The organism is Loktanella sp. SALINAS62, from assembly GCF_018263905.1.
In the GTDB taxonomy this organism is placed as follows: Bacteria; Pseudomonadota; Alphaproteobacteria; order Rhodobacterales; family Rhodobacteraceae; genus Loktanella.
In genome coordinates this window covers 113,422-171,092 of sequence record NZ_JAAFZU010000077.1, presented here as the reverse complement: position 1 = coordinate 171,092, position 57,671 = coordinate 113,422, and the positions used below count along the sequence as shown (strand labels likewise).

The 57,671-nt window shown below is 62.4% G+C and carries 47 protein-coding genes (2 of these 47 only partly in view); 19 read left to right on the top strand and 28 right to left on the bottom strand.

All coding sequences use genetic code 11. The features are described from left to right. Both GZH79_RS18510 and GZH79_RS19370 read right to left on the bottom strand, forming a co-directional pair. Positions 1 to 357, bottom strand: partial view of a pyridoxal-dependent decarboxylase gene (locus GZH79_RS18510; RefSeq protein WP_211645249.1) — the 5' portion only. The gene continues 1,983 nt to the left of window position 1, outside the view; 357 of the gene's 2,340 nt are visible here — the first part of the coding sequence; it begins with the start codon at positions 355 to 357; the stop codon falls past the left edge of the window. A 67-nt stretch (positions 358 to 424) separates the two neighbouring features. Beyond that, a complete protein-coding gene (locus GZH79_RS19370) occupies positions 425 to 2,497 on the bottom strand; it encodes a prolyl oligopeptidase family serine peptidase (RefSeq protein ID WP_211645248.1) in 2,073 nt (690 codons plus the stop codon). 201 nt (positions 2,498 to 2,698) lie between these two features. On the opposite strand from GZH79_RS19370, the gene GZH79_RS18500 reads away from it, so the two are divergent. After that, complete coding sequence (locus tag GZH79_RS18500) at positions 2,699 to 3,424, top strand: cyclic nucleotide-binding domain-containing protein (protein ID WP_211645247.1); 726 nt, start codon at positions 2,699 to 2,701, stop codon at positions 3,422 to 3,424. Between the two features lie 32 nt (positions 3,425 to 3,456). Here the strand turns inward: GZH79_RS18500 and GZH79_RS18495 are convergent, their stop codons facing one another. The 5 genes from GZH79_RS18495 to GZH79_RS18475 form a co-directional block, all read right to left on the bottom strand. Continuing rightward, positions 3,457 to 4,695: a multidrug effflux MFS transporter gene (locus tag GZH79_RS18495; RefSeq protein WP_211645246.1), complete on the bottom strand. Its 1,239-nt coding sequence runs from the start codon at positions 4,693 to 4,695 to the stop codon at positions 3,457 to 3,459. A 101-nt stretch (positions 4,696 to 4,796) separates the two neighbouring features. Then, a complete protein-coding gene (locus GZH79_RS18490) occupies positions 4,797 to 8,102 on the bottom strand; it encodes an error-prone DNA polymerase (RefSeq protein ID WP_211645245.1) in 3,306 nt (1,101 codons plus the stop codon). Beyond that, complete coding sequence (locus tag GZH79_RS18485; RefSeq protein WP_211645244.1) at positions 8,095 to 8,262, bottom strand: hypothetical protein; 168 nt, start codon at positions 8,260 to 8,262, stop codon at positions 8,095 to 8,097. The genes GZH79_RS18490 and GZH79_RS18485 overlap by 8 nt, the downstream gene beginning before the upstream one ends. A gap of 110 nt (positions 8,263 to 8,372) precedes the next feature. Next, the gene (locus GZH79_RS18480; protein ID WP_249219288.1) at positions 8,373 to 10,085 is read right to left on the bottom strand and encodes a DNA polymerase Y family protein; all 1,713 of its coding nucleotides are present in this window, start codon (positions 10,083 to 10,085) and stop codon (positions 8,373 to 8,375) included. Positions 10,086 to 10,105: 20 nt separating this feature from the next. Beyond that, positions 10,106 to 10,768: a hypothetical protein gene (locus GZH79_RS18475; RefSeq protein ID WP_349291234.1), complete on the bottom strand. Its 663-nt coding sequence runs from the start codon at positions 10,766 to 10,768 to the stop codon at positions 10,106 to 10,108. A 136-nt stretch (positions 10,769 to 10,904) separates the two neighbouring features. Between GZH79_RS18475 and xylB the strand changes: the two genes are divergently transcribed. Beyond that, on the top strand, positions 10,905 to 12,338 hold the full coding sequence (gene xylB, locus GZH79_RS18470) for a xylulokinase (protein WP_211645243.1): 1,434 nt from the start codon (positions 10,905 to 10,907) through the stop codon (positions 12,336 to 12,338). A gap of 149 nt (positions 12,339 to 12,487) precedes the next feature. Here xylB and dctP read toward each other — a convergent pair whose 3' ends face one another. The 6 genes from dctP to GZH79_RS18440 form a co-directional block, all read right to left on the bottom strand. Beyond that, complete coding sequence (dctP, locus tag GZH79_RS18465; protein ID WP_211645242.1) at positions 12,488 to 13,555, bottom strand: TRAP transporter substrate-binding protein DctP; 1,068 nt, start codon at positions 13,553 to 13,555, stop codon at positions 12,488 to 12,490. A gap of 61 nt (positions 13,556 to 13,616) precedes the next feature. Continuing rightward, on the bottom strand, positions 13,617 to 15,095 hold the full coding sequence (locus tag GZH79_RS18460) for a TRAP transporter large permease (RefSeq protein WP_211645241.1): 1,479 nt from the start codon (positions 15,093 to 15,095) through the stop codon (positions 13,617 to 13,619). Then, a complete protein-coding gene (locus tag GZH79_RS18455; RefSeq protein WP_211645240.1) occupies positions 15,095 to 15,688 on the bottom strand; it encodes a TRAP transporter small permease in 594 nt (197 codons plus the stop codon). Before GZH79_RS18455 ends, GZH79_RS18460 begins: the two co-directional genes overlap by 1 nt. 102 nt (positions 15,689 to 15,790) lie before the next feature. Then, positions 15,791 to 16,294: a flavin reductase family protein gene (locus GZH79_RS18450; RefSeq protein WP_211645264.1), complete on the bottom strand. Its 504-nt coding sequence runs from the start codon at positions 16,292 to 16,294 to the stop codon at positions 15,791 to 15,793. A gap of 2 nt (positions 16,295 to 16,296) precedes the next feature. Continuing rightward, positions 16,297 to 17,190: an aldo/keto reductase gene (locus GZH79_RS18445; RefSeq protein WP_211645239.1), complete on the bottom strand. Its 894-nt coding sequence runs from the start codon at positions 17,188 to 17,190 to the stop codon at positions 16,297 to 16,299. Next, on the bottom strand, positions 17,191 to 18,351 hold the full coding sequence (locus tag GZH79_RS18440; protein WP_211645238.1) for an LLM class flavin-dependent oxidoreductase: 1,161 nt from the start codon (positions 18,349 to 18,351) through the stop codon (positions 17,191 to 17,193). It lies immediately after the preceding gene. A gap of 58 nt (positions 18,352 to 18,409) precedes the next feature. On the opposite strand from GZH79_RS18440, the gene GZH79_RS18435 reads away from it, so the two are divergent. The 3 genes from GZH79_RS18435 to GZH79_RS18425 are packed head-to-tail and all read left to right on the top strand — an operon-like array spanning position 18,410 to position 22,666. After that, positions 18,410 to 19,105, top strand: coding sequence for a GntR family transcriptional regulator (locus tag GZH79_RS18435; protein WP_211645237.1), 696 nt, complete (start codon positions 18,410 to 18,412; stop codon positions 19,103 to 19,105). Between the two features lie 2 nt (positions 19,106 to 19,107). Next, the gene (locus GZH79_RS18430) at positions 19,108 to 20,223 is read left to right on the top strand and encodes a Gfo/Idh/MocA family oxidoreductase (RefSeq protein ID WP_211645236.1); all 1,116 of its coding nucleotides are present in this window, start codon (positions 19,108 to 19,110) and stop codon (positions 20,221 to 20,223) included. A gap of 4 nt (positions 20,224 to 20,227) precedes the next feature. Then, on the top strand, positions 20,228 to 22,666 hold the full coding sequence (locus GZH79_RS18425; protein WP_211645235.1) for a glycoside hydrolase family 3 C-terminal domain-containing protein: 2,439 nt from the start codon (positions 20,228 to 20,230) through the stop codon (positions 22,664 to 22,666). On the opposite strand, the gene GZH79_RS18420 is transcribed toward GZH79_RS18425, so the two are convergent. The 5 genes from GZH79_RS18420 to GZH79_RS18400 all read right to left on the bottom strand — a co-directional run bounded on the left by GZH79_RS18420 (position 22,663) and on the right by GZH79_RS18400 (position 29,253). Further along, positions 22,663 to 24,879 carry a hypothetical protein gene (locus GZH79_RS18420; RefSeq protein WP_211645234.1) on the bottom strand — a complete coding sequence of 739 codons (2,217 nt, stop codon included), beginning with the start codon at positions 24,877 to 24,879 and terminating at the stop codon, positions 22,663 to 22,665. The genes GZH79_RS18425 and GZH79_RS18420 overlap by 4 nt on opposite strands. Before the next feature lie 137 nt (positions 24,880 to 25,016). After that, on the bottom strand, positions 25,017 to 25,583 hold the full coding sequence (locus GZH79_RS18415; RefSeq protein ID WP_249219287.1) for an ABC-type transport auxiliary lipoprotein family protein: 567 nt from the start codon (positions 25,581 to 25,583) through the stop codon (positions 25,017 to 25,019). A gap of 3 nt (positions 25,584 to 25,586) precedes the next feature. After that, positions 25,587 to 28,025: an MlaD family protein gene (locus tag GZH79_RS18410; protein ID WP_211645233.1), complete on the bottom strand. Its 2,439-nt coding sequence runs from the start codon at positions 28,023 to 28,025 to the stop codon at positions 25,587 to 25,589. Beyond that, positions 28,022 to 28,660, bottom strand: a complete 639-nt coding sequence (locus tag GZH79_RS18405; protein WP_211645232.1) for a paraquat-inducible protein A — start codon at positions 28,658 to 28,660, stop codon at positions 28,022 to 28,024. Before GZH79_RS18405 ends, GZH79_RS18410 begins: the two co-directional genes overlap by 4 nt. Next, on the bottom strand, positions 28,627 to 29,253 hold the full coding sequence (locus tag GZH79_RS18400; RefSeq protein ID WP_211645231.1) for a paraquat-inducible protein A: 627 nt from the start codon (positions 29,251 to 29,253) through the stop codon (positions 28,627 to 28,629). The genes GZH79_RS18405 and GZH79_RS18400 overlap by 34 nt, the downstream gene beginning before the upstream one ends. Before the next feature lie 110 nt (positions 29,254 to 29,363). On the opposite strand from GZH79_RS18400, the gene GZH79_RS18395 reads away from it, so the two are divergent. Beyond that, positions 29,364 to 30,050 carry a fumarylacetoacetate hydrolase family protein gene (locus tag GZH79_RS18395; protein ID WP_211645230.1) on the top strand — a complete coding sequence of 229 codons (687 nt, stop codon included), beginning with the start codon at positions 29,364 to 29,366 and terminating at the stop codon, positions 30,048 to 30,050. Here GZH79_RS18395 and GZH79_RS18390 read toward each other — a convergent pair. Beyond that, complete coding sequence (locus tag GZH79_RS18390) at positions 30,047 to 30,685, bottom strand: AAA family ATPase (RefSeq protein WP_211645229.1); 639 nt, start codon at positions 30,683 to 30,685, stop codon at positions 30,047 to 30,049. The two genes, GZH79_RS18395 and GZH79_RS18390, sit on opposite strands and share 4 nt — an antisense overlap. Positions 30,686 to 30,835: 150 nt before the next feature. On the opposite strand from GZH79_RS18390, the gene GZH79_RS18385 reads away from it, so the two are divergent. The 5 genes from GZH79_RS18385 to GZH79_RS18365 all read left to right on the top strand — a co-directional run bounded on the left by GZH79_RS18385 (position 30,836) and on the right by GZH79_RS18365 (position 39,194). Beyond that, positions 30,836 to 31,723 carry a YihY/virulence factor BrkB family protein gene (locus tag GZH79_RS18385; protein WP_249219286.1) on the top strand — a complete coding sequence of 296 codons (888 nt, stop codon included), beginning with the start codon at positions 30,836 to 30,838 and terminating at the stop codon, positions 31,721 to 31,723. A gap of 153 nt (positions 31,724 to 31,876) precedes the next feature. Further along, positions 31,877 to 34,342: a hypothetical protein gene (locus GZH79_RS18380; protein WP_211645228.1), complete on the top strand. Its 2,466-nt coding sequence runs from the start codon at positions 31,877 to 31,879 to the stop codon at positions 34,340 to 34,342. A 135-nt stretch (positions 34,343 to 34,477) separates the two neighbouring features. After that, complete coding sequence (locus GZH79_RS18375; protein WP_211645227.1) at positions 34,478 to 35,791, top strand: TolC family protein; 1,314 nt, start codon at positions 34,478 to 34,480, stop codon at positions 35,789 to 35,791. Further along, the gene (locus tag GZH79_RS18370; protein ID WP_211645226.1) at positions 35,788 to 38,025 is read left to right on the top strand and encodes a type I secretion system permease/ATPase; all 2,238 of its coding nucleotides are present in this window, start codon (positions 35,788 to 35,790) and stop codon (positions 38,023 to 38,025) included. Before GZH79_RS18375 ends, GZH79_RS18370 begins: the two co-directional genes overlap by 4 nt. Continuing rightward, positions 38,025 to 39,194 carry an HlyD family efflux transporter periplasmic adaptor subunit gene (locus GZH79_RS18365; protein ID WP_211645225.1) on the top strand — a complete coding sequence of 390 codons (1,170 nt, stop codon included), beginning with the start codon at positions 38,025 to 38,027 and terminating at the stop codon, positions 39,192 to 39,194. The genes GZH79_RS18370 and GZH79_RS18365 overlap by 1 nt, the downstream gene beginning before the upstream one ends. Positions 39,195 to 39,363: 169 nt before the next feature. Here GZH79_RS18365 and kynU read toward each other — a convergent pair whose 3' ends face one another. Further along, complete coding sequence (gene kynU / locus GZH79_RS18360) at positions 39,364 to 40,554, bottom strand: kynureninase (protein ID WP_211645224.1); 1,191 nt, start codon at positions 40,552 to 40,554, stop codon at positions 39,364 to 39,366. Further along, positions 40,554 to 41,315 carry an SDR family oxidoreductase gene (locus tag GZH79_RS18355; RefSeq protein WP_211645223.1) on the bottom strand — a complete coding sequence of 254 codons (762 nt, stop codon included), beginning with the start codon at positions 41,313 to 41,315 and terminating at the stop codon, positions 40,554 to 40,556. Before GZH79_RS18355 ends, kynU begins: the two co-directional genes overlap by 1 nt. 63 nt (positions 41,316 to 41,378) lie before the next feature. Here GZH79_RS18355 and GZH79_RS18350 point away from each other — a divergent pair, with 63 nt between their 5' ends. The 4 genes from GZH79_RS18350 (at position 41,379) to GZH79_RS18335 (ending at position 45,640) form a co-directional block, all read left to right on the top strand. Further along, positions 41,379 to 41,816 (top strand): isoprenylcysteine carboxylmethyltransferase family protein, encoded by a 438-nt coding sequence (locus tag GZH79_RS18350; protein WP_211645222.1) that lies wholly within the window; start codon positions 41,379 to 41,381, stop codon positions 41,814 to 41,816. 80 nt (positions 41,817 to 41,896) lie between these two features. After that, positions 41,897 to 43,471, top strand: a complete 1,575-nt coding sequence (locus tag GZH79_RS18345) for a Re/Si-specific NAD(P)(+) transhydrogenase subunit alpha (RefSeq protein WP_211645221.1) — start codon at positions 41,897 to 41,899, stop codon at positions 43,469 to 43,471. Positions 43,472 to 43,484: 13 nt separating this feature from the next. After that, positions 43,485 to 44,918: an NAD(P)(+) transhydrogenase (Re/Si-specific) subunit beta gene (locus tag GZH79_RS18340; protein ID WP_211645220.1), complete on the top strand. Its 1,434-nt coding sequence runs from the start codon at positions 43,485 to 43,487 to the stop codon at positions 44,916 to 44,918. 80 nt (positions 44,919 to 44,998) lie between these two features. Further along, entirely contained in the window at positions 44,999 to 45,640 is a 642-nt protein-coding gene (locus tag GZH79_RS18335; protein WP_211645219.1) for a hypothetical protein, read from the top strand. Here the strand turns inward: GZH79_RS18335 and GZH79_RS18330 are convergent. Beyond that, the gene (locus tag GZH79_RS18330; RefSeq protein ID WP_211645218.1) at positions 45,637 to 46,194 is read right to left on the bottom strand and encodes a pseudouridine synthase; all 558 of its coding nucleotides are present in this window, start codon (positions 46,192 to 46,194) and stop codon (positions 45,637 to 45,639) included. The genes GZH79_RS18335 and GZH79_RS18330 overlap by 4 nt on opposite strands. Positions 46,195 to 46,416: 222 nt before the next feature. On the opposite strand from GZH79_RS18330, the gene GZH79_RS18325 reads away from it, so the two are divergent. Both GZH79_RS18325 and GZH79_RS18320 read left to right on the top strand, forming a co-directional pair. Further along, the gene (locus GZH79_RS18325; protein ID WP_249219285.1) at positions 46,417 to 47,589 is read left to right on the top strand and encodes a type III PLP-dependent enzyme; all 1,173 of its coding nucleotides are present in this window, start codon (positions 46,417 to 46,419) and stop codon (positions 47,587 to 47,589) included. A 144-nt stretch (positions 47,590 to 47,733) separates the two neighbouring features. Further along, a complete protein-coding gene (locus GZH79_RS18320; protein WP_211645216.1) occupies positions 47,734 to 49,014 on the top strand; it encodes a DUF3422 domain-containing protein in 1,281 nt (426 codons plus the stop codon). Positions 49,015 to 49,039: 25 nt separating this feature from the next. Here GZH79_RS18320 and GZH79_RS18315 read toward each other — a convergent pair whose 3' ends face one another. The 6 genes from GZH79_RS18315 to GZH79_RS18290 all read right to left on the bottom strand — a co-directional run bounded on the left by GZH79_RS18315 (position 49,040) and on the right by GZH79_RS18290 (position 56,248). Beyond that, a complete protein-coding gene (locus GZH79_RS18315) occupies positions 49,040 to 50,392 on the bottom strand; it encodes an MATE family efflux transporter (RefSeq protein WP_249219284.1) in 1,353 nt (450 codons plus the stop codon). Between the two features lie 51 nt (positions 50,393 to 50,443). Continuing rightward, on the bottom strand, positions 50,444 to 51,421 hold the full coding sequence (locus GZH79_RS18310) for an ABC transporter permease (RefSeq protein WP_211645215.1): 978 nt from the start codon (positions 51,419 to 51,421) through the stop codon (positions 50,444 to 50,446). Then, positions 51,414 to 52,421, bottom strand: a complete 1,008-nt coding sequence (locus GZH79_RS18305) for an ABC transporter permease (RefSeq protein ID WP_211645214.1) — start codon at positions 52,419 to 52,421, stop codon at positions 51,414 to 51,416. Before GZH79_RS18305 ends, GZH79_RS18310 begins: the two co-directional genes overlap by 8 nt. A 73-nt stretch (positions 52,422 to 52,494) precedes the next feature. Further along, on the bottom strand, positions 52,495 to 54,219 hold the full coding sequence (locus GZH79_RS18300; protein ID WP_211645213.1) for a peptide ABC transporter substrate-binding protein: 1,725 nt from the start codon (positions 54,217 to 54,219) through the stop codon (positions 52,495 to 52,497). A 3-nt stretch (positions 54,220 to 54,222) separates the two neighbouring features. Continuing rightward, complete coding sequence (locus GZH79_RS18295) at positions 54,223 to 55,260, bottom strand: dipeptide ABC transporter ATP-binding protein (protein ID WP_211645212.1); 1,038 nt, start codon at positions 55,258 to 55,260, stop codon at positions 54,223 to 54,225. Beyond that, entirely contained in the window at positions 55,250 to 56,248 is a 999-nt protein-coding gene (locus tag GZH79_RS18290; RefSeq protein WP_211645260.1) for an ABC transporter ATP-binding protein, read from the bottom strand. The genes GZH79_RS18295 and GZH79_RS18290 overlap by 11 nt, the downstream gene beginning before the upstream one ends. A gap of 185 nt (positions 56,249 to 56,433) precedes the next feature. Here GZH79_RS18290 and GZH79_RS18285 point away from each other — a divergent pair, with 185 nt between their 5' ends. Together GZH79_RS18285 and argE are read left to right on the top strand one after the other, a co-directional pair. After that, on the top strand, positions 56,434 to 57,243 hold the full coding sequence (locus GZH79_RS18285) for a glycosyl transferase (RefSeq protein WP_211645211.1): 810 nt from the start codon (positions 56,434 to 56,436) through the stop codon (positions 57,241 to 57,243). 49 nt (positions 57,244 to 57,292) lie between these two features. Next, positions 57,293 to 57,671 carry the start of an acetylornithine deacetylase gene (gene argE, locus GZH79_RS18280; RefSeq protein ID WP_211645210.1) on the top strand. Its footprint extends 782 nt past the window's final position, so the window shows 379 of its 1,161 coding nt (coding positions 1-379); its start codon is at positions 57,293 to 57,295; the stop codon falls past the right edge of the window.

Here is a 57,671-nt window from a genome sequence, read left to right as displayed (position 1 = left end):
CTGGTTGCGATAGCTTGACAGTGGGATCGAGGACCGCAGATGCGCCAAAACCTCTGCAAGGCGCTCCTCCATCAAGGCGGTCGCTTTGGCATAGGCGGGGTTTTCGTCGCAGATTATCCCGTCAGGTGCCATCTGCGGGTCTTTGGGGCGATAATCCTGACGGGCCTGAATGTTGGCTGTGATCGCCATATCAACAAGGTCACGAAGAACCTTTTCGTTCTCGCCCTTCGGGCCCAGAAACCATGCAGCAGGCGTGCTGACCGGCACGCCTTTGTTCAAGCTCAGTTTGTCAGGGTGCCGCCGCCGAAAGGCGTTGATGGATTGAAGCAAATCGTCGCTGCGATGTCGGTCGGTCAAAATTACCTCCCCAGAGGGTATCTGTCATTTCGGCTGTGATTCACCGCGTGAAATTAAATATGTGGCGTCAGTGACTTGTGGCGTCCTCGTGATGAAAAATCTGCGGTGGCTTCAATGGCCCGTCAGGCGTGAAACCAAGGAATGTGCCGTAGAATGAAAGCTCTTTTTCCACGGAATCGATTATGGAGGATGCCTGCCGGAAACCGTGGCTTTCGCCGTCATAGAACACGAAAGCATGCGGCAGTTTGCGGGCATTCATTTCGTCGATCAGAACATGGGCCTGTGCGGGCGGCACCACGGGATCTTCGGTGCCTTGGAACAGGATGATCGGACAGTCGATCTGGCTTGCGTGAAACAGCGGCGACCGCGCGCGAAACAGTTTTGACGCCGACGGATAAGGCCCGACAAGCAATTCCGCGTAATGCGCTTCTAGCTTGTCGGTAAACTTTGCGATCATTTCAAGGTTGGATATGCCATATCGACTGGCTGCGGCACTCAGCAGGTCGGTAAACGTGGCCAGCGCCAGCGTGGTATAGCCGCCCGACGATGCCCCGCGTGACACGACACGGTAGGGGTCGACATGGCCATCGGTGACAAGCGCGTTGACGGCGGCTGTGCAATCTTCGACATCCACCTTGCCCCAGCCACCGTAAATGGCCCTGCGAAAATTGCGGCCAAAACCGGTGCTGCCCCTGTAATTCACGTCAACCACCGCAAACCCGCGAGAGGTGAAGAAAGGGATCGTCAGGTCGAGCCCTGCAGTCGCGGCAGCAGTCGGGCCGCCGTGGATCAGAATGATCAGCGGTGGTTTTTCACCTGTCGGCGCGGCGAAATGCGGGTTTTGCGGCGCATAGTGAAAGGCATGCGCCTGTGCGGTGCCGTCAGGGCCGCTGGCAAAGGTGATCGGGGTCGGCGCGGCGATACAGGCCTGCACCGCGTCTGTCAGCGGCGGCGCGGTATCGCGGATGATTTGCACATCGCGCGTGTCCGGCATCATCCGGCAGATTGCCTCTGGCGCTGTGAAGGTCCCGCCCAGAAATACGACGTCGCCGCCGCAAACATGCAGGTGCGCGATTGAACTGAACCCCGTTTCAATCTGCGTGACCTGTCCAGAAGTGGTGTCCACACGCGCAAGCGACCATACGCCGTCACGCGTAACGCAGGCGATGATGTCATCCTCGGACACAAATCCGAATGACGCGCCCCCCAGCCGCCAGGGTGGTGCGGCGAATTCTGCCGCTTCTTGCGTGACGGCGACAAGGGTGTCGCCTTTGACGCGGCAGATATTGGCCCAGCGGTCGCCGTCGATGTCAACGCGGTCCGACACGACATATAGCCGCCCGTCCGGCGACCAGACCGGGTTCATGATCGCTTCGTCCGAATAGCGCATCAGGTCTTGCAGGACGGGGTTCAGCGTCGGGTCGATATGTGCTGCGGGTGATCCTGCAATCCTGCGCGGGTCGCGCAACGCGCCCGACGGGTCAATATCCGCCAGCCAAAGCTGCGTGCCTTCCCACGGCATCGACGGGTAATTCCACGTGATCCAGCAAAGCCGCATTCCGTCGGGCGACAACCGGGGCGTCGCATAGAAATCACCCCCCTGTGCAAGGATGCGCGGCGGACGTTCCCCCGCAAGATCCAGCGCAACAAGGCTTTGCGTCGGCTGGCCATTGGTCTTGACCGTCGTTTCTTCCATCACGGCGTAAATCACGCCATGCGCAGGATCAATTTCCAGATCGGCATAGGTCGCGGCGACTGGTGGCGTGATCGGTTTTGGCAGTTTGCCGGGTGCGGCCAGATGCACACGTTGGTCCCGTGTCTTGGGAAAGGCTTCGGCGGAATATTGGACAAACGCAAGCACGCCGTCCCGCACTGCCATGGCCCCGCCACCATAGGAATTTACCGTGGTGCGGGCGCTGAACCAGCGCGGTGTGGCATCTTCGAAGCCCTGCGCTGGGGTCCAGCGCATGATCGCACTGCGTCCGCCTTCCTCTGGTCGGCTTTCGATCCAGACCACCGCATCCCCATCACGACAGATCTGTTCGATCTTGCGCGTGCCCTTGGCCAGATCAGCAGGGGCAATAGGCGACGCCCATTCCCCGTATCCGCGGATTTGCGATTCTACAGCAAAGTCAGTCACTTCGCCCTCCTACCCACTTGAAGCTAGGGCGGAAGTTGACCTTACGGCAACCATTTTCGGACTGATATCGGAAAAAATTGGCCGATCTTGCGTAATTGCCTGATTCATACGCTTTGGTTGTGTTCGCTGCGCCGCCGCGACGAATGCTTGCAAACGGGTCGGTGTGCCAACATAGTTTACCCCAGAAGGTACGGTAATGTTATGGCGCAGGTTCCGAACGACGTCCTTGATTGGCTTGGCTACCTTGGCGTGGCCTTTTACCTGTTGTCATACGGCCTGTTGCAGGCGGGTATCCTGCGGGGGTCGGGATATCTTTACACCATTTTCAATCTTGTCGCGGCGACGCTGGTGTTATTGAGCCTGTCGGTTGCGTTCAACATGTCGTCGGCCCTGATCCAGATATCATGGATCGTGATCAGTCTGGTCGGGCTGACACGCATGTTTGTCGGCAACTACCGTGTGCGCTTTTCCGCAGAAGAAGAAAGACTGGCCAATGCCGTTTTTCCCGGCGCCCCCCCGGCCATGCTGCGCCGGTTTTTCAATGCGGGCAATATTTTTACCGCGCCTGTCGGCTATGTGCTGACGGTCGAAGGTGAACCGGTCCGGCAGCTTGGCTATATCATTGACGGTCGTGCAGCGGTGACATGCGCGGATCGGGTTATCGGGACGCTGCGCGACGCCTTTGTCGGCGAAATGAACGTGCGATGCGAGGGGCTCGCCAGCGCAACTGTCGTGATTGACGAACAGGCGACCGTGTTTTCCATCTCGTCCAAGACACTGAATAACCTTTGCAAAAAAGACCACGACTTTGCGATGTTGGTCAATCAGGCCCTGAGCGAAGACACTGGCCGCAAGCTGGTTGCGTCAAACTTGCGTCTGTTACGTGATGATCCGAAACAGGGCCCCATGCCAGAGGGAACAGGCTAGTCCGATGAGCGTTCAGTCCGGCGTTCGCAGTCTCAGGTGCTGCGGCCGAACAGTTTGCCGTTCTCGGCCCATGCAGCAGCCGCCAGAGAGATCACAGCCAGCACCAGACCGCCGCCCAGCAGCGGGATCAGCGTGCCGTTGTAAAGATATCCGACGATGGCACCCAGAACCCCGCCCAGCACGGTCTGTGCCGCACCCAGTACGGCAGACCCGACGCCAGCGACATGGCCCAGCGGGTTCATGGCCAGCGCGTTGAAATTCGGCGGTACGATGCCCACGCAGCACATCATCACGGTGAACAGGGTGATGAACAACCAGAACGGCGTGCTGCCGCCATAGGCCAGTGCCAGAATCAGATGCAGCAGGGTTACGCCGATGTAGAAACACAGCGCGCCGTGCGACAGCCGCCGTGTGCCGAACCTGGCCACCAGACGGCTGTTCAGGAACGCGGCGCCGGACATAAAGATAGCGACGACGGAAAACCACAGCGTGAATTCCGCCCCCATGCCGTAGATCTGGGTATAGATCTGTTCTGCCTGCGCGATGAAAGCGAAGATGAAGGCAAAGAATGTCCCCATCGCGATCAGGTAGCCGACTGAAATACGGTTGCTCAGCACGATGCGAAACGCTTCTGCCACGGGGCGCAGACGCAGGGGGCGACGATCTGCGGGATGCAGCGTTTCGCGCAGGCGGAACCACGTCCAGACAAAGGCCGCGGCCCCCAACAGGAACATAAAGCCCGAGACTTCTCTCCAGTTGCCAAACAGCAGGATCAGGCTGCCAAGGTTTGGCGCCAGAACCGGCATGATCATGAAGATCATCATCACCAGCGACATGACGCTGGCCATCCGTTCGCCTGAAAATCGGTCGCGCACGGCGGCGGTTGCGATCACGCGGGTGGCGGCGGCACCGACCCCTTGGACAAAACGCATCGCCAGCAGCGCACCGAAGGTCGGCACAAAGACGGACGCAAGCGCGCCCACCAGATAAATGGTCAGCCCGGCAAACAGCACCGGACGCCGCCCGAACCTGTCCGACAGCGGGCCATAAATGATCTGCGCCCCGCCGAACCCCATTACATAGGCGCTTATCACGAACTGGCGGCTGTTTTCATCGGGCACATTCAGTGCTGCCCCGATATCCTGCAAGGCGGGGATATAGACGTCGATCGCGGCGGCGTTCAGCGCCATCAGCAGCGCCATCATGGCGACGAATTCGAAATAGGGAATTTCCGTGCCCGCGGCACGGGGCGTATCAGAACGGGCAGTCATCGGGTGCGGGCCTTTGTCGGGGTTGTCCTGTCAGTCTGCCTTTTTGGGCGCGGGTGCAACCTGCGCCGATGCAATGCCGCTATGTGCGTGGTTGCACGGCGTCAGTGAAAGTCGCGGCTTTTGGGGATGATCCGCACATTGCGCGGGTGCTGACGTCCGCCACCGGCGGGCAGTGGTTTGGTTACGTGATCGGCGCGGGATACCGCGACCGGCATGGCGTCCGGGGCCAGCCGCAGCAGCGCATCAGAGCGGTCGATCAGTTCTGTCGCGACGATATGGACGATGTCGGCATCGCGCTGGATATAACCTTTGACCGCCAGCAGCCGGGCCTGCATCACCGCCTTGCGATAGGTTTCCATGACCTTGGGCCAGACGACGATATTGGCGACGCCGTGTTCGTCTTCCAGCGTGATGAAACAGACGCCCTTGGCGCTGCCGGGGCGTTGGCGGATCAGCACGATACCCGCCAGCCGGATCGGTTTGCGGTTCGCGGCGCGGTCCAGATCGGCGGTGCTGGCATAGCCCTGCCGCGTCATGGACCGGCGCAGGAATGACACCGGATGCGCCTTCAGCGACAGCCGCAGCGTCTGGTAATCCGCAACCACCTGTTCGCAGACCGGCATCGCGGGCAGGGGCACCGGCACCTCTGACCCTTCGTCGCTGCCGTCCTGAAACAGCGGCAGGTCGGGGGCATCGCGCAGGCCCTTGGCGTCCCACAGCGCCTGCCGCCGGTCCACCCACAAAGAACGGACGGCGTCCGCCTCTGCCAGACGGCGCACGATGGGGGCGGTGATCCCCGCACGACTGTGCAGATCCGCAATGTCACGATAAGGCGTGTTGCGTGCGGCCATGATCCGGGCGGCGGCATCGGCGCGCAACCCGCCGATCTGGCGCATCCCCAGCCGGATCGCGAACCCCCGACCCTTGGGTTCCAGCGTATTGTCCCAGTCGGATGTGTTCACATCGACGGGCCGCACCTCGACCCCGTGATCGCGCGCACAGCGCACCAGTTGCGCGGGCGCATAGAACCCCATCGGCTGGGAATTCAGCAAGGCGGTGGTAAAGGCCGCCGGGTAATGATGTTTCAGCCAGCAGGAGACATAGACCAGCTGCGCGAAACTCGCCGCGTGGCTTTCGGGAAAGCCGTATTCCCCGAACCCCTTGATCTGGTCGAAACAGCGCTGCGCGAAATCCGCGTCATAGCCGCGCCTGACCATCCGGCCGACCATCTTGTCCTGCAACAGCGCGATGGTGCCGCGACTGCGGAATGTGGCCATGGCCTTGCGCAACTCGTTCGCCTCTGCCGGGCTGAATTCGGCGGCGTCGATGGCGATTTTCATCGCCTGTTCCTGAAAGATCGGCACCCCCAGCGTGCGGCCCAGAATGTTCTTCAGCTCTGCCGGGTCGTGCGGCGCCCCGGGCGAGGGGTAGCTGACCGGTTCCTGCCCCGACCGGCGGCGCAGATAGGGATGCACCATGTCGCCCTGAATGGGGCCGGGCCGGACGATCGCGACCTCGATCACCAGATCGTAAAAGGTGCGCGGTTGCAGGCGCGGCAGCATGTTCATCTGCGCACGGCTTTCGATCTGGAACACGCCCACCGTGTCGCCCCGGCAGATCATGTTGTAGACGCGTGGATCTTCCTGCGGGACGCTGGCCAGCGTCCAGTCCTGCCCATAATGCGCTGAAATCAGGTCGAAACACTTGCGGATGCAGGTCAGCATGCCCAGTGCCAGAATATCCACCTTGAGGATTCCCAGCGCGTCGATATCGTCCTTGTCCCATTCGATAAAGGTGCGGTCGGGCATCGCGCCGTTGCCGATGGGTACGGTTTCGGTCAGCTTGCGCTGCGTCAGGATGAACCCGCCGACGTGCTGGCCCAGATGACGCGGCATCCCGATCATCTGCCGCGCCACGATCATCGTGCGCCGGATCAGCGGATCGGTCAGATCGACGCCCGCCTCGTCGGCGTTCTTGTCCGCGATCTCGCGCCCGAAACTGCCCCAGACGGTTTTCGCCAGCGCGCCGGTCACGTCCTCTGACAGGCCCATGACCTTGCCCACTTCGCGGATCGCGGACCGGGGGCGATAATGGATCACGGTCGCGCACAGCCCGGCGCGGTCGCGCCCGTATTTGGCATAGATATGCTGGATCACTTCCTCGCGGCGTTCGTGTTCGAAATCCACGTCGATATCGGGCGGCTCGCGGCGTTCTTCACTGATGAAGCGTTCGAACAGCAGCGCGTGCTGCGTGGGGTCCACGGCGGTGATCCCCAGCACGTAACAGACGGCGGAATTGGCCGCCGATCCACGCCCCTGACACAGGATCGGCGGCTTTGCCTCTTCGCGGGCAAAGCGGATGATGTCGTGGATCGTCAGGAAATACTGGGCGATATCCAGTTTCCGGATCATCGCCAGTTCCTTGTGGATCACCGCACGCGTCGCGTCGGACACCCCATCGGGATAGCGCTGCGCCGCACCCTCCCATGTCAGCTGTTCCAGATAGGCCTGCGCCGTCATGTCTTGCGGGATCACTTCGGACGGATATTCATAGGCCAGTTCGGTCAGATCGAATTGGCAGGCGTCCGCCACCGCCCGCGTGGCGGCGATGGCATGCGGCCATTCCGCGAACAGGCGCTGCATTTCGCTGGGAGATTTCAGATGGCGCTCGGCGTTCGCTTCCAGCAGGTAACCTGCCTTGGCCAGTGTGGTCTTGTGACGGATACAGGTCATCACGTCCTGCAGGGGCCGGCGGTCGGGCGCATGATACAGCACGTCGTTGGTCGCCAGCAGCTTCAGCCCGGTCTGGCCCGCGATGCCATCCAGCCGGTTGATCCGCGCCCGGTCGCAGCCGCGATACAGGTAGCTTGCCGCAACATGGCGCAGCGTCGGCAGACGCCGGACCAGCGCGGGCAGGGTGCGCGCGAACCCGTCCAGATCGTCGGGCGGCACCACGATCAGCTGCACGCCGTCTGCATGAGCCGCCAGATCGTCCAGCGTCAGATCGCAAACCCCCTTGGCCTGCCAGCGCCCGTCCGCATCATGGCGCCGTCCCTTGGAAATCAGCGCGCTCAACCGGCCATAGGCGGCCCGGTCGCGCGGATAGGCCAGAAACACCTCGCCCGTCCGCAAGGCGATGCGCGCCCCGATCACCGGACGCATGCTGGCCTTTTTCGCCTCTGTATGGACGCGGACCACCCCGGCCAGTGAATTGAGGTCCGCACAACCCAGCGCATCGTAGCCCAGCGCCCAGGCCTCTGCGGCGAAATCCGCCGCGTCCGAGGCGCCGCGCAGGAACGAAAAGCAGGTGAACACCCCCAGTTCGACATAGGGCGACCGGCGGTTGGGTGTGTAAATCCCGTCCTCCGGCAGGGTGTGGCGGGGATGGATATTGTCGGTCTCAGGCACCGGGGGCATCCCCCGCATCGGGGTGGCATGGGGGCGCAGCCCCCGCCGCCTGCGGCGGCCCCCCCGGGATATTTGCGGCAAGAAGAAGCCCGCAAACCCCAAGGTCGGTCCAGCGGTCCGCCCCGTCAGGAAACGGACCGCCTTCTCCTTGCACGGTCATCAGCGTCCCCGCCTGTACCGTGGGGTCACAGTGACTCCGAAGTGTTAAAGAGTTGTTGCTTCTTTTTGCCAAAAATATCCCGGGGGGGCTGGCCCCCCGAACCCGGCCCGTCACGCAAAGCATCCGTGCACGAACCAGCGCGGCACATCGCCCCGGTCATCCCCCAGCACGCCGTCGCGGTAGATCCACAACCGATGGCCGGATTGCGCTTCGACCCGGTAATAATCGCGCAGCCGGGTGCCGGGGCGATCGTTCCACCATTCCGGCGCGATCCGTTCGGGACCGGCGAACCGCGTGACCCTGTGGGTCTGTCTGCGCCAGACGAACTGGGCGGGCGGGCCTTCGGGGACGGCGTAAAGCACGCGGATTTCTTCGGGGTGATCGAACAGGCAGGGCGGGCGCGGGTGCGCGGGTCGTGTCATCGCATTTGCATCCCGCCCCGACATCGCGGGCAGCCAGCCCGCCGCACGTTCGGGAATATGGCTGGGCAGGGGCACCGGCACCTGCACCGCTGCATGGCCCAGCCGCGCCACCAGCCGGTCGATCAGACGGGCCAGTTGCGCGCCATCGTCCGCGCGCCCGTCCAGCCGGGTCTGCACCCGGGCCAGATCCTCTGTCGCATCGGCGGTCAGGGTGATCAGATCGAAACCGAACCCCGGATCGATCCGGTCCAGCCGGTCGTCGAACAACCGCAGCAGATGTGCTGGATCGCGGCTGGGTCGCGCGGTGGCGGCGGTCACGGCAGAGACTTCGCCGTCCGCGCGGTACACCGTCACCGTCAGGCGGCGCAGGCCGCAATCCGCAGCCTCCAGTGCGGCACACAGTTCGGCACACAGGGCAGGCAGATGCGGGACCGGGTCCTGCACCGGTTCCGCCAGCCGGGCCTGCACCGCGAACCGGGGGGGTTCACGTTCGGCGCTGACGGGTTCGGGCAGCCTTCCCTGCAACTGGTCCAGCCGGGCCAGCGGGTTGTGTGCCAGTGCCGTCTGCGCAAAGCGTCGCGCCAGGCTGACCCGTGGCACGGCGGCCAGATCACCGATTGTCTTCAGCCCCAGCCGTTGCAGCAACAGCACCGTATCGCCATCCAGCCGCAGCGCGCGCGCGGGCAGCGGGGCGGTGGCCTGCGCCAGCCTGTCGGGGGGCACGACGGCGCGCACAGGGCCGAACCGGGCCAGCGCCCAAGCGGCACCGTGGGTCGGTGCCATGGCCAGCCGTGTCGACAGGCCCAGCAGGCTGAACTGGCCTTCCATATCGCGCAGCAGCGCGGCTTCGCCCCCCCACAGGTGGTCCGACCCGGTGGTGTCCAGCACCAGCCCGTCGCAGCCATCCAGCGCGGTCCAGGGGCACCACCGCCGCGCCCAAAGCATCAGCCGTTCCAGCGCCAAACGATCGCCGTCGGGATCAGCCCAGGCGACGCGCACCTGCGGGCACAATGCGCGCATGTCCACGACCCGCGCGCCGGGTTGCAGCCCTGCACAGCGGGCGGCCCGATTGACTGCATAGACCACCGGGCCATGCGCCCCATCCACGGCAAGAATCACCGGCAGGTCGTCAGGGGGCGCGTCGTGTCGCTGGGTGGCCCAGCGCAGCCAGCGGGCGATGGCCAGATCTTCGAACTGGATGCTGACGATCCGGCGCGACAGCGCATCGCGGCCCATGCGCGGTGCGGGTTCCGCATCGCCGGTGGTGGTCACACCTGTTCCGGTCATGGCGATCTGTCCGGTGTCCACGGCGCCGCCTGTGGGCCGCATGGCATGCCGGGGCAGCGGCGTATCCGCGTCGGTCTGCGGGGCAGGACAGGTCAGGCGCATCTGTTGGGTCATGGTCGCATCCCCCGACGCGGTCAGGCGATGGCCTGACGGGCGACATCGTGCTGGGTCGTATGGCTGAGCACGAGACCGCGCGCATCCTGCCGGGCGACCCATGCGCCGGGGGCACGGCCACGGGCGCGAAACAGGTCCGCCTGCCACAGGGGCGCGCCGGGTGCACGGTTGTCATAAGGGTCCGACAGGGCGGGCAGGGCACCGATACGCCAGCGCTGGCGTGCCGCGCTCAGGTTCGGGGTGGCCGCACGGCGGATCAGCAGGGCAGGCACGGCCTTTGCCTCTGCCCGCAGGGCAAGGCGTTTGGTCGCGGTGAAATCAAGCGCTGGCGGATCGCCCCAGATTTCCCCCAGCACGGCACAGACGCCGGCACTGTAAAGCGCTTCTTCCATCGCCCACAGCACATCCACAGGGCGGTTCGCCATCACATGCAGCAGCTTCAGGCCATGCGGCAGGCCCGCAAGGCAGGGGCGCCCGGCCTCACGCCGGCTTAGCCGGTCCTGCACCCACAGGACCGGACGGTCGTCCCCCGCAAACCCCGCCAGCTGCGCGCAGGCAAAGCCCGTCACCGCCGCATCCAGCGTGCTGGTGGCGAAAAGTTCCGACAGCGTGGCGTCCAGCGGATACACCGTTTCGGTGATCCGGTCCGCACCGGGAAAGACTGTGTCTGACGGGTTCTGCACGGGGCGTCCGATTCCATTTGTTCTTCTTTTGTTCTAGTCCGTTCCGGTGCGCCGGTCAATTCGGCGGACGGTCTTGCCCCTCGTCACCGGGGGCAATCGGGGCTAACGTGCTGTGCGACAACGAAAGGATTTTGAGATGTATATCGGTTTGGATCTGGGGACCTCTGGTCTGAAGGGGATCGTCATCGACGATCAGCAGAACGTCGTGGCAGAGGCGGTCGCCGACCTGACCGTGCAACGCCCCCATGACGGCTGGTCCGAACAGGACCCGGCGGCATGGATCGCGGCCGCGACGCAGGTGATGGGCCAGCTCAAGGCGCGCGCCGATCTGTCGGCGGTGCGGGGAATCGGGCTGTCGGGGCATATGCACGGCGCGACCCTGCTGGATGCGGATGACGCGGTGCTGCGGCCCTGTATCCTGTGGAACGACACCCGTGCCGCATCCGAAGCCGCGGTGCTGGACGACAACCCCGATTTCCGCCGTCTGACCGGCAATATCGTCTTTGCGGGTTTCACCGCGCCGAAACTGGCATGGGTCCGTAACCATGAACCCGATCTGTTTGCCCGGACCGCCAAGGTGCTGCTGCCCAAGGATTACCTGCGCCTGTGGCTGACCGGCGAACACGTGGCCGAAATGTCGGATGCCGCCGGCACCAGCTGGCTGGACGTCGCGGCGCGCGACTGGTCGGACGATCTGCTGGCGGCGACCGGGCTTGACCGTGACGCGATGCCGCGTCTGGTCGAAGGATCGCAGGTGTCGGGCAGCTTGCGCCCCGCGTTGGCCGCCGAATGGGGCATGTCCGCCGTGCCGGTGGCGGGGGGTGGCGGCGACAATGCTGCCAGCGCCGTGGGTGTGGGCGTGGTGCAGCCGGGGCAGGCGTTCGTGTCGCTGGGCACGTCGGGCGTGCTGTTTGCGGCCAGCGACAGCTACCAGCCGGATGCGGCCAGTGCGGTGCATACCTTTTGCCACGCGCTGCCGGACACGTGGCACCAGATGGGCGTCATTCTGGCCGCAGGCGACGCGATCAACTGGTGGGCCGCCGTGGCAGGGGCCAAGGCCGCCGACTTGACCGCCGGTCTGGGGCCATTGCGCGCGCCGGGGCGGACGCTGTTCCTGCCCTATCTGGGGGGCGAGCGCACGCCGCACAACGATGCAGAGGTGCGCGGCCAGTTGCTGCATCTGGACCACGCCACCGACCGCGACGCGATCACCCGTGCTGTGCTGGAAGGCGTGACACATGCGTTCCGCGACAGTTTCGACGCGCTGACCGGCACCGGCACCCGGATCGACCGCCTGATCGGTGTCGGTGGCGGCACACGGTCGGATTATTGGGTGCAGGCCATCGCCACGGCGCTGGACCTGCCGGTCGAAATCCCGGTGTCGGGTGATTTCGGCGGGGCATTCGGTGCAGCACGGCTGGGCCTGATGGCCGCGACCGGTGCCGGGGTCGAGATCGCGACGCCGCCGCAGATCGCGCGCGTGGTGGAACCGGACGCCCGTCTGCACGATGCCTTTGCAGAGGCCCATGCGCGGTATCGGGCGGGTTATGCACAGGTGACGGACAAGTGACGGGTTCGGGGGTGGACAGGTGACGGGTGAGGGGGCGCTGCCCCCGCGCCTGCGGCGCTCCCCCGGAGTATTTCAGGCAAGATGATGCCACAGGACCACATGAAAAAGGGGCCGCGTGATGCGGCCCCTGTGCGTGTGATGTGGGTGGTTCAGTTCAGTTCGGCTGCGTATTCCGCATCCAGCTGGGTCTGAACCTCTTCGACGGTGGCGAGCATTGAGTCGAGCACTTCACTGCCGCCGTCGACGTTTTCACGAAACCAGTCCTGCACGGGTGCGGCAGCTTCGAGGAACATCTGTTTTTCGTCGGGTGTCGGCACGTAGATGGCGCCGCCGCCATCGGTGAACGCCTGATAGGCCGCGATGGATTTCCGCTTTGGCGAGGCGAATGTCGCCTGCTGCAACTGGTAGAAGCCATCGGCCACGACCTTGCGCAGATCTTCGGGCATATCCATGAACTTTTCGTTGTTCATGAACCACAGTGCGCCCATGTAGGCGTGCCCGTCCAGCGTCAGGTATTGCAGGCCCGCGTCGGGGAATTTCATCGACATGATGTCGGTGATGCCGTTCTTGGTGCCTTCGACGACGCCGGTTTGCAGCGAGGTGAACAATTCTGGCCACGGGATGCCGGTGGGCGATGCGCCCAGCGCGCTGGTCAGGACCTGCGGCAGCTCTGCCGGGACGGTGCGGATTTTCAGACCTTCCAGATCGGCGGGTGTCTGCACCGGGCGGACCGTGTTGGCAAAGTTGCGCCAGCCGCCGGTGTTGCCGATCGTCATCAGGCGGACCTGACCGTCGGAGGCTTCGCTGACCTTTTGGCGCATGGTGGCGACAAAGGGCGATCCGTTGTCCAGCACAGCCTCTGCCACGCGGTCGTCGCTCATCAGGTAGGGCAGGTCCAGCACCTGCACAAAGGGGAACAGCGACGCGGTCCCGCCAGAGGTCGAGATATAGATGTCGATCGAGCCTTCGGCCACACCTTCAAGGCATTCTTCGCCCGTGGAACACAGCTGCGTGCCGATGAACAATTCCACGCCGATCTGCCCGTTGGACGCGCTTTCGACGTAGTTCTTGAACACGACAAGGCCGTCGTAGTCTTCGTCGTTTTCGTTCGAATTGGCTGTTGCGCGCAGCGTATAGGTGGCGTCCTGCGCCCAGGCTGCGACAGCGGTGCCCGACAGCAGGGCGGCGGTCAGCGCGCCGGTGATCAGATGTTTCATGGTCTCTCTCCCTTGGTGGTGGCCATACGGCCTTATGCGGTGACTGTGTGACAGTTTCTTGTTATTGGGCGAACCCCGTCAAGCGGGGAATCGTCATTGAAATTGCGGGAAAATAAGTGATCAGGAAGATCACGAAGATTTCCACGGCAAGGAACGGCAGGATCGCGCGGGCGATGGTTTCAACCCGTTCGCCCGATACGGTGGAACTGACGAACAGCACCAGCCCCATGGGCGGTGTCGCCAGCCCCACGGTCAGGTTCACCGACATGATCATCGCGAAATGGATCGGATCAACGCCAAGGCTGACAAAGATCGGGCCAAGGATCGGGCCAAGAATGATGATTGCCGGACCGGCATCCAGAAACATGCCCACGACAAAGAGCAGGATGTTGATCAAGAACAGCAAGATCAGCGGGTTGTCCGACAGCGACAGCATGAAATCGGACATGATCTGCGGCGCATAGGACAGCGACACCACCGTCTTGAACGCGACCGCAGCGCCGACCAGCAGCAGCACCGCAGCCGTCCCCAAGGCGGATTTCGACAGCACTGCCCACAGATCCACCAGCGTCATCGACCGCAGCACGAAAAAGCTGACCACCAGCGCATAGGCGACGGCCACGGCTGACGCTTCTGTCGGGGTAAAGACACCCAGCAGGATACCGCCCAGAATGATGATCGGCGTCTGGAGCGGCGCAATCGCCTTTTTGCAGATCAGGCGGAAATCGTGGCTGACCTTTTCGCGCAGCGCCAGCAGGCCGAAATGCATGGCGATGACCGACACGCCGTAATGCAGCCAGCCGCCCATGCCGTCCGCCTGAAGTGCAAGGCCGGTCAGCGCGAACAAAAGATAACCAAGGTTCAGGCGCAGCAGCACGAAACTGACCCAGTATTCGGTGGCGCTGATCGTCTGGCCGGGGCTGACGATGCGTTCCGCCTTTGGCAGATCGTAGCGGTCTGCCATCAGACGGACGGTCAGCATCAGGCCAAGACCCACCAGAACGCCCGGCACGATCCCCGCCAGAAACAGGGCGGCGACGCTTTCGCCCATGACATAGGCATAGATGATCATGATGCCGCTGGGCGGGATGATCGGGCCGATCACCGAACTGGCGGCGGTGATCGCGGCGGCGAACCTGCGGGTATAGCCGTTTTTTTCCATCGCGGGGATCAGGGTAGACCCCAGCGCACTGACGTCCGCCACGGCGGACCCGGACATGCCCGCGAACAGGAACGACGACAGGATGTTCACATGCGCCAACCCGCCACGAAAATGACCGATCAACGCCTGGGAAAATTCCACCAGCCGCATGGTGATGCCGCCGCGGTTCATGATCTCTCCGGCGAGCATGAAGAACGGCAGCGCCATCAGCGGAAAGCTGTCCATCCCGTTGTAGAAATTGCGGTAAAGCCCGGCCACGACGTTGCGGTCGTCGCCTTGCAACAGGATCAGCGCGATGGGCGATGTCATCAGCGCAAAGACGATGGGCAGGCCGATCAGGATCAGCAGCAGGAACAGGGGCAGGAACCACAGCAGCATTATTCGGCACTCAACGCGTTGGTGTCAGGCAGCGGGCGCAAACGGTCCGCACCACCCAGCAGGGTCACGATCTGACGCAGCATCAGTTCAAGGTTCACGAGGATCAGCAGGTTGATTCCGACCCAAAGAGAGGCAAACATCCACCAGTTTCGAAACCGCAGGCTGTCACCGCCCAGCAGATCCAGCGGCAGGCGCAGCGCGGGCAAACGACCCCGCCCGGACATTGTGTCGATATGGTTGTTCAGCCCGCGTTCCCACAGGATCAGCAGCACCCACATGGTGATGCTCAGCAGGACCAGCGACAGCAAGGCGGCCGCCAATCGCGGCAGAAACCGTCCCAGCATGTCGATGCTCACGAACCCGCCGCGACGATAGGCGACAGGCGCCATCAGGCCGGTCATCCACAACATGCCGAAACGGGCGGCTTCTTCGGTCCAGTTGGGCGCGTCGTTCAGCACGTAACGGAAAAACACCTGACCCAGGATCAGCACGACCATCACCGCCAGCGCGACCACGGCCGCGATCCGGCCGATCATCAGCAGAAATCCGTTCAGTCGTTCAAGGGGCCAGAGAACCCCCAACAGGACCGGCATGCCGGCTCCTCCCCTGTTTATGTGCCTTGTGGCGAACGGCGCCGGGGCGCTGCCCCCCGGCTTGCGCCGTCCCCCGGAGTATTTGGGGCAAGATGATGCCCGTCAATCGGCCTTGAACGCACCGTATTGGCCCGCGTGAAAGACCAGCGGATCGCCGCCGCCGTGATGTGCCTTGGTCACGCGGCCGACGACGATGACATGATCACCCGCGTCGTGCGTTGCCTCCAGACTGCATTCAAAGGTGGCCAGCGCGCCATTGATGATGGGCATGCCGCAATGCGACAGGCGGGTCGGCACCTTGGAAATGGCGGTTTTGGATGCGATGATCGCCGCACAGATATCGCGTTGATCGGCGGCCAGCACATGCACGGCGAACCGGCGCGAGCCCGCAAAATGTTCAAACCGCTTGCTGATTTTCGCAGGCGACCACAGCACCAAAGGCGGGTCCAGCGATACGCTGGCAAAGCTGTTGGCGACGATGGCAACCGGGCCTTCGGGGCTGTCGGTTGTCACGATAGTCACGCCGGTGACGAATGTGCCCAATGCGCCGCGAAAACTGTCCGCATCGGCAGAGGGGTCAAATGTGGCGATGGTGCCGGTTTCCATGCTCATGCGACGTCCTTTCCACGGGCTGCGGTGTACAGGGCGAACCACTGGGGCCGGGTAAGCCGGATCTTGAATGCATCTGACAGAGCCTTGATCCTTTTGATGTTGTTGGTGCCCATGACAGGCAGGATGCGGGCAGGATGCGCCAAAAGCCAGGCGGTGGCTACAGCCGACACGTCGGTTCCGGTGTCTTTGGCGATCTTTGTCATCTCAGCGTGCAGGGCCGGGTGCGATCCGTCCAGCAGCGCACCGCCGGCCAAGGGCGACCATGCCATCGCGGGGCGGCCCAGCCGTTGCAGATGTGCCAGATCGCCGTTGACGAACGCATCATGCGACGCCAGCGACAGTTCGATCTGGTTGGTGGCAAGCGGGGTTTCCATCGCCGATTGCAGCAGATCCCAGTCCCACGGGCGGAAATTCGACACGCCCACGGCCCGCACCTTGCCCGATGCGACCAGATCATCCAGCGTGCGTCCGGTGTCGTGATGATCCATCAGCGGATCGGGACGGTGGATCAGCAGCAGGTCGATCCGGTCCAGCCCCATCAGCGACAGGGATGCATCCACCGCTGCGGTGATATGCGCGCGGCTGGTATCGTAGTATTTGCCCGGCGCGCCCGCATGACGGCCCGCGTCGATCACGATATCGCATTTGGTCACGATTTCGATCCGGTCGCGCAGGGCAGGCGCCTGTTTCAGCGCCGCGCCCATGATTTCCTCTGCCATGTAGCCGCCGTAGATGTCGGCCTGATCCATCGTGGTGATGCCTTGGTCCAGACAGGCCTCGATCTTGGCCTGCACATGGGCAGGCGACGTGTCGGCATCGTCGCCCAGCCGCCACATGCCATACACGATCCGGCTGAAATCAAGCTCTGGGGTAATCTGGATACGGTCCATCTAGCGGCGGTCTCCTGCGCCAAGCGGCGTCTGCGGGGTGGTGTCTGGCACGCGGCCATAGGCCTGCGGCAATGAACAGGTTTTCAGGTGCGGCATGACGCGGCTGCCGAAATGCCGTGCTTCGTCGATATGCGGATAGCCCGAAAAGATAAACGCGCGAATGCCCATCCGGCGGTAATCTTCGATCTTGGACAGCACCTGATCGGTGGACCCCACCAATGCGGCACCGCAACCGGACCGTGCGCGCCCGATGCCCGTCCATAGACCCGGTTCGACATAGCCGAACTGATCCGCCAGCTCGCGCGCGCGCGCCTGATGCGCCACGCCCAGCGAGATGGAATCATGCGCCCTGTCGCGGATCAGCTTGCCGTATTCGTCGTCCAGCTTGCTGGCGATGTAATCGGCGTATTCACGCGCCTCTGCTTCGGTATCGCGCACCATCATATGCACCCGCAAACCATAGTCCAGCGTGCGCCCGTGGGCCGCCGCGCGGTCATTCACATCGCGCATCCGCTGGGCCAACTGGTCCATCGGTTCAGGCCACATCAGGTAGACGTCGCATTGCGCGCCGCACAATTCCAGCGCCGCCGGTGAATAGCCGCCGAAATACAAAAGCGGCCCGCCGGTCTGATAGGGGCGTGCGGGATCGGTGGACACGCCTTTGAAATCGTAAACCTCGCCGGAAAAATTGATCTCGTCGCGCGTCCAGGCTTGGCGCAGGATTTCCACCACTTCGTGACTGCGGCGATAGCGGAACGCGCTGTCGGCCACCTCTCCGGGGAAATCGCTGCTGATGACGTTCAGCGTCAGCCGCCCCTGCAGCATGTGATCCAGCGTGGCGACGGTGCGTGCCAGCATGATGGGCTGCATTTCGCCGCAGCGGATCGCGGCCAGAAAATTGATCCGGTCGGTCAGCGGTGCCATGCCCGCCACATAGGACAGCGTATCCTGTCCGACCTGAAACGAGGATGGGCACAGGATGTTGCGAAAGCCCTGCTTTTCGGCTTCCAGTCCGATGTCGCGGCAATGCGCCCAACTGGACCGCAGATCGCCGTCCGGCACCCCCAGAAACTGGTAGTCGTCGGAACACAGGGCGGAAAACCACGACACTTCGGATGCATCAAGGTCGGGGCTGGTGATGGGCACGATTGTATCTGTCATGCCACTTGCGTAGCACCCGTCCGGATGTGTAGCAATAGTGGATCAATCACGGCGGCACATGGCACAGTCCCTACCGAAATACATTCAGGTCAGCGAACGGCTGATCCGCGAAATCGCAGCAGGTCATCTGGCCGACGGCAGCCGCCTGCCGGGCGAACGCGACATGGCGCGCGATCTGGATCTGTCTGTCGGCACCCTGCGCAAGGCGCTTGCGGTGCTGGAATCAAAGGGTCTGCTGCACCGGGTGCAGGGGTCCGGCAACTACGTGCGGCACCGGGCCGATGTGGTGTCCGTCTACAGCTTTTTTCGGCTGGAAAAACCCGGCGGCGGCGGATTTCCCACCGCCCGCGTTCTGGACGTGGGCCGCAGGCCGCGCCCCGCCTTTGCGCCGGATGGCTGGCCCGCGCCGCAAGCGTGGCGCATCCGGCGGTTGCGGCTGCTGGACGATCTGCCAGCCGCACTGGAGGAAATCTGGATCGACGGTGCCCATGCGCTGGGCACAAAGGGGTTGAACCAGTCGCTTTACCGCGCCTATAGCGCGCGGCTGGGCCTGACGATTACCCGGATCGAGGACCGCATAGGGGTGGGGCAGGTCCCGTCGTGGGCACCACAGGATTTCACCCGGGCGGCAGGCACGCCATGCGTTCTGGTCACGCGCAAGGGGTGGGAACAGGACGCCACGCCGATGGAAGTGTCGCGCACCTGGGTCGATGAACAAAACGCGCGCTACGTGTCACGCGCAGGAATAGGATAAGCATGTCGGTCAAGCTGAATTACGGGATCGTGGGCTGCGGGATGATGGCCCGAGAGCATATCCAGAACATCGCCCTGCTGGACGATGCCCGCGTCGCGGTGGTGTATGACCCGGTGCCGGCACTGGCTGCTGCTGCCGCCGAACTGGCGGGCGGTGCACGTGTGGCGAATACGCTGGACGATCTGCTGGCGGAACCTGCGCTGGATGCCGTCGTGGTGGTCAGCCCAAATGATTGCCACGTGGACCAGTTGCGCCGGATCACCGCAGCGCGTGATGTGGCGGTGCTGTGCGAAAAGCCGCTGTTCACCGATCCCGCCGACTGCGACGCGGTGCTGACCATCGCGGCACGCCACCCCGCGCCGATCTGGGTGGCGATGGAATACCGCTATATGCCGCCCGTTGCCGCGTTTCTGGCGCAGGCACAGGACGCGACCGGTGGGATCAAGATGCTGACCATCCGCGAACACCGCTTTCCGTTCCTGCCAAAGATCGACAACTGGAACCGCTTCAACGCGCGCTCTGGCGGGACGTTGGTGGAAAAATGCTGCCATTTCTTTGACCTGATGCGCGTGATCCTGCAATCGGACCCGGTGCGCGTCATGGCCAGCGCCGGGCAGGATGTGAATCATCTGGGCGAAAACTATGCCGGGGCCGTGCCAGATATCTGGGATAATGCCTATGTGATCGTCGATTTCGCCAGCGGTGCACGCGCCATGCTGGAACTGTGCATGTTCGCCGAAGGCGCGCGCTATCAAGAAGAAATCACCGCCACAGGCCCCAAGGGCCGGATAGAGGTGCAGGTGCCCGGACCGGGCCGTTTCTGGCCCCCTGCGCTGGGCCCCGCACCGACCGCCCAACTGACGGTCAGCCCGCGCAGCCCAAAGGGTCCGGTGATGCTGGAAATTCCCGTCGATCCCGTCTTGCTGGATGCGGGCGACCACAATGGTTCGACCTTTTACCAGCACCAGCGTTTCGCCGCCGCTGTCCGGGGACAGGGTGCTGTTGAAGTGACCGCCAAAGACGGTACATGGGCCGTGATGATGGGGCAGGCCGCACAAGAGTCTGCCAGCACCGGGCAGGCCGTCACGTTGGTGCCGCCCGCACAAATGGGGGAATGAACCGATGACCGACGCAATCGACGACCTGCTGGACAAGATGACCCTTGCCGAACAGGTGCAACTGCTGTCCGGCGCGGATTTCTGGTCGGTCGCGGGGCCGGACCGTCTGGGCCTTGGCACCCTGCGCGTGACAGATGGCCCTAACGGGGCGCGCGGCGGTGGTTCGCTGATCGGTGGTGTGACGGCTGCGGCGTTTCCTGTCGGCATCGCGCTGGGCGCGACATGGGACCCCGACCTTGCGCATGACATCGGCACCGCCCTCGCGGCAGAGGTCAAATCAAAGGGCGCGCATATGCTGCTGGCCCCCACCGTGAACCTGCACCGCAGTGTCACCAACGGGCGCAATTTCGAATGTTATTCCGAAGACCCCGAACTGACCGCAGCACTGGCCGTGGGCTATATCCGGGGGCTTCAGTCACAGGGGATCGGTGCGACGATCAAACATTTCGCGGGCAATGAATCCGAAATCGAACGCACCACCATCGACAGCCGTGTCGATGAACGGTCCTTGCGCGAACTGTACCTGCGCCCGTTCGAGGATGCGGTGAAAAAGGCAGGCACATGGGGCATCATGTCGTCCTACAACAAACTGAACGGCACCTATACGGCGGAAAACCACTGGCTGCTGACAAAGGTGCTGCGTGACGACTGGGGGTATGACGGGATCGTCATGTCCGACTGGTTCGGATCGCGGTCCACAGCACCGACCATTGATGCGGGGCTTGATCTGGAAATGCCCGGACCGACCCGCGACCGTGGCGACAAGGTGGTGCAGGCCGTGCAGGACGGCACCGTCGCTGCCGAAACCGTGCGCCGCGCGGCGCGGAACATGCTGCGCCTGATGGACCGTGCAGGCGCGCTGCATGACCGCCGTGACCATGTGGAAACCGCAGATGACCGCGCCGCGACACGCGCCCTGATCCGGCGGGCCGGGGCTGCTGGCACCGTTATGCTGAAAAACGACGGGCTGCTGCCGCTGGCGCAGGGCGGGACGGTCGCCGTGATCGGACCGAACGCCAAGGTCGCGCGCATCATGGGCGGTGGATCGGCCCAGTTGAACCCGCATTACAGCGTCAGCCCCTATGATGCGCTGGCCGACCGGCTGGGCGCGGATGCGCTGCACTTTGCGCCAGGTTGCACCAACCATCGCTGGGAACCGCTGATGACGGGCCGTTTCGACGTGGCGTACCGGCCCAAGGACCAGCCTGACGCAGCCCCCGTCCACACCGACACCATGATGGGATCAGAGGCGTTTATCATCCCGCCCATCGGTGACGGCACGCTGGACCCCACACAGGCGCATGTCACCCTGACCGGTCACTTCACCCCCGATGATACCGGGCTGCACCGCGTCGGGATCGCTGCAACCGGCCCCTGTGCCGTCTTTATCGACGACAAACTGGTGACTGACGGGCGCACATGGCAAAAGGGCCGCACCTTCTTTGAAGAAGGCTGTGACGAGGTGGTCGGTGACATCACATTGACCGCAGGCCAGACCTATTCCGTCCGGATCGAGGTGACGGCCCGCACCGGCGACAATCTGCAATTCACCGCCTTTCGCGCAGGGATCGGCAAACCGCTGGGCGACGATGCCATCGCGGCTGCCGCACAGGTCGCCGCACGGGCCGATACCGCCGTGGTCTTTGTCGGGCGGTCCGGTGAATGGGATACCGAAGGGTCCGATCTGCAAGACATCACCTTGCCCGGACGGCAGGACGCATTGGTCGCCGCCGTGATCGCCGCCAACCCGCGCACCGTGGTCGTGCTGCAAACCGGCGGTCCTGTCGAAATGCCATGGGCCAGTGACGCGCCCGCCATCCTGCAAGCCTGGTATCCGGGCCAAGAGGCGGGCCATGCCATCACTGACGTGCTGTTCGGTGACGTGGACCCCGGCGGGCGCTTGCCGCAAACCTTTCCCGCGCGCTGGGCGGACAACCCGACCCAATCGCAGGACCCAGAGGTCTATCCCGGACTGGACGGCAAGGTCCGCTACGAAGAGGGGTTGATGATTGGCTATCGTCATTATGACCGGCAGGGCATCGTACCGCTGTTCCCCTTCGGTCATGGGCTGTCCTATACGACCTTTGCGCTGTCGGACCTGTCCGCCACGGTGACCGACGACGGCGCATCGGTCAGCGTTTCGGTTACAAATACAGGCGACCGGGCCGGAACAACCGTTGTGCAGATCTACGTCAGCGAAGACGCCCCGCAGGTGCCGCGCCCCGACAAGGAACTGGAAGGCTTTGCAAAACTGTCGCTGGACGCGGGCGAACAGCGCCGGGTGACGATCCCGCTGGATCACCGCGCCTTTGCCTATTGGGATCAGGACGGCACGCAATGGCGCATCGACGCGGGCCAATTCACAATTCATGCGGGCCAGTCCGCCACGGATCTAACGGACGCCGTGGCGATCACGCTGCCGGGGTGGACGGGGGCGGTCTAGCTCTCCGCCATCTCGCAGACCATGTCGAAATCATAGATGCTGCGCGCCGTCAGGTCGCGGGCGATATCCGTCCGGCCCAAGGCACTGAACTGGCGGTAGATTTCGACATGGGTGTGTTCGGTGCCCAATCCGCAATCGACCAGCAATTCGTAAACCGCGCGGCCTTCGTCGATCCGTTCCAGCATCATCAGCAACCGCGCCTTGGCGGCCAGCAGGCGCTGGGCGCCGTGACCGGGGGCCAGCGCGCGGTTCAGCACCTCCAGCGATTCTTCTAGCCGATTGGTGTCACGCCGCAGCATTTCAGACGTCATCAGATGGATTTCGATGAACCTGTGGTCGCTCACCGCCAGCGTGTTGTAGATCGTCCAGCTTTCGTCGCGTTCCTTCATCCGCCACAGCCGCCAGCCCAGTTCCGCCTGATAGGTCGGATGCCAGCCCATCAGGTTCGATGCCTTGCGCAACTGGAAAAGAGCCGTTTTATCAGCGCCTTGGGTGAACAAGATATCAGAAATCCGCTTGCGGTAAATCGGTGTGTCGGGTGACGCGGCAATCGCGCGGCGCTGACATTCCAGCGCCTCGTCGACCTCTCCGGCGGCAAACAGCAACACACCGCGCGCAGAGGTCAGGGCCGGATTGCCGTCCAGTTTCGAAAACGCGCGGGTCAGCATATCCAGCGATTTGGCGATCTTGGATTTGTTGGTAAAGGCGCGGTTCAGCTTTTTGCCGCAGGTCAGCCGCCAGTCGCGCACGACCAGATCCCACATATGGAAATCGCTGCGGTCTTCGGGATCGTGTCCTTTGGGTGCGATACTGTTCAGTTCCGCCAGCGCCTTTTTGCCCTGGGGAAAGACATTGCCCTTTTGCCGCGTCATCACCGGATCAAACGGGTAAAAGTTCTGCGGCGTCAGAATATCCGCCGTCAGGGCAAGGTTCAGCGCACCATGCACCACATTTTCAAGCGGCCGGAACCAGAACGCGGCATGCAGCCGGTCCATCGCCGTATCCGCCCGTCCGACCGACATCTGGTACAACGCGGAATAGGTATTCACCGTCGACATCGAATCGTCGCTATAGACGGGCCGCGCATAGGCCAGTGCGCGGACCGTTTCGCAAGCGGGCAGATCGTCGGTGGCGACCGACAATTCGCATAGCAGCTGGTAGGCGAACGATTTGTCCAACCCGTCATCCATATAGGCACGGATGATGCGGCGGGCGCGGGCAGGGTCGCCTTTTTCCTTTTGCCGTTCGATCAGGAAATGCAGACATTGGCCCACGTCGCCCATGTTGATGAACAACTCTGACCGCGCTTCCAGTCGGTCGGTCATCCGGTCCATCGCGGCGGCCCGGTCGGCGGGTGACAGCGCGTCTTCGACGGCTTGCAGGGTGCAATCCCCGATGGTCATCGCGGTCTGGCTGAACGCCGATGATGGCGGGCCAAAGATGCGTTTGCACCGCGACATGGCGAACAGTTCCAGAAAATCGCGCGCGCCCGGCGTCAGATCGGTATCGCCCAGCAAGTCGTCGAACCCCTGCACACGCGGATCGACGGCGCGCAGGCGGTCAACCTCGACGGGTGTGTCGGAAAAGATCAGCACGCGCGCATCGGGGTCGCGCAGGGTTTGCGCCAGATGTTGTTCGTAAAATTCACGCGGAATGAACTTGTTCGGCCACAGTTTGTTGGATGTGATCGGGTCGTAAATGATATCGCCGCGCCGGATATGATAGGCGGTCAGCTTTGTGCCTGCGAACACGGTGTCGATCCGTTCGATCATGGCGCGCACGGGCGCGCTGAACTGCACGCTGTCGATGGCCTGCGGCAAACGCGCCGCGACGGCCTGATGATCTTCCCATGGCAGGACCGTGACGCCCATCGCCGCACCCGACAGAAAGCTTTCACCGCCCGCCAGCGTTGCGCGGAACTTGTCAGCCGTCCATCCGGTGTGGCCGGTCAGCGTCGACAGATCAATCAGGTCATCGTAAATCCCGCTCAGGATGTCGGTATCAAAGAAATGCTTTGCCACCCAATCCGCATCGAAAATCGCACTGGGGTCGCGCATTTCTTCTGATGTGCGGCCCCCCGTGGTCCAGCCGACAAAAAACGGCAGATCGTAATCGCGCGTGATCCGCAGGGCGTTCAGCATCGCAATCATACGGCCGCCCATGCGGTCGTTACGGTGCGAAATGATACTGCCCTTCAGGTCTGCGGGGGTCATGGAACTGCCTTTGGTTGCGCCTCTGTCGGGCGATTGCCGTGAAACATGACGACAAATCGCGCCACGGTCAAAGCCCTAGCGCAAAAGCATGATCCAACTGTGGCCCTGCAGCGGCATCACCATGCCGACTGGTGGACCTAGCGGCCCAACCGGCGCGAAATGTCTTCGGCCAAACCTGTGATCGCCAGACCCTGTGCGGCAACCGCGCCGGGAATGTCGGGTGTTGGCATCGGGACCACATAGGCAAAGTTATGGGCCGTATTCGGGTAATCGATCCCGTCACCACCGATGAAATACTGACCCGACAGGGTAAAGTTGCCGGTGACGGCGCTGCCCAGCATCTCGGACACACGCACATCGACGACCACATCGGGAAGACCCGGAAACGGCCAGGGTTCGGGACCGACAAGCGCCGACAGGATCGTATCCATCTGGCGCGACAGCGACAACGTGACCGCGCGCGATGGATCGTCCGCAAACAGCAATTCGCCATCGGTCGTGATGACACCGGGGGCGGTTTCCAGCGCGATTTCATCGGATGCGGCATAAGTCGGCAGCGTCACGTCGCGCAGCACCACCGTTTCCATGCCAGCGCGCAGGCTCAGCGTCGGGGCAGCGGTCGGCATGTTCAGCCGCGTCGTGGTGCTGCCACAGGCGACAAGCGCACCCAAACCAAGGGCAATCAAGGCCGGTTTCATGGTCATGCTTTATCGCCCCGTAATCAGAGAGTTGGGATTGCGCTGGATCGTCCGCGCAAGGTTGGTAATCGCGTCCGCGGCTTGCTGAATGTCACGCAGCACGGCGGACAGATCATTGTTGAACCGTGACCGTTCGCCATATGTCGCCAGCACATCGCCAGAGTCGGTGATAAAGGTGGATGCCTGTTCGCTCAGGTCGGGCAGACTGTTGGCGGCTTCTTCGATAGCCTGTGCCGCCTGCGATGCCGATTGCAACGCCGCGTTTACGTTTTCAATCGCGCCGCCTTCGCGCACTTCGGCCAGTGTCAGCTGCAATTCGTCGAGAGCCGACGACAACGACGCGGGCAGGGCCTGTGCCGACGGGGTCGCGGTGATGTCCGACACGTTTTGCAAAACCTGCGTCGCGGCGGTGGACAGTTCTTCCAGATTCATACGCGCGGCTTCGGCGGACAGTTCTTCCAGTTGCGCCGTGATCGCGGGCAGTTGCGCCGACGCTGCGTCGATATTCTGCGCCGCACTTGCGGCGGCGGCTATGGCGTCGGTCAACTGGCCAGAGATGTTCTGCGCGGTCAGATCGGTCAGGATCTGACCGGCCTCGTCCGCGACGCTGCGCAATTCGCCGGGCAGGGCCTGCACATCCTGACTGGCGATCAGCAGTCGCGCCTCGTCCAGCAGTTGATTCAGGAAAACCGGCACCTCTTGCAGATCGTCGTTGGATGCGGCCGCTTCGATCGACACCAGTGCCGATTCCGCCTGCGCCAGCAGTGAATCCAGTGCCAGCGCGTTTGCTTTTGCGATCACCTGTTCGACCTGTTCGGCGATGTCAGGCAGGTTTTCGGTGCCGCCCGACACATTGCCAAGGATCGTATCCAATTGGCCCGCAAGGTTGGTATCGCCGACGGACCGGACGATGCCGGACAGGCCGCCGACGGTGTCTTCCAGCAGGTTCAAAAGATCGTTTACCTGACTTGGCACTTGCTGGATCTGGTCACTGCCCACGATGTCGCGCACCTCTGCCAGCAGGCTTGCAACCTGTTCGGGCGTGTCCAGCACGCCGTCCGACCGCAGCAGCGCATTGGCGCTGTCCATCACGTCGATGGCGGCGGCCAGCAGCTCTTCGATAGGCAGGTCGTTGATGCGCGCCAGCACGCTTTCGGCCTCGTCGGCGACGTCGGTGATGTTGGATGCGGTCGTTGGGATCACCGGATAGGGTATCGCGTCGACGTCCAGATCCGCCTGCGGCGCATCCGCGACCTCGATCAGTTCAACGGTCAGGTTGCCGGACAGGATGTTGCCCGTCACCAGCCGGGCGCGCAATCCTTGATCGACGAAACTTGCCAGCAAATCCAGTGCGTTCTGCGGCGTAGCTTCTTCGCCCAGACCCAGACGGCCGGGTTCGATGGCCAGAACGGTGCGCAGTTCGACGCTGCGTGCTTCGTCTTCGTCTTCGACGACGACCGCGCCCAGTTCCGACACCTGACCGATGCGGATACCCTGAAAACGGACGTCCGATCCGACGGACAACCCGCTGACCGACCCGTCGAACAGCACCGCCACGTTCAGTTTTGGGCGACCCACTTCGTTGAACAGGCTGGAACGTGCGGTTTCTTCGTCCGTGAACAGATCGAACACAAAACCGTCCTCAATCGGCTGACCGCCCGACACGACGGTATCGAATGCCACACCGCCCTCGATCAGGGATGCGAGTGAGCTCACATCAAGTGCCACGCCGCCAGCGCCCAACGAGATACTGAAACCCGCCGTGTCCCAAAACCGGGTAGAGGACGTGATCAACGCATCATAAGGTTCTGCAATAAAAGCACTTACCGTGACGTTCAGCCCGTCGTTCGACAACACCGGTTGGGACAAGACGCCGACTTCGATGCCCTGGTGCAGCACGGGGGCACCGGCGGACAGTGCGCTGCCTTCGGTCGTGCGCAGCACGATTTCGGTGCCGGTCTGGCCGGGCGGCACCACGGGCGGACGCTGCAACCCGGTAAATGACGTTTGCGCGTTGTCCGCATCGCGGTCCCAGTCGCCTTCGATGTAGACGCCCGACAATACGGTATCCAGCCCCGTGATCCCGCGTACGCTGACGTCGGGGCTGATGATCCAGAATTTCGCGTCCTGATCCATATACGGCCAGACGGTCTGATCGACCCGCGCATAGACCAGCACCTCTTGCAGATCTTCCGAAAATTCGACCTGCTCGACCGCCCCGATGGTCACGTCACGATACTTGATTTCCGTTTCACCCGCGACGATGCCCGACGCGCTGGGGAACGATATTTCAATCAGGACGCCGCGATCGGCATAGGACTGCCACGCCACCCCGATAGAGACCACGAGCGCCAAAATCGGCACCAGCCAGACAAACGACAACCTGCGCCAAAAACTGGGGCGGCCCTGACGCACGTCCATTTCGGCGGGGGTGAAATTATCGCTCATGCGTCTGCTGGCCCTTCGTTATCCCAAATCAGGCGTGGATCGAATGCCAACGCTGACAACATCGTAAACACAACCGACAGCGCAAAGCTTAGCGCCGCAATGCCGGGATTGATGGTCGCGACGGTGTTGAGTTGCACCAAAGCAGACAAAATGGCAACGACGAACACGTCGATCATCGACCACCGGCCAATGAATTCCACCACATCGTACAGCTTGTGGTGCTGGTGTACATGCCGGGTGCGTCCGCGCTGAACTGTGATTGCCAGATAGCCGATGGCGATGAATTTCCCCACCGGGATGACGATGGATGCGACAAAGACGATGGTTGCGATACCGTAGTTTCCGTAATGAAACAGTTCGACCACGCCACCGATGATCGTCTGTTCCGACCGGCTTAGCAGGGTTGCGGTCAGCAGCATCGGATAGATATTCGCGGGGATGAACGCGATGATCCCCGCGATCAGCCACGCCCATACCTTTTGCAGGCTTTCGGTGTCGCGCGACCGGATCGGCCCATGACACCGCTTGCAGCGGACAGCGCCCGCCGCATGGACCTGTCCGCAACGGCGGCAGGCGATCAGACCCGCCTGACGGGCGCTGGTCAGGCCCGGTAGGCCAGATCGAGTGCTTTCCAAACGGTGTACCTGCTCATGATGCGGTCATTGAAAATGGTGATGATGACAAGCGTGATAAACGCCCAGAACGCGGGGCCGATGGTCACCGTCGCGATGCCGGTGATCTTGACCAGCGCGACGGATACGCCGACCATGAAAATCTCTGCCATGGCCCAAGGGCGTAATTGTTCCGTCAGCGCAAATGCCACGCGCGCCCCGCGCCGGGGCCGGTGGCCCACCACAAGCGGCCCGATCGCATAGATCAGCGCCAGCAACCGGGTCAGCGGCAGCACGATGATGAACAGGGCGACCGCAATGGCCAGCGGAATACCGCGGCCTTGGTTGAACGCCATCACAGCGCTTAAGACCGACGTTTCGTTGTGGAACCCCTGCGCGTCGATATCCAGAAACGGAAAACTGATTGCCGCGATCATCAGGATCACGGCCGCGACGGCAAAACTGACCATCTGCGCCAGCGCGCGCGGGCGTTCGGTCATCAGCACAGCACCGCAGCGCACACAGCAAGCCTGCCCGCCGTGGGGCAGGTCAAGTTCGATATGCAGCGTGTCGCAATGGGGACACGCAATCAGATCATCCAGCGGTGGCAGCGACATGTTTCCTGACTCATTGACCGCCAAAGCGATTGTTTCAAGTGGCCAACACGCCATCCGGGCGCCATACAGGCCGTTCAACAGCAATAACCACGCCACAAAGGGTACACTCAATGCCAGACTATTCTTTTGCCCCCCCAGTGCAACCCGATCTGCCGATCACCGGATCAGAGCTTCGTTACCCGGTGCGGCGTATTTTCTGTGTTGGGCGCAACTATGCCGACCACGTTGCCGAAATGGGTGGTGACGCCGGGCGTGACGCGCCGATCTATTTCACCAAGTCCGCCCATACGCTTCTGCAATCGGGACAAGACATGCCCTATCCGCCGGGCACCGATGATTTGCACCACGAAATCGAACTTGTGGTGGCGATCGGTGGCACCGCGACGGCCATCGACCGTGCGGATGCCGCCAGTGTAATCTGGGGCTACGGTGTCGGGCTGGACATGACGCGCCGCGATTTGCAGAACGTGGCAAAGGATGCGGGCCAGCCATGGGATACGTCCAAGGATTTTGACGCCGCTGCCATCATCGCGGCGCTGACGCCCGCAGATCAGGTGCAGCTGTCCGACGCATCCATCCGGTTGGCCGTGAACGACACGACCCGGCAGGAATCGCCACTGGCGTCGATGGTCTGGTCAGTGCCCGACATCGTGGCGAACCTGTCCACGCTTTACACATTGTACCCCGGCGACCTGATCATGACCGGCACGCCTGCCGGTGTGTCCGCCGTCGTCAGGGGGGACGTTCTGGTCGGCACGGTCGACGGGCTGGACCCGGTGCAGACCCGGATTGTCTAGGCGTCTTCGGATGTCAGGGTGATATCGCAGGTGATCGCCCGGTCGATCACCCGCTGCGCGTTGGGAATATCGTTGCTTTCGGCGCGGCGGGTGGCGGCGGCGCGGCTGTGGTTCAGGTTCAGCCAACGCTGGATCAGCCGCCCGCGCAAATGCGCCATCGGTACTTCGACCCGGACGGTCAAATCCCACAGACCGGCAAGATTGCTCCACGGTGTTTCGTCGAACATCAGGTAATTGCCTTCGACGATGACGACCGGGCAGTTGGCAGGAACCGCAATGGCGCCGGCCACGGACAGATCGCGTGTCCGATCAAATACCGGGGCCATGACCTCGACATTTTCGCCCATGCGCCGGATCAGGTGCAGGAACCCGTCCGCATCGAATGTTTCGGGCGCGCCCTTGCGCGCCCGCAGGTCACGGGCATCCAGAATGGCGTTGTCCAGATGAAACCCATCCATCGGCACCACAAGTGCCGGACATTTCTGCAGGTTCAATCGCCGCGCAAGTTCTTTTGCCAGTGTCGATTTTCCCGACGCGGGCGCACCACAGATCGCCACCAGAATCCGGTCACGGCCTTCGCGCAGGTCGTGAATACGCTCTGACAGCAGATTGATCTGATCGGTGATATCCAGCACGGCAGTCTTCCTTTGGCTCGCCCGACCGCCTGTCGGGACCGTCGCAAGGCTAGCCAACACCTGCCGCAGATTCGAGTGTGAATTTGAATTATTTGGGGATAATCGCGCCCGGCATGGTGAACGCGCGGAAATCGGCCTAACTATGGACCCATGAGTGCGGATACCGAAACCCAATCGCGGACCAGTGATGTGACGCGGGCTGCGTCATGGATCACACGCGCCTGGCGGCTGGCCATGGCTGTCTGGACCACGGCGGCTGACCGTCACATCACCCTGATTGCGGGCGGTGTCGCCTTTTTCAGTATATTCGCGCTGTTCCCCGCCGTCGCGGCCGTTATCTCTGTCTTTGGGCTGGTGGCCGATCCCACGGTCGTGGTGCAGCAGCTAGAAGTCATGCGCGACATCATTCCCGAAGAAACCTATCTGCTCTTGATTGGCCAGATGGGGCGCTTGCTGGCCGCGCGCAGCGATACACTGGGCTGGGCATCCGGTCTGTCGCTGGGTCTGGCGCTATGGGCGGCCCGGTTGGGCGTTGCGGGCCTGATGTCGGGTCTGAATGCCATTGCAGGGCGTCCCCCGCGCAATGGATTCAAGCAGATCGTCGTGGCCCTGACATTGACGCTGGCGCTGGTGGCGATGGCGATCACCGCGATGATCACCGTCGTGGTCGCGCCGATTTTTATCGCGTTTGCGCCAATCGCCAACGACACCGCATGGGTTATCGAAGTAGTCCGCTGGCTGGTGGCGCTGATCGTTCTTTATAGCGCGCTCAGCATCCTGTATCGATTCGGGCCGAACCAACGGGGCGCGCGGTTGCGCTGGCTCACGGTCGGGGCCGCGACAGTGGTTGTCATCTGGATCGCGGCCTCTGCCGGGTTGTCGTATTATCTGGGCAACTTTACCCGCTACAACGAGGTCTACGGTTCCATTGGGGCCGTGATCGGCATGCTGCTTTGGCTCTATATCAGTGCTTTTCTGATCTTGCTGGGGGCCGTGCTGAACCTGCACGTGCATGGCCATATCGACGGCCACCACTGACCCCACATTGCGACAAAAGTGTCACCCCAGTGGCGGCATTTGGGCAGGGGTGCGGCACATTCTTCTAGATTTGCCGCATCGGCCCCGCTACGATCCCGTTAATTAAAATAGATACGTCCCTTGATGGGCGTACATATGAGGCGGAGCAGTATTATGTCGGCGATTGAATTCGTCGTCCGCAATGACGCGGGCGGTTTGCAGCGTGGTGAAGTGTCCGGAACCGGACAAGACGCCAGCATTATCGTATCCCAGGGTCAGGACATTTCGCTGAACCTTCAGCGTAGCCATGTGCTGAGCTATGCGCGCCAGGGGCAAGCGCTTCAGGTGATGCTGGTCGATGGTCAGGTGATCACGATCCAGGGCTTCTTTGGCCCGGACGGCACGCCGCTCAATGATCTGTTCCTGTCGTCCGGTGGTCAATTGGCGCAGGTGCAACTGGTTCCCGGTGACGGCAATCTGCTGCTTGCACAATACGTCGACGAAGACGGGTTCGGCAAATGGTCACCCGATGACGATCTGTATTTCATCGAAGTCGCCACGCTTGACGTGCCCGGCGTCGACGCAGGTGCAGATGTCGGCATGCTGGGCGTGCCTTTGCTGGCGGGCTTTGGCGGTCTGGGCGGCGGCGCTGCGGCAGCCGGTGCGGCAGCACTGGGCGGTGGTCTTCTTCTGACGGGCGGCGGCAGCAATGATGACGGCGATGACACCGGCGCAGAGCTCGGCGGCGGCGGCAACGAAGACGGCGATGACGACGGTGGTGACGAAAAAGGTGACGGCGGCGGCGGTGGTACCGGTGGTGACGGCGGCGACAGCGCGCCCGAAATCAGCATCACGGGCGGCACCCGCGCATCCGGAACAGTCGTCAACGGCGAAGACTGGGACGACGGCGTCGAAATTTCCGGCACCGGCACGCCCGGCGGCAGCGCCACGCTGATCATCAACAACAGCACCATTCCGTTCGACATCGACGAAAACGGTCAGTGGGCCGTAACGGTCCCGACCAGCATCGCGGGCGAAGGTGAATATTCATACGAAGTGGTTGCAACCGTCACGACGGGCGGCGGCACGTCCTCTGCCACGGATGTGCTGGACGTCGACACGGTCAACGTCATCACCATCGACACATCCGTTGCGGGTGGCGACGGCACGGTGAGCCAGACCGAACGCGGCGGCGCCGGGGTCAAGGTTGTCGGCACGGCTGAAGCCAACGCACTTGTGACGGTGACCTTCAACGACGGCAACGGTGTGGTCATTACCGAAACCACGACGTCGAACGCGTCCGGGTCCTGGTCGCATACGTTTACCGGAACCGATGTGGCGCGTGGCGAATACGTGGCCACGGTGACGGCCGAATCCACGGACGCGGCTGGCAACACGGCAACCGCACGTGGAAATGTCGAAATCGATACCGAAGCGTTCGTGTCGATCAACAACGGGATCGTCGAACAGGACGGTGTCATCAACATGGTCGAACGCGCTGACGGTGTGGTCATCACCGGCACCGCCGAAGCGTTTTCCGAAGTGCGCGTCAGCTTTGAAAGCGGCACGCGCACGGTTGTGGCGACCGAAAACGGGACGTGGTCCGCTTCGTTTAATGTCTCCGAAATCGAATCCGGCAACATCGAACGCGTGTCCACCATTCACGCCGTCGCCACCGATCAGGCGGGTAACATCGTGCGCACGCAGGCCGATGTCACGCTCGATACTTGGGTCAACCGTCTGACGATGGACACCCCCGTCGAAGGTGAGGACAACACCGTCAACCGGGCAGAGGCATCGGACGGTGTCACGCTGACGGGCACCGTCGAACTGGGTGCGACCGAAGTGATCGTGGGTTTTGATGCCACCGATAGTGGCATGGCCAGTGCCGCCGTGTCGCGTGCGGCGACCGTCAATCCGGCAACAGGCAAGTGGTCGGTAACATTCGCCGCAGGCGAAATCCCCGAAGGCACCTATGGCGCCAACGTTGTGGTTGAGGCCAAGGATATGGCCGGAAACAGCCGCAGCATCACCGGTGCGTTCGCTGTCGATACCGATGTGCCCGACGCGCCGATGATCGAAGGGATCGGGGACTACACTGATGGTGTGACCTTTGTGTCGATCGACACCAACCCCGACAATATCCGCGTCCATTCCTACGACGAAGGCGCAAACGCACGCACATTGATCGCCGTTGATAGTGACGGCAAGCAGGACTTTCCGAACCCGGGCATGGAAACATTTGGGTTCGACAACCCCGTGGTTAATGGAAAGCAGCTTGTGGTGTCTTCGGCGGATGCGGCGGGCAATACCAATTCGACCCTGCTGGTTGTCGATGCGACAACCCCGATCGACGTCACGGCGGCCGGTCTGGACAGCTTCAATATCGGGTCCATCGATCTGAAGCTTGCGGACAACGCCAGCCTGTCGCTGACAAAGGCCGACATCGACGCGCTGTCTGACAACGACAACGTGCTGGTGATCCACGGTGCAGTTGACGACATGGTCAATTTGAACGGCACCGCTGTTTCGTCCGGGACGCAGCAGATCAACGGCCAGACCTACGATGTCTACAATCTGGGCGACGATACCCAGCTGATCATCGATCAGGACATCCGGTTTACGCAAAGCGTGGTCTAACGGTCCGACCAAATCGGACCGGCGACAAACAGGGACGCAGGCAACGACCACAGGCGTCCCGCGTCACCCCCGCCCCGCATCATCGGGGCAGGGGGTGCGCGTTCCCCAAAGACAAAAATAACGGGCGGGCTGCGGGTGAGCTATCGGCAAATCACGACAACGACCGGGGCGGTGTGTGTTGCACTTTCCTTGATGGCCTGCGGGCGGGATGACGATGCGGTTTCGCGCGCGGCTGCGACGCCGACCGATATCGCGCTGGCGCGCACGGATGCCGCACTGGACGCAACCTTGCCCGGCGGCGACACGTCCGACATCATCGCGGGCCTGCGGGCACGGCGGACGATCCTGACCGATGGGTTATATGCGCAGGTGGCGCGCGATGCCGTCATCGGGCGGTCGTCAAAGGCCGAACAGGATCTGCGCGCGGCCCGGTTCCGGGCGCAATCCCAGTCGAAAAACTGGCTCCCGTCCTTTGGTCCGCAGGTCTCTTTGACGTCTGTCGGGTCGCTGGTAACGACGCTGTTCATCGAACAGACCATCCTTGATAACGGACGCAAGAAAGCCGAACGCGCCTATGCGAATGCAGAGGTCGAAGTCGCATCAGTCGCATTTGCACAGGACGCCAATGACCGCGCGTTCGAGGCGTTGAACCTTTTGCTGACCGCCCAGATCGCGGAATCCCGCGCCGCCGTGAACGCAGCCGCGCTGCCGCAACTGGAACGCTACGCCCATATCATGCAAGAACGCGTCAAGGGCGGCGTCAGCAGCCCGGTCGACGCCGATATCGTGCAGCAAAAGCTGGACCAGATGCGCGCCGACCGCGACCTTGACCTAGAAGGCGCCGCATCCGCCCGTGCCGAACTGGCCGCGATGACGGGCGCCCCGGTGACCGGGACCAGCGACACCGCGATATTCCGCACCGAACTGACCGCGCAGCCCTTGCCCGACCTCAAGGCAGAGGCCGAAGCCACGCTGGCCGGGGCCGAAGCCGACGCAGGCCGCGCCGGGTTCTTTCCGCGTCTGGCCGCCATCGGCAGCGTCGGCAGCAGTTCGGATGTGTCGCTTGGGGCGACGATGGATCAGGATCTGGGCTTTGGCACCCGCGACGCCATGCGCGCGATCGAGGCGCAAAAGGTCGCCGCCACCGCCGCCGTATCCGAAACCCGCGAAGACACCGCACGCACATTGGCCAAACTGGAAGCGGAACGCGCATCCCTGATCCGGCAGCGCGCGCAGGCACAGTCGCAGGCCGCCAGCGCCGCCGCCACATTCAACACCTACGTGCAGGCGCACCGTGACGGCCAGCGCACCGTGCGCGAGGTCGTGACCTTGATGGAAAGTCAGGTCAGCACCGCCCGCCGGGCCGAAACACTGCGTTACGACATTATACGAACAGATTTGAAAATGGCCGCCCTGCGCGGCGTTCTTGTGGACGGAGACACCCTATGACCGGTCCGGTTCTTGCATTCGACGTAGCCAATTCCCGCGGCGCGAAACTGACCCGGATCGACCCGGTCAAAGTGCCGGCAGATCAGGCGGTCAACGGAACACAGCAGGTCAGGCAGACCCCGGCACAGGCCATTCCCCACAGTCTGAACGCCCAGTCAAAAGCCGCGATAACAGCGACTTATGCCGCATTGCTGGGTCAACCGATGAAAGCCAGCGATGTGCTGGAAAGCCAGCCCGCCGACGCCACGGGCGATCTGTCCCCCGCAGCACTTGTCGCCGCACTCAATGCCGCCGGTCTGCGCGCCGAAGCATCTGTCGCACTGCCGCCAAAACCATCGCACTGGCCCGCCATCGCGCGCCTGACATCGGACAAGCTGGTTCTGGTGCTGGAACAGACCAAAGACACCATCGTCGTCCACGACCCTGACGCCACGGACAACCGCGAAGAAGTACCGCTGCGCGAGTTTACCGAACATTTCACCGGGCGCATCATCCGCGCCGAAGTGCCCGCCGCCGTCCTGACCGAACGCCACGGCACCAAGGCCAAGAAAAGCCATTGGTTCTGGGCTGAAATCCTGTCGTTCCGCCGCATCATTGGTGAAGTCGCCCTGGGTTCGCTGGTCGCCAACATGCTGGCCGTCGCCGTCGCGCTGTTTTCGCTTCAGGTCTATGACCGCGTGATCCCGAACCAGTCCACCGCGACGCTGTGGGTGCTGACCATCGGTGCCGGGCTTGCCATGCTGCTTGAAGCATGTCTGCGGATCGCCCGCGCGCGCCTGATGGACAACGCGGGCCGCCGGATCGAGCTGCGGTTGCAGGACATGCTGATGGACCGGCTTCTGGGGATGAAAGCCTCTGCCGCGCAATCGCCCAGCCAGACCTTTGCGGCGATGCGTGAATTTTCGTCGATCCGCGAATTCTTTACGGCATCGACCATCGGATCGCTGACCGATATTCCGTTCATCTTTTTGTTTCTGGCGCTTGTCTGGTCCATCGGTGGTCCCGTCGTCTGGGTGCTGGTCGCGGGTGGCGTGCTGATGGTGCTGCCGTCGCTGTTCCTGCAACGCAAGATGATGGCGCTGACACTGGCTGCACAGGGCGCATCGACCAAATCCAGCCGCCTGCTGCAAGAGGCGGTGTTCGAAGCCGACACCATCAAATCGCAACGCGCCGAGGGCCGGTTCATGCGGATGTGGGCCGAACTGACCGGCTTGTCCGCGCTGTCCACGTCCGAACAGCGCCGCCTGTCCACGACCCTGACCTATTGGGCACAGGGCGTGCAGCAGGCCACCTATGTCGCGGCTGTCGTCATGGGGACGTTTCTGGTGTTCGCGGGCGAATTCACCGTCGGGACGATCATTGCCGTCGGCATCCTGACATCCCGCACGCTTAGCCCGCTGAATGGTCTGGCGGGCCTGATTTCGCGCTGGTCCAACACAAAGGCCGCACTGGAAGCGCTGGATCAGATCGCATTGTCGGATCAGGACAGCGACACGACGCGCACCTATCTGCGCCGCGACGTGATCAAGGGCGCGTATGAGCTGCGCGACTTGACCTATGCCTACGATCAGGACGGCGCGCGCGCGCTTGATATCGCGTCCTTGCAGGTGCCGGCGGGTCAAACGGTTGCGGTGCTGGGGGCCAATGGGTCTGGTAAATCGACCTTGCTCAAACTGCTGTCGGGGCTGCACAGCCCGACCGCTGGCCGCGTGCTGATCGACGGTGTGGACATGGAACAGATCGCCGCCCGCGACCTGCGCCGATCCATCGGTTATCTGGGGCAAGAGGTGAAACTGTTCGCCGGTTCGCTGCGCGACAACCTGAACCTGACGCAGTTGGAACGGGATGATGACAGGATGCTGTCCGCGCTTGATTTCGCGGGTCTTGGCCCGTTCGTGCGTGCCCATCCAAAGGGGCTGGATCTGGATATCCGTGACGGCGGCGCGGGTCTGTCCGTGGGGCAGCGCCAATCCATCGGCTGGGCGCGGCTGTTTTTGCAGAACCCCAGTGTCTGCCTGCTGGACGAACCCACATCGGCGCTGGACCAGACGCTGGAAAGCACGCTGATAAGCCGGTTGAACGATTGGCTGCGTGATCGCACCGTCATCGTCGCCACGCACCGCATGGCGCTGCTGCAACTGGCGGACCGCACCATGGTCTTGCACAACGGGCGGCTTGCCGTCGATGGACCCCGCGATCAGGTCCTTGCCCATTTGAACAAGGACGCATCGTAATGGCTCTTGCAGATACTGAATTCAAGGGCGCCATGCGTGGCCCCAGTCTGACGATCTGGCTGGTCGCCGCCACGGTGCTGATCTTTGTCGGCTGGGCCAAATTCGCCTGGGTTGATGAACTTGTCCGCGCGCCGGGCGAAGTGGTCAGCGCGTCACGTCCGCAGATCATCCAGAACTTCGAAGGTGGCATCTTGGGCGAATTGCTCGTCTCCGAAGGTGATACCGTCGAAGAAGGCGACGTGCTGGCCCGGCTTGAAGGGACGCAATTCGTGTCCAGCGTGCAGGACATGACCGAACAGATGAACGCGGCCAACATCCGCCGCCTGCGGCTGGAAGCGGAAATCGCGGGCCTGTTCGATTTCGAGGTGCCTGCCGACATCGCGGACGGCAGCCCCGGTATCGTGGCATCTGAACGCGCCCTGCTGGCGGCCCGTCAGGCCGATTACGCGTCCAAGGTCGATGGCGCACGCCGCATCATGGAAGAAACCGGCACCGAACTGGCCCTGATGGAAGACATGCTAAAGCGCGATATCGTGGCCTTGATCGAAGTCACGCGCACCCGCAAAGCCTTTGCCAACGCCGAAATCAAATACAACGAGGTCGTGACAGGTGCCGATCTGGCCCGCGCCACCGAATATTCGGAAACACTGCAACTGCTGGCCAAGCTGGAACAAGAGGTCAAGATCGCCCGCGACCAGCTGGACCGCACCGTGATCCGCGCGCCCATGCGCGGTGTCGTCAACAACATGGCCGTCACCACCATCGGCGGCGTGGTCCGCCCCGGAGAGGAGATTTTCCAGATCATCCCGCTGGACGACGCGCTTTATGTCGAAGCCCGCGTCAAACCGCAGGATATTTCCGGTGTCACCACCGGACAGGACGCAACGGTCAAACTGACCGCCTATGACTATACGATATATGGCTCGTTGAAAGGCGAGGTGCAGACCGTCAGCGCCGACACGTTCAAGGACGAACGCCGCCCCGACGGCGATCCGCATTACCGTGTGATGCTGCGGGTGGATCAGGACAATCTGGGCGTGCGCCAGTCCCGCATCGAAATGCGCCCCGGTCTGATGGCCACGGTCGAATTGCACACCGGACAAAAGACGATCCTGTCCTATCTGACAAAGCCGCTTTACCGCTCGTCAGAGGCGTTGAGCGAACGCTAGGACGCGTTCATCGGGTCTTAATCCGTCCTGCGGATTGCTTACCAAAACACGACACAGGGGCGCCCACCGGGCGCCCCTTTTGCGTCTGTGGCAGGGGTCTGTTCATCTGCATGAACAAACCATGCCAAGATGACATAACATGTTTCGCATGCGAAACATTTTGTCCCGCCTAGGTGACGGCAGATCGAGCCTGATACTGCGGATCATCCCACAGCCGGTTTGCCATCACATCCGCGATCACCGCGACCGCCCGGTCCACGTCGCCCGCGTCGATGAACAGCGGCGTGAACCCGAATCGCATGATGTCGGGCGCGCGGAAATCACCCACGACCCCATGCGCGATACAGGCCTGCATCGCGGCATAACCCTGCGGGTGGCTGAACGATACCTGACTGCCCCGGTGCTGCGCATCGCGCGGTGATGCCAGCGTCAGGTCGGGGCAGGCGGCTGTCACGCCCGCGATGAACCTTTCGCACAGCGCCACTGATGCGGCGCGCAGCGCTTGCATGTCGACGGTGTCCCAGATGTCCATCGCGGCGTCCAGTGCTGCCATCTGGATCACCGGCGGCGTGCCGACCCGCATCCGCGCGACCCTGTCACCGGGCCGGTAGGCCCGTTCGAACGCGAATGGTGCGCCGTGCCCCAGCCAGCCCGACAGGATCGGGCGCGCCTGATCCGCATGGCGCGGTGCCACATAGATGAACGCCGGCGCGCCGGGCCCGCCGTTCAGGTATTTGTATGTGCAGCCGACCGCGAAATCCGCACCGCAGCCCGCCACATCGACGGCCATTGCGCCTGCCGAATGGGCCAGATCCCAGACGGTGATGATCCCCAGCGCCTGCGCCCGTGCCGTCAGCGCCGCCATGTCGTGCAGCCGCCCCGTGCGGTAATCCACCTGTGTCAGCATCAGCACGCCGAGATCCTCGCTGAACGCATCGGCCACATCTTCCGGTGCGACAACGCGCAATTCCAACCCGCGATCCAATGCCTCGATCAGCCCTTCGGCCATATACAGATCGGAAGGAAAATTGCCGCTGTCCGACAGGATCACCTTGCGGTCGGTCATTGCCAGTGCGGCGGCCAGCGCCTGAAACACCTTGATCGACAAGGTATCGCCCAACGTCACATGGCCCGGTTCCGCCCCGATCAGCCGCCCGATCCGGTCCCCCAGCGCCATCGGCTGCGCCATCCATCCGGCGCGGTTCCAGCCTGTAATGACCATCTCGCCCCATTCCTGCGTCAGGGTTTGCGCGACACGCTCCGGCGTCGCCTTTGGCAGGGGACCCAGCGAATTGCCGTCCAGATAGATCATTCCGTCGGGCAGGTGAAACAGCGGCTTGGTGCGGCTGAAATCGGTCATCAGACCTGCCCCCCGGATATCTCGATCGTCTGGCCGTTCACGCTGCGCGCGGCGTCCGAACACAGCCACAGCATTGCGGCGGTGGTTTCGTCCACCTCCAGCAGGGTGCGGCTGCGGTTGGCGCGGGCCACCATGGCTGCGGCCCCGGCGCGGTCGACGTCGAATTTCCGCATCAATCCCGGAAGTTGCGACTGCACGATATCGGTATCGACGTAGCCGGGGCACAGCGCGTTGAACGTGATCGGCCGCTTGCCCAGGAATTCTTCGGACAAACCGCGCATCAGCCCGATGACGGCATGTTTGCTGGCGGTATAGGGAATCGCGTTTTTCAGCCCGCGCACCCCGGCGATGGAACTGACCACGATCATGCGGGCAGGCGTGTCGGTGTCCAGCGTGTCCAGTGCCGCCTGAAACGTCAGGAACACCCCGTCCAGATTGGTGGCCATGGTGCGCCGCCAGTCCGCCAGCGTGATCTTGGCAAAGGCGCCGCCTTCGGCAATTCCGGCGTTGGCGATGCAGATCTGCACTGGCCCGCGCGCTTGTGCCGCAGCGGCGATCCCGTCGCGCACCGATGCTTCGTCCGCCACATCCATCTGCAGCGCATGCAGGCGCGCATGCGTGGCCGCGACCTGATCCAGCACGTCCAGCCGGCGGCCCGTGATCGTGACCTCTGCGCCCTGTTCTGCCAGTGCCAATGCGATGCCGCGCCCGATCCCGCTGCCGCCGCCCGTGACGATCGCGTGTTTGCCTGTATGTTCCATCCTATCCCCCTGTTTGGCCGCCATGCTAAGGATTGCGTAAGAAGGAACAAGGAGTGACGACACGTGAGGTTTATTGATCTGCCGCCGGTCTGGCTGGCCTTGTGTGCCGCAGCGGTCTGGGCCAGCCGTAGCCTGTGGACCGCAGGCCCGGTGTGGAGCGTGCATCTGGGAACCGCGCTGCTGGTGGCCGGAATCGCCCTGATGATTGTGGCTGCAATGACGCTGATCCGGGCGCGCACAACGGTTATTCCACACAGGGAACCCGATGCGCTGGTGGATCATGGCATTTACGCCCTGTCACGCAATCCGATCTATCTGGCCGATGCGATTATCCTGACCGGGCTTGCCCTGCGTTGGCAGGCGCCGCTGGGTCTGTTGCTGGTGCCCGTTTTTGTCTGGTGGATCACCCGCCACTTTATCATCGCCGAAGAACAGCGCTTGCAGCGCGGATTCGGTGCGGCCTTTGCAAAATACTGCGCCCGCACGCGCCGATGGGTCTGAACGTTACCGCAACCGGCGTCTTGTGAAATAAAATTGCGCAGTCTAACACTGGCGTGATGATCTAAAGGGGGACCACATCTGTGAAAATCGGCGCACCGACCGAAACCTACGACACCGAAGCCCGTGTCGCCATGACACCCGCCTCTGCCAAGGATTTGCAAAAACTCGGGCATGACTGCCTGATCCAGTCCGGCGCAGGTGCCAAGGCCGGTTTTACCGACGACGCGTATCGCGACGCCGGTGTCACCGTGGTCGATGACGCCGCCGCCCTGTTCGCGCAGGCCGATGTGGTGGCAAAGGTCCGCCCCCCGTCAGATGATGAAGTGACGCTGCTGCGCGACGGTCAGACGTTGATTTCATTCTTCTATCCCGGCCAGAACGACGCGTTGCTGGAACAGGCACGCGGGCAGGGCGCGACGGTCATTGCCATGGACATGGTGCCGCGCATTTCGCGCGCGCAAAAGATGGACGCGCTGTCGTCGATGGCCAATATCGCGGGCTACCGCGCGGTGATCGAAGCGGGCAACAATTTCGGTCGTTTCTTCACCGGACAGGTGACGGCCGCAGGCAAGGTGCCACCGGCCAAGGTGCTGGTCGTCGGCGCGGGTGTCGCCGGTCTGGCCGCCATCGGGACATCGACGTCGCTGGGGGCGATCACCTATGCGTTCGACGTGCGGCCCGAAGTGGCCGAACAGGTTGAATCGATGGGTGCGGAATTCGTGTTCCTTGATTTTACCGAAGAACAGCAGGACGGGTCCGCGACGGGCGGTTACGCCGCCGTGTCGTCGCCTGAATTCGCCGCAGCGCAGCTGAAGAAATTCCGCGAAATCGCGCCCGATATGGATATCGTCATCACAACGGCGCTGATCCCCGGGCGCGACGCGCCGGAATTGTGGACCGAGGACATGGTCAAGGCCATGAAACCGGGGTCGGTCATCATCGACCTTGCCGCCGAACGCGGCGGCAACTGCAAGCTGACGGTCAAGGACGAAAAGATCGTCACCGAAAACGGCGTGACCATCGTGGGCTACACCGATTTCCCCAGCCGCATGGCGACACAATCGTCGCTGCTGTATGCCACGAATGTGCGGCACATGCTGACCGATCTGACGCCGGACAAGGACGGCCAGATCAATCACAACATGGATGACGACGTGATCCGGGGTGCCACCGCGACCCATGCGGGCGACATCACCTATCCGCCGCCCAAGCCCAAAATCGCCGCCATTGCGGCGCAGCCGAAAAAAGAAAAGCCAAAAGAACTGACGCCTGCCGAAAAGCGGGCAAACGAAATCGCGGCGTTCAAACAGGAAACCAAGACCCAAGTCGGCCTGCTGGCCATCGGTGGCGCGATCCTGCTGCTGGTCGGTCTGGTGGCGCCTGCCAGCTTTATGCAGCATTTCATCGTGTTCGTATTGGCGGTTTTCGTGGGCTTTCAGGTGATCTGGGGCGTGGCGCACAGCCTGCACACGCCGCTGATGGCCGTGACCAACGCCATTTCGTCGATCATCATTCTGGGCGCGCTTGTCCAGATCGGGTCGGGGTCGTTCCTTGTGGTGCTGCTGGCGGCGCTGGCGGTGTTCATGACCGGCATCAACATCTTCGGGGGCTTCCTCGTCACACGGCGCATGCTTGCCATGTTCCAGAAGTCCTGAGGGAGTAGCGATCATGGAATTCGGTTTCACAACAGCGGCCTATGTCGTCGCAGCGATCCTTTTCATTCTGTCGCTTGGCGGCTTGTCGGGGCAGGAAAGCGCCAAGCGCGCGGTCTGGTACGGCATCGCCGGCATGGCACTGGCCGTCGCGGCCACGCTGGTCGGTCCCGGTGCGGGCTACTGGTTGCTGTCGCTTTTGATGATCATCGGTGGCGGCATCATCGGCTATCAATTGGCGACCAAGGTGCAGATGACGCAGATGCCGGAACTGGTTGCGGCGATGCACAGCCTTGTGGGTCTGGCTGCCGTGCTGGTCGGTTTTATCGCGCATATCGAACTGAACCGCGTGCTGGGCATGGACCCGCTCGAACAAGAGCTGTTGCAGGGTTTCGCCGGGATGCTTGCGCATAAATCACCGGTCGAAATCAATATTCTACGGGTTGAACTGTTCCTTGGCGTGTTTATCGGGGCCGTGACCTTTACCGGGTCGGTCATCGCCTATGGCAAGCTGGCGGGACGGGTAAATACGGCGGCGGCGAAACTGCCGGGCGGTCACATGCTGAACGCGGGCGCGGCGGCGGTGTCGCTGCTGTGTCTGGTCTGGTATTTCAACACGGGCGGGTTCCTGCCATTGTTCATCATGACGCTGGCGGCCCTGTTCATCGGCTATCACCTGATCATGGGCATCGGCGGCGCGGACATGCCGGTCGTGGTGTCGATGCTGAACAGCTATTCCGGCTGGGCGGCGGCGGCGATCGGTTTCAGCCTTGGCAACGATCTGCTGATCGTGGTCGGCGCGCTGGTCGGTTCGTCCGGTGCGATCCTGTCGTATATCATGTGCAAGGCGATGAACCGCAGCTTTGTCAGCGTCATTCTGGGTGGCTTTGGTGGTCCGGCGGGCGAACAGATGGCGGTCGAGGGCGAACAGATCGCCATTGATGCCGACGGTGTCGCCACCGCGCTGAACGAAGCGGACAGTGTCATCATCGTGCCGGGCTACGGCATGGCGGTCGCGCAGGCGCAGCAGGCGGTCAGCCAGTTGGTCACAAAACTGCGCGCGCAGGGCAAGAACGTGCGGTTCGCCATTCACCCCGTCGCGGGGCGTCTGCCGGGCCACATGAACGTGCTGCTGGCCGAAGCCAAGGTGCCCTACGACATCGTCATGGAAATGGACGAGATCAACGACGATTTCCCGTCCACCGACGTGGTGATCGTGATCGGGTCCAATGACATCGTGAACCCCGCCGCACAGGACGATCCCAACAGCCCCATCGCGGGGATGCCGGTGCTGGAAGTGTGGCGCGCCAAACAGGTGTTCGTGTCCAAGCGCGGGCAGGGGACCGGGTATTCGGGGATCGAAAACCCGCTGTTCTTTAAGGACAACACGCGGATGTTTTATGGCGACGCCAAGCAATCGCTGGAAACCCTGCTGCCCAAGATCGACTGATGACGTCACATCACCCGGCGCGTTTGCGCCGGGTGATGTGACACGCATACGTACCATCAATTTTTCAACGGAGTCTTTTCATGTCCTGCCGTATTATCGTGACCTGTGGATGCCTTTTTGCCCTCACCGCCTGCGGAAGCAGCAAGGGGGTCAGCATAGACCGCGACTATGTGGAAACAAAGGTGAACGCTTTTGAAGCCACCGTAGAGCAACTGGATGACCTGTCCCCGACCAAGTTCGATGCGATGCCGAAAAGCGGCGGCGCGACCTTTAAGGGGCCGGGCGGATTTTACATTGAAAACAAGGTCGGAACCGATGCGGATGACCTTAATTTCATTGGTGATGCCAAGCTAACGGCCGATTTTGCACGCGGAACAGTGGCTGGGGATATCACCAATATCTTTGGTCTTGTTGGTGACAATGAAAAGACCGGACGCATCATTGATGTCGACGGCGATATTGATCTGGGCGGGCGTGGATCGTCCATCGGACGCGGTGCGCCCAACAACTTTGCCACCACCTATGACGGCACCCTGAAAACCGATACTGAAGGCACCATCGTTTTGCGTGGAACGGCGGACGGCAAATTCATCGGGACCCGTGCCGCCCAATCCGGCACACCGGACGCAATCCGGGGCATCGCCGCGTTGGACGAGAACGCAGGGATTACCCGCAACGGCAAGAAGGTGGACGGCGAATTGCTGATCATCGGCGAAAACTAGGCGTGATCTGCCCCGGCATCGATCCAGGTGCCGGGGGATACCCCGGCCAGTGACCAATCGCCGATCCGCCAGCGCACCAGCCGCAGGGTGGGAAACCCGATATGCGCGGTCATGCGGCGCACCTGACGATTGCGCCCTTCTGTCAGGATGATTTCCAGCCAGCAGTCAGGCACCGATTTGCGAAACCGCACCGGCGGATTGCGGTCCCACAGGGCGGGTGCCGCGATGCGGCGCACCTGCGCGGGACGGGTTGGTCCGTCTTTCAGCGTGACGCCAGACCGCAGCGGGGCAAGGTCCGAATCCGCAGGGTCGCCTTCGACCTGCACCAGATACGTTTTCGGTGCCTTGTAACGCGGGTCCGCGATGCGCGCCTGCAGTTTTCCGTCGTCGGTCAGCAACAACAGCCCTTCGCTGTCGCGGTCCAATCGCCCGGCCGGATAAACGCCCGTTGGCAGGCCGCATTCGGACAGGGTGCGACGTTGTGTCTGTGACCGGGCATCGGTGAATTGCGACAGCATATCAAAAGGTTTGTTCAATAAAATCAGGCGTCCCATACCGCTGTGTTACAAGGCCTGCCGTCGCGGTGCAAAATATTTGTGGCGGCGTGAAAATTTCACTTGAATGGCGGTTCGCTTTGCCTCAGATGCGCAAATATAGACGCCAACGCACGCGCATCCGGGTCGGTTTGTATGACCCCTGTAGCGACGGTAACGTCTCCCTTGGAACTGAGCGGTCTCGCATGGGGTTGTCCCATTCAATGGCCGGGTCTACTGGAGATGACCATGACTGCATTCGTTGGCGCCGCAGCGCCTGTTCGCGTCCCCACCCCAAAGCTTGATGCATGGGTTGCCGGTCAGGATTTCGACCGTCCCACCCTTGTGATCGATGTGGACCGGGTCGAGGACCAGTATCGCGCGCTGAAGGCCGGTTTGGGCCACGCCGATATCCATTACGCCGTCAAGGCGAACCCGGCTGCTGAAATTCTGACGCGGCTGGCCGAATTGGGATCGCATTTCGATGCGGCGTCCAAGGGTGAGATCCAGATGTGTCTGGATGCGGGTGCGACCCCCGACATCATCAGCTTTGGCAACACGATCAAACGCGCGTCAGACATCGCATGGGCGCACGGCAAAGGCATCACGCTGTTCGCAGCCGATGCCCCCGAAGAGCTGGACAAGATCGCCGCCAACGCCCCCGGCGCGCAGGTCTATATCCGTCTGATCGTGGAAACATCCGAAGCCGATTGGCCGCTGACACGCAAGTTCGGCTGCGACAGCGACATGGCGCTGGACATGCTGGATTACGCCACATCGGTCGGTCTGACCCCGGTCGGATTGTCGTTCCACGTCGGGTCGCAGACCCGCCGGGCGGAAATGTGGAAACCGACGCTGGACCAGCTGTCGGTGATCTGGAAACGCGCCAAGGATGCGGGGCACGACCTGACCTTGCTGAACATCGGTGGCGGCTTTCCTGCGTTCTACGGTGAAGCCATCGAGGCACCGACGGATTACGCCGCCCGCGTCATCGCGCTGGTGACCGAAACCTTTGGCGACATCCCCCGCATAATGGCCGAACCCGGCCGCGGCATGGTGGCAGAGGCGGGCGTGATCGTGTCAGAGGTGATGCTGGTCAGCCGCAAGTCGGACCGCGACGTGCATCGCTGGGTCTATCTGTCCATCGGGCGTTTTTCCGGTCTGGCCGAAACCGAAGGCGAGGCGATCCGCTACCAGTTCGAAACCGACCGCGACGGTGACGCGACGGGGCCGTGCATCATGGCGGGGCCATCGTGTGACAGTGCCGATGTGCTGTACGAAAAGCGCCCGATGCAACTGCCCTTGACGCTGGCCAGCGGCGACCGGGTGCTGATCCGCAACACCGGGGCCTATACCTCGACCTATTCCAGTGTGTCATTCAATGGCTTTCCGCCGTTGGATGTGGTTGTGATCTAACGGTTTTTCGAAATTAACGAATTGTGAGGCGGCGTACGGTATACCACCGTGCGCCGCTAAGTCATTCTGGCGATTGAGTTTTTCGCTTTACCTGTCAATCGGCGTCGCTAAGCTGATCCACAACAAGACCAGACAGGACGTATCATGCCGCCGATTTCCGACCACCCCCTGCGCTATACAATGGCAAACGAGCTGCATGCGCGGCCCTTTCCTGCGGTCGCGGCCCCGGCGCGTGCTGCCTATCTGGCGATCAAGCCTGCGCAGAACGCCGCAGGCCGGGACCGCGATGCCGACAGGGCGCATCTGATCCAGCTTCTGGACCGCTACGGCGCGCAGCATCCCCAGCCGGGGGCCACGCATTATTCCGGCTATCTGGGCAAACATTTGCTGAAATGGGAAAGCCACACGGAATTCGTGACATTCACCATTTTTGGTAGCGGCACGGCCGAACGTCCGTTCGACGGAAAAACGTTCGATATGTTTCCCGAGGCATGGCTGTCGGAGGCGCCGGGCGTGCGCATCACATCCGCGCTGATCCGGATCGAACTTTCAGAAGATGATGATGGAATCACCGACAAGATCGACGAGTGGTTCGTGCCTGAAAGCCTTGCCATCAGTCGGGTGCTGGATGGCGAACTGGTGATCGCGTCGGATTTCCGGATCGACACAGCCGGTCATATGCGGATCGCGGTTTTTGCCCGCCCTGAATCGGGCGAACGGCGGACGGGCCGCGTGGTGCAACGGCTGTGCGAGATTGAAACCTATAAGGCGATGTCGATGCTGGGGCTAAGCCGGGCGCGTGATATGTCGCGCGACATGGCGCAGATCGACGGGCGGTTGACGCATCTGGTGGAACAGATGTGCGGCACGGTCACCGAACCGGCAGAGCTGCTGCACGACCTGCTGCGCGTATCGTCAGAGCTGGAAAACATCGTTGCAAAGTCAGCGTTCCGGTTCGGGGCGACGGGCGCCTATGAAACCATCGTCAACCAGCGCATCGCGGTCCTGCGCGAAACCCGGTTCGAGGGGCGCCAGACCTTTGGTGAATTCATGATGCGACGTTTCGATCCCGCGATGCGGACGGTCAAATCGACCGAAGCGCGGCTGAAAGCGATGTCCGATCGGGCACTGCGGGCGGGCGATCTGCTGCGCACGCGCGTCGATGTGGACCGGTCCGCGCAGAACCGTGACCTGCTGAAAAGCATGGACAAACGGTCTGACATGCAACTGCGCCTGCAACGCACGGTCGAAGGTCTGTCCACCGTTGCGATCAGTTATTACGCCGTGAACCTTGTGCTTTATGTCACCGGACCGCTGGAATCCACGTTGGACATCAGCAAGACCACGATGGCCGCCATTGTAACGCCACTGGTGTTGCTTGGCGTCTGGTTCATGGTGCAGCGCCTGCGCAAACATATCGCCTGACCCGCATTGTTGTGAAAGTCAGGTCTTAGGCAAATGTCATGCGCAGGTTGGTGGCGCGGAACAGGCCAAGGCGCGCTGCAAAAAACACGCCGACGGTGGCTGCGGCGACATTGGCGGCGGCTGCGGCCAGTGTGATGCCCTTGAAATCCATCAGGCTGACGCCCAGCCACGCCAAGGGGATGTAGAACAGCCCGATCCGGCCCAGCGACAGGACCATCGACCAGACCGCCCGCGATCTTGCGTTCATCGCGGCGTTGATGACCACCACGAATCCGTAGCCGAACAGGGACCAGCCGACGATCCGCAAATAGATCGCGGCATAATCCGCGGCGGGTCCGGCGGACGCCAACCAATCGGAGAGGGTGCTTGCGAACATGAACAACGCCACCCCGATCGCCACACCGTAGCAGACACAGAATGCCAATGCCGCCTGCAATGCTTGGGCCGCGCGGGATGTGTCGCCGCCACCCCAGTTTTGCCCGACGATGGGGCCAATGCCTGCCGACAGCGCCAGCATCGGCACCAGTGCAAGCTGTTGCACCCGTGTTGCCGCGCCGAATCCTGCCACGGCTTCTGTGCCGACGGTCGCGACGGCGGCGGTGACGGCGGCCATGCCTGCCGGGTTGATGGCGTTGGAAAAGGCGGCCGGGCCGCCGACCTTGAACAATTCCTTGATTGACCACCACAGATCGCGGGTGACATTGGGGCACCAGACCAGCACGCCTGTCCGGACCGCGTAACCGACCCCCAGCACGGCAAAGGATGCCCGCGCGATAAAGGTGGCCAGTGCAGCACCTTCGGTCCCAAGGCCTGCGGTAAAGATCAGCAACGGGTCAAGCGCTATGTTCACGATAGCGCCGACAGTCAGCAAAACCGCAGGCACGACAGAACTGCCGTGGGCGCGAAACAGCGCGCTGACCTGCATCTGAACCACCAGAAACGGAAACGCGGCGCACCACCACGGCATGAACAGCGCGATTTCGGCGGCGGCGTCATCTTGGGCGCCCAGCAGGGCAAAAAGCGTGGGGTATGTGACAAAGATCAGGCCCGACACGATCAGCGCCAGCACCAGCCCAAGGCCCACGGCATGCAGGCCGATGCGCGTCGGGTTGCGGTCCTGTGCTTTGGCGCCGATGGCCTGACTGACGGTGGCGTTTGCCCCGGCACTTAGCCCGATGGACAGCGATGTGACGGTCGCTGTCACGGGGTAGATGAATCCGACTGCGGCCAGCGGTGCGCCGCCCAGTTGTGCCAGAAAATACGCATCTGCCAGCCCGACAGACAGTGTCGCCATGATGCCGATCATCATGGGCGCTGACAGGCGTGCCAAAGCGCGCCAGACAGGTCCGGTTGTCAGGTCGCGGGTGGTGTGGGTCATGGTCAGCCTTTGGTTGTGGCGCGCGCGCGCGGGTGCGCCACAGGGGCGAAACTATGTGCCGCGGATACGTGGGTCCAATGCATCGCGCAGCCCATCACCGATGTAGTTCACCGCCAGCACGGTCAAGGAAATTGCCAAACCGGGCCAGATCACTCTTTCGGGAAAACTGACCATGCGGGGCACGGCGTCGGCCAACAGCTTGCCCCACGTCGGATAATCCGGCGGAAATCCGAGCCCCAGAAAAGAGATCGCGGATTCCGTGATGATCGCGGTGGCAAGGCCCAGTGTGGCGCTGACCATGATGGGCGATAGCACGTTCGGCAGCAGGTGCCGCGTGATGATGCGGCGGCTGGGGGTGCCGATGGACCGCGCGGCCAGCACGTATTCGCGTTCCTTCAGCGCCAGCACGTCGCCACGCACGATCCGCGCGGTCTGCATCCAGCTTGTGATGCCGATGCCGATGACGATCAGGATGAAAATACCCTGTTCCGGCCCGAATGCCGCGCGCAGCGGATCGCGGAACAGCAGCATCATCACCAGCAACAGCGGCAGCAAAGGCAGTGCAAGAAACAGGTCCGTCAGGCGCATCAGCAAACCGTCAAGGCGCGGGAAATAGCCCGCGATCACCCCGACAAAGGTGCCGATCACGATGGCAAGGATCATCGCGGTCCAGCCCACGGCCAGACTGATGCGCCCGCCCTGCATGGTTTGCGCCATGATATCGCGGCCCAGATTGTCGGTGCCAAAGGGATGTGCCCACGACACCTTTTCCACGCCCCACAGCGCGTTTACGACGGGCCGCAGATCCTTGTTGCGGATATCCAGCGTATTGGGGTCCACGCCCCACAGCAGGGGACCGATCAGGCAGAACAGGGTGATCCCCAGCAAAAAGAACAGGCCCGCCATCGCGCCCTTGTGCGTGCGGAACTGATCCCAGACATCCCACCATTGGTTGCGTTCGCGCGGGATGCTGTCCGGCGTTGTCGGGTCGCCCGCTGGCAGGGGCGGATTTGCGGCACGTTCAATCATAGCGGATCCTTGGGTCGAAGACGCCATAAAGCACGTCGGCAATCAGGTTGAACATCACGATCAGCACCGCGAACAGAAAGGTCAGCGTCATGACCATCGGGATGTCGTTGCCTTGCAGCGCGATGATCAGCAACTGGCCCAGACCGTTCACCTTGAAGATCTGTTCGGTGATGATTGCCCCGCCAAAGATCGAAGGGATGCCAAGCGCGATTACGGTGATGACGGGGATCATCGAATTGCGCAGCACGTGCTTTAGCACGACGACCCGTTCGGACATCCCCTTGGCGCGGGCCGTGCGGACGTAATCCTGACCGAGATTATCCAGCATGGCGGCGCGCATGTAGCGGCTGATCTGTGCTGTGGTCTGCAACGCCAGCACCATGACGGGCATCACCATCTGGCGCAGCTGAAAGACAAAGCTGTCCCAGTCGCGGACCTGATGGGTGGTGTCGTAGATCGACGGTAGCCAGCCCAGCGAGACAGAGAAGATGACAATCAGCAGCACGCCCGAAAAGAACGGCGGCACCGAAAACCCGATCATCGACACGAATGTGCCCGCCTGATCGAACACGGAATACTGGCGATAGGCGCTGATGATCCCGACGGGCAAGGCAATCAGCACCCCCACCACATAGGACATGCCCACGACCCAGATTGTCTGCGGCAGGCGCTGCGCAATCGTGTCGAACACCGGACTGCGCGACTGGAAACTGATGATGCGTTGCTGACCGGCAGCCAGATCGGTGCCAAAGATACTGTCGATCCAATAGGCGGGTTCGACGATGAAGAATTGTTTCAGCCACAGCGGAAAGCGGACCCACCACGGCTCTCCTAACCCCAGTGCTTCGCGCATCTGTTGCTTGACCTCTGCGGGGATGGTCAGCGGCATGGATGCCATGGGGTCGCCGGGTGCGAGTTCCAGCAGCATGAAGATCACGAATGCAATCAGCAAAAGCGTCGGAATGGAAATCAGCAACCGCCTGATGGTGTAGGTCAGCATGATGTCTGGCGCCTTGGCGAAGTGTGTTCGGGGAAATACGGGCGGGCCTGCATGGCCCGCCCGCGCAGTATGTTCAGCGGTTGTCGCCGGTGCGATACCAGTCAGCCGCGTTCCACAGTTCCGAATCCCATGTGTTCAGAACCACGCCACCCAGGCTGTTGGCATGGGCGGACAGACGACCGCGATCGACCAGCGGGATCATCATCCCGTTCTGGACGGCCATGTCGTTGAGTTCGCGGGCGATGCGACCGCGTTCTTCCAGATCGGCGGTCTGTGACAGCTCGTCATGCAGGGCGTCGTATTCTTCCATGCAGAAACGGCTGATGTTTTCACCCTGCCACTGGCTGTCGGGTGTCGGTGCGGCGTCGCATTTGCCGTTGCCCAGATAGGCCTGCGGATCGGTGCCGGGGAAGTTGTTGGCATACATTTCCACGTCGGCATAGAACTTTTGGAACGTGTCGGGCGAACCCGGATCACCGCCAAAGAACACCGAGCTGTCGATGTTGCGTAGTTCCACGCCAAGGCCGATCTGTTCCCACCAATCCTTGATCAGCGCCTGAAAATCCTGACGGACGGCGTTGGTCGACGATTGATACAGGATCTGCATGGGCTGACCGTCGGGTGTTTCACGGATACCGTCACCGTCGGTGTCCACGTAACCCGCCTCTTCCAGCATGGCGTTGGCGCCATCAATGTCCTGCGTGTCGCAGGTCATAGAGGTAGAGGCGTAAAGATCCGGTGCGGGCACCCAGTTGCAGGTGACGCGTCCGGCCTGACCGTAACCGACCTCGACCAGCAGCGGGCGGTCGATGGCCATCGACATGGCGTTGTAAACCGCCGGATCACTCAGGAACGGATGCGGGCGGATGACGGACCGTTCGTCGTCGGGCAGGGATGGATCGGGGTTGGTGTTGTTCAGCATGATGCGTTCGACCAGCGTGCCGAAGCCCGCGACCGGCACACCCATGCCGCCCTGTTCCATCGACGCGATCACGTCGGGGGCCAGTTGCAGGTTCCAGGCGTAGTCGAATTCGCCGGTTTCCATGACCGCACGACCAGCAGCCGTGGCATCGCCGCCGCCTTTCAGCGTGACGGTGGCAAAGGCGGGCTTGTTGGGGTCGCGGTAGTTCGGGTTCGCTTCGAGCTGGATGACGTCATTGGTGCGGAAATCCGTCACCACAAACGGCCCCGTTCCGATCGGCATAAAGTTCTGGTCAGTGCATTCAGGTGCCTTTGGCCCGAGGCAATCCGCGAATTGTGCGGCCTGAATGATTGGGCTTTCAGCACCGTTGAACGCCGAATAGGGATAAGGCGTTGCGGCTGAAAAGTTCACCACCACGGTCAGATCGTCCGGGGTTTCGACGCTGTCGATGCCGTCGAATTTTGTCGCCTGTGCGCAACCGCCGCCTTCGGCTGTGCAGTAGTCATAGGTGAATTTCACGTCGGCGGATGTGAACGGCGTGCCGTCCGACCATGTCAGACCTTCGGTGATGTTATAGGTGATCTGCATCAGGTCTTCGGTGACGCCACCGTTTTCGACCGTCGGCACCTCGTTGACCAGCCACGGCACGATTTCACCGGTTTCGTTGAAGCGCATCAGCGGTTCCAGCACCAGACTGGCGGCTTCCACGTCCTTTGTGCCGCCCGACAGGAACGGGTTCATGATCGACGGTGCTTGCCAGTAGATGATGTTGACCAGACCGTCGCGGCCGCGTTCTCCTTCGTGGGCATCTGCGAACACCATGGGGGCGGTCCCCATGGTCGCAATCGCGCCCATCAGAATTGTTTTCAGTTTCATGCGTTAACTCCCTTGCTGGTTTGCATGTGCCTCTGCCTTTTCGGTCTTGGAGGCGTGGTTTTCATAAAGGTGGCAGGCGACAAAGCGCCCCGGTTCCACCTCTTGAAAGGTCGGGTCGATGCGCCGGCAGACGTCCATCACGGCGGGGCATCGGGTACAGAAATTGCAGCCATCCGGCGGGTTGGCAGGTGACGGCACATCGCCCTGCAGGACCACACGTTTGCGGGTCTGGCTGATTGCGGGATCGGGTTCGGGCACGGCGGACAGCAGCGCGCGGGTGTAGGGATGCAGTGGCGCGTCATACAGTGGGTCGCGGGGGGCCAGTTCCACGACCTTGCCCAGATACATCACCGCGATGCGCTGCGCGATATGGCGCACCATGGACAGATCATGGCTGATGAACAGATAGGTCAGGCCGAATTGTTCCTGCAAATCTTCCAGCAGATTGACGACCTGCGCCTGAATCGACACGTCCAGCGCCGCGATGGGTTCGTCGCAGACGATGAATTTCGGGTTCAATGCCAGCGCCCGCGCGATTCCGATGCGTTGTCGCTGTCCGCCCGAAAAGGTATGCGGATAACGCTTTGCAAACCGTCGGTTCAAGCCGACGGCGTCCATCAGGTCCAGCACCTTTTGCGCCTTGTCGGTCTTGGACAGTGTGGTGTGTTCGTCCAGCGGTTCACGGATGATCGCCTCGACCGTCATGCGCGGGTTAAGCGATGCTTGCGGGTCCTGAAACACCATCTGCATGGCGGGCCGCAGGGGGCGCAACGCGGATTGACCCGCGTTGCCGATTTCCACGCCGTCAATCTGGATACTGCCGTCGGTGATGTCATAGAGCCGTAGCACGGCGCGCCCGCAGGTGGATTTGCCGCAACCGGATTCCCCAACAAGGCCAAGTGTTTCGCCGCGTTTGATGTCGAAACTGACGCCGTCCACCGCCTTGACCGCGCCGGTCTGTCGCCGCAGCATGCCCGAATAAATCGGAAAATGCATTTTCAGGTCGCGGATACGGACCAGCGGGGTGGTGTCATCCAGCATCGCGGGTCTCCGCTGCGACAAAACAGGCGGCGTCATGGCCTGCGCCGAAATCAAAACGCGGCGGGTTCTGCTGTGCGCAGATCGCCACTGCCTTTGGACATCGGTCACGGAACGAACAGGCGGTCGGGGCTTCGCCCAGAATGGGCGGCTGGCCTTCGATGATCGTCAGACGGCGGACGCGTTCGGCGCTGAGTTTCGGAATCGTCGTCAGCAACGCCTGCGTGTAGGGATGTTTGGGGTTGCGGAACAGGTCGCGCACCGGCGCCTGTTCGACCACCTGACCGCCATACATGACCATCACGCGGTCCGCGATGCCCGCGATGACGCCCAGATCGTGGGTGATCCAGATGACGGCCATCCCCAGCTTGTCGCGCAGATCCTTCATCAGTTCGATGATCTGCGCCTGAATCGTCACATCCAGCGCGGTGGTCGGTTCATCCGCGATCAGCACCTTTGGATCGCAGGCAAGGGCGATGGCGATCATCACGCGCTGGCGCATCCCGCCGGAAAACTGGTGTGGGTAATCGTTCAGCCGGTCGCGGGCGGACGGGATGCCGACCAGTTCCAGCAGTTCCTGCGCGCGGTCGCGCGCTGCGGATTTCGACAGACCCATATGGGCGCGCAGGGTTTCAATGATCTGATAGCCCACGGTGAAAACGGGGTTCAGCGATGTCATCGGGTCCTGAAACACGAATCCAATGCGCCCGCCGCGCACGGCGCGCAGCTTGCTGTCGGACACCTGAAGCAAATCCTGACCTTCGAACGTCACCCGGCCTTGGCGCACGTCGGCGGGGGGTGACGGCAGCAGGCCCAGCAGCGACATCATGGTCACGGATTTACCGGACCCGCTTTCGCCGACGACGCCCAACAGTTCGCCCGCCGCCAGATCAAAGCTGACGTCGTTGACAGCATGCACTTCGCCGCCGCGGACACGGAAAACAGTTTTGAGACCCTGCACATCAAGCACGGCCGGTGCCCCGTTGGGCATGGGCGAACCTCCCCGGTTCGGAATGTCTGGCCGGGTTGTCATTGGCGCAACCCGTTTCTGTTACAGAACGGTAACAGGGTTTTGACACGCCGCAAGTCCCAAAGATCGGTTGACGCAAGGTCCACCTTGCCGGGCTGGTCTTGCACTGGTTCCCGCGCCATAACGGGCCAAACGAAAGGCATCCCATGTCCGTCAAACAGGTCATTTGCATCAATTGGGGCACGAAATACGGCCCGCTCTATATCGACCGGCTGTATGGCATGGTTGCACGCAACATCACGCCACCATTCAGTTTTACCTGCTTTTGCGACGATCCGACCGGCATCCGGCCAGAGGTCGATTGCCAGCCCTTGCCCGAAATCGATTATGAAATTCCCAAGGCCAAGACGGGCATCTGGCCCAAATCGCGGCTTTGGGGGCCAAAGCTGGGCACGCTGACGGGGCCGGTGCTGTTTCTGGATCTGGATGTGATCGTGACGGGATCGCTTGATCCGTTTTTCGAGCACGGCGCGCCCGATGATGTCATCCTGACCCGCAACCGTGTGGTGGCGTTTGAAAAGCTGGGGCAGACCAGCGTGTTCCGGTTTCCTGCGGGCGGGCTGTTGCCCCTGCAGACACTGTTCAAGACCGACCCCAAGGGGATCGCCGACGAATACCGCTACGAGCAGCGGTTCGTGACCCGCAATGCGCCGGGCGGCGTGAAATTCTTTCCCGACGGCTGGGTCGCGCATTTTCGGCGCAACTGTCGCCGTCCGTTTCCGCTGAACTACCTGCTGGCCCCGAAATTGCCAAAGGACACGCGCATCGTGATCTTTGCCGGTCACCTGAACCCGCAGGACGCCATCGACGGCAGGTGGAGCGATGCCGTCCCGCCCCGCAGTCCGCTGGCGCATCTGCGTGCGATCGGCCAACGCGACAGGGGTGGCAGCCTGTGGCGCTACCTGCGGCACTATATCCGGCCAACACCCTGGGTCGGGGATCACTGGCGGCCTTGAACCCGGCGCGGGGCAGGCGCAGGATAGGCGCACCTGACCGGAGCATCCCATGACCCTGACCGCCCGTGACCTGCTGGACCGCCTTGTGGGTTTTCCCACGATCAGCCGTGACAGCAATCTGGATCTGATTGATTTCGTTGAGGATTACCTGAAAGATTACGGCGTCGACAGCGTGCGTGTGCCCAATGCCGACGGCACCAAGGCGGCCCTTTATGCGCATGTCGGGGCGCAGGTGGATGGCGGGGTCGTCCTGTCGGGCCATACCGATGTGGTGCCGGTCGACGGTCAGGACTGGGACACCGACCCGTTTGTCGTGACCGAACGCGATGGCAAACTGTTCGGACGCGGCACCTGCGACATGAAAGGATTCGATGCGCTGGCCCTGTCCGCCGTGCCGCTGGCGCTGGCACGCGGGATCAAGCGGCCCT

Excerpts from the sequence above, each read along its gene's own strand:
- GZH79_RS18485 (WP_211645244.1), bottom strand. The coding sequence starts at position 8,262 with ATGACCGTGCAAGGAGAAGGCGGTCCGTTTCCTGACGGGGCGGACCGC.
- GZH79_RS18450 (WP_211645264.1), bottom strand. The coding sequence starts at position 16,294 with ATGGAAACCGGCACCATCGCCACATTTGACCCCTCTGCCGATGCGGAC.
- kynU (WP_211645224.1), bottom strand. The coding sequence starts at position 40,554 with ATGACCGATTTCAGCCGCACCAAGCCGCTGTTTCACCTGCCCGACGGA.
- GZH79_RS18395 (WP_211645230.1), top strand. The coding sequence starts at position 29,364 with ATGCCAGACTATTCTTTTGCCCCCCCAGTGCAACCCGATCTGCCGATC.
- GZH79_RS18400 (WP_211645231.1), bottom strand. The coding sequence starts at position 29,253 with ATGTCGCTGCCACCGCTGGATGATCTGATTGCGTGTCCCCATTGCGAC.
- GZH79_RS18335 (WP_211645219.1), top strand. The coding sequence starts at position 44,999 with ATGTCCTGCCGTATTATCGTGACCTGTGGATGCCTTTTTGCCCTCACC.
- GZH79_RS18455 (WP_211645240.1), bottom strand. The coding sequence starts at position 15,688 with ATGCCGGTCCTGTTGGGGGTTCTCTGGCCCCTTGAACGACTGAACGGA.
- GZH79_RS18430 (WP_211645236.1), top strand. The coding sequence starts at position 19,108 with ATGTCGGTCAAGCTGAATTACGGGATCGTGGGCTGCGGGATGATGGCC.
- GZH79_RS18285 (WP_211645211.1), top strand. The coding sequence starts at position 56,434 with ATGTCCGTCAAACAGGTCATTTGCATCAATTGGGGCACGAAATACGGC.
- GZH79_RS18425 (WP_211645235.1), top strand. The coding sequence starts at position 20,228 with ATGACCGACGCAATCGACGACCTGCTGGACAAGATGACCCTTGCCGAA.
- GZH79_RS18305 (WP_211645214.1), bottom strand. The coding sequence starts at position 52,421 with ATGCTGACCTACACCATCAGGCGGTTGCTGATTTCCATTCCGACGCTT.
- GZH79_RS18445 (WP_211645239.1), bottom strand. The coding sequence starts at position 17,190 with ATGGACCGTATCCAGATTACCCCAGAGCTTGATTTCAGCCGGATCGTG.
- GZH79_RS18495 (WP_211645246.1), bottom strand. The coding sequence starts at position 4,695 with ATGACTGCCCGTTCTGATACGCCCCGTGCCGCGGGCACGGAAATTCCC.
- GZH79_RS18440 (WP_211645238.1), bottom strand. The coding sequence starts at position 18,351 with ATGACAGATACAATCGTGCCCATCACCAGCCCCGACCTTGATGCATCC.
- GZH79_RS18415 (WP_249219287.1), bottom strand. The coding sequence starts at position 25,583 with ATGACCATGAAACCGGCCTTGATTGCCCTTGGTTTGGGTGCGCTTGTC.
- GZH79_RS18480 (WP_249219288.1), bottom strand. The coding sequence starts at position 10,085 with ATGACCCAACAGATGCGCCTGACCTGTCCTGCCCCGCAGACCGACGCG.
- GZH79_RS18365 (WP_211645225.1), top strand. The coding sequence starts at position 38,025 with ATGGCTCTTGCAGATACTGAATTCAAGGGCGCCATGCGTGGCCCCAGT.
- GZH79_RS18435 (WP_211645237.1), top strand. The coding sequence starts at position 18,410 with ATGGCACAGTCCCTACCGAAATACATTCAGGTCAGCGAACGGCTGATC.
- xylB (WP_211645243.1), top strand. The coding sequence starts at position 10,905 with ATGTATATCGGTTTGGATCTGGGGACCTCTGGTCTGAAGGGGATCGTC.
- GZH79_RS18295 (WP_211645212.1), bottom strand. The coding sequence starts at position 55,260 with ATGCTGGATGACACCACCCCGCTGGTCCGTATCCGCGACCTGAAAATG.
- GZH79_RS18500 (WP_211645247.1), top strand. The coding sequence starts at position 2,699 with ATGGCGCAGGTTCCGAACGACGTCCTTGATTGGCTTGGCTACCTTGGC.
- GZH79_RS18340 (WP_211645220.1), top strand. The coding sequence starts at position 43,485 with ATGGAATTCGGTTTCACAACAGCGGCCTATGTCGTCGCAGCGATCCTT.
- GZH79_RS18460 (WP_211645241.1), bottom strand. The coding sequence starts at position 15,095 with ATGCTGCTGTGGTTCCTGCCCCTGTTCCTGCTGCTGATCCTGATCGGC.
- GZH79_RS18325 (WP_249219285.1), top strand. The coding sequence starts at position 46,417 with ATGACCATGACTGCATTCGTTGGCGCCGCAGCGCCTGTTCGCGTCCCC.
- GZH79_RS18410 (WP_211645233.1), bottom strand. The coding sequence starts at position 28,025 with ATGAGCGATAATTTCACCCCCGCCGAAATGGACGTGCGTCAGGGCCGC.
- GZH79_RS18370 (WP_211645226.1), top strand. The coding sequence starts at position 35,788 with ATGACCGGTCCGGTTCTTGCATTCGACGTAGCCAATTCCCGCGGCGCG.
- GZH79_RS18380 (WP_211645228.1), top strand. The coding sequence starts at position 31,877 with ATGTCGGCGATTGAATTCGTCGTCCGCAATGACGCGGGCGGTTTGCAG.
- GZH79_RS18330 (WP_211645218.1), bottom strand. The coding sequence starts at position 46,194 with ATGGGACGCCTGATTTTATTGAACAAACCTTTTGATATGCTGTCGCAA.
- GZH79_RS18420 (WP_211645234.1), bottom strand. The coding sequence starts at position 24,879 with ATGACCCCCGCAGACCTGAAGGGCAGTATCATTTCGCACCGTAACGAC.
- GZH79_RS18290 (WP_211645260.1), bottom strand. The coding sequence starts at position 56,248 with ATGCCCAACGGGGCACCGGCCGTGCTTGATGTGCAGGGTCTCAAAACT.
- GZH79_RS18300 (WP_211645213.1), bottom strand. The coding sequence starts at position 54,219 with ATGAAACTGAAAACAATTCTGATGGGCGCGATTGCGACCATGGGGACC.
- GZH79_RS18355 (WP_211645223.1), bottom strand. The coding sequence starts at position 41,315 with ATGGAACATACAGGCAAACACGCGATCGTCACGGGCGGCGGCAGCGGG.
- GZH79_RS18320 (WP_211645216.1), top strand. The coding sequence starts at position 47,734 with ATGCCGCCGATTTCCGACCACCCCCTGCGCTATACAATGGCAAACGAG.
- GZH79_RS18385 (WP_249219286.1), top strand. The coding sequence starts at position 30,836 with ATGAGTGCGGATACCGAAACCCAATCGCGGACCAGTGATGTGACGCGG.
- dctP (WP_211645242.1), bottom strand. The coding sequence starts at position 13,555 with ATGAAACATCTGATCACCGGCGCGCTGACCGCCGCCCTGCTGTCGGGC.
- GZH79_RS18315 (WP_249219284.1), bottom strand. The coding sequence starts at position 50,392 with ATGACCCACACCACCCGCGACCTGACAACCGGACCTGTCTGGCGCGCT.
- GZH79_RS18310 (WP_211645215.1), bottom strand. The coding sequence starts at position 51,421 with ATGATTGAACGTGCCGCAAATCCGCCCCTGCCAGCGGGCGACCCGACA.